41 protein-coding genes and 1 pseudogene are annotated in these 41,624 nt (G+C 68.5%); 11 read left to right on the forward strand and 31 right to left on the reverse strand.

Annotated features, from left to right (window positions below; genetic code table 11):
- The 9 genes and pseudogenes from E1285_RS46645 to E1285_RS16950 all read right to left on the reverse strand — a co-directional run.
- A pseudogene (locus E1285_RS46645) lies at positions 1–851 on the reverse strand (hypothetical protein); the annotation flags it as partial.
- A 23-nt stretch (positions 852–874) separates the two neighbouring features.
- The gene (locus tag E1285_RS16915) at positions 875–2,179 is read right to left on the reverse strand and encodes an MCE family protein (protein WP_132153076.1); all 1,305 of its coding nucleotides are present in this window, start codon (positions 2,177–2,179) and stop codon (positions 875–877) included.
- Positions 2,176–3,282, reverse strand: coding sequence for an MlaD family protein (locus E1285_RS16920; RefSeq protein ID WP_132153078.1), 1,107 nt, complete (start codon positions 3,280–3,282; stop codon positions 2,176–2,178). Before E1285_RS16920 ends, E1285_RS16915 begins: the two co-directional genes overlap by 4 nt.
- Complete coding sequence (locus E1285_RS16925) at positions 3,282–4,349, reverse strand: MCE family protein (protein WP_132153080.1); 1,068 nt, start codon at positions 4,347–4,349, stop codon at positions 3,282–3,284. The genes E1285_RS16920 and E1285_RS16925 overlap by 1 nt, the downstream gene beginning before the upstream one ends.
- On the reverse strand, positions 4,349–5,374 hold the full coding sequence (locus tag E1285_RS16930) for an MlaD family protein (RefSeq protein ID WP_132153082.1): 1,026 nt from the start codon (positions 5,372–5,374) through the stop codon (positions 4,349–4,351). The genes E1285_RS16925 and E1285_RS16930 overlap by 1 nt, the downstream gene beginning before the upstream one ends.
- Complete coding sequence (locus tag E1285_RS16935) at positions 5,374–6,453, reverse strand: MlaD family protein (protein WP_132153084.1); 1,080 nt, start codon at positions 6,451–6,453, stop codon at positions 5,374–5,376. Before E1285_RS16935 ends, E1285_RS16930 begins: the two co-directional genes overlap by 1 nt.
- Complete coding sequence (locus E1285_RS16940) at positions 6,450–7,484, reverse strand: MCE family protein (RefSeq protein ID WP_132153086.1); 1,035 nt, start codon at positions 7,482–7,484, stop codon at positions 6,450–6,452. The genes E1285_RS16935 and E1285_RS16940 overlap by 4 nt, the downstream gene beginning before the upstream one ends.
- Entirely contained in the window at positions 7,481–8,335 is an 855-nt protein-coding gene (locus E1285_RS16945) for an ABC transporter permease (protein WP_132153088.1), read from the reverse strand. Before E1285_RS16945 ends, E1285_RS16940 begins: the two co-directional genes overlap by 4 nt.
- Positions 8,335–9,138: an ABC transporter permease gene (locus tag E1285_RS16950; RefSeq protein ID WP_132153090.1), complete on the reverse strand. Its 804-nt coding sequence runs from the start codon at positions 9,136–9,138 to the stop codon at positions 8,335–8,337. Before E1285_RS16950 ends, E1285_RS16945 begins: the two co-directional genes overlap by 1 nt.
- A gap of 324 nt (positions 9,139–9,462) precedes the next feature.
- On the opposite strand from E1285_RS16950, the gene E1285_RS16955 reads away from it, so the two are divergent.
- The 3 genes from E1285_RS16955 to E1285_RS16965 all read left to right on the forward strand — a co-directional run bounded on the left by E1285_RS16955 (position 9,463) and on the right by E1285_RS16965 (position 11,739).
- Positions 9,463–10,053 carry a MarR family transcriptional regulator gene (locus E1285_RS16955; RefSeq protein ID WP_243722840.1) on the forward strand — a complete coding sequence of 197 codons (591 nt, stop codon included), beginning with the start codon at positions 9,463–9,465 and terminating at the stop codon, positions 10,051–10,053.
- Positions 10,054–10,125: 72 nt separating this feature from the next.
- A complete protein-coding gene (locus E1285_RS16960; protein ID WP_132153092.1) occupies positions 10,126–11,007 on the forward strand; it encodes a lytic transglycosylase domain-containing protein in 882 nt (293 codons plus the stop codon).
- Between the two features lie 63 nt (positions 11,008–11,070).
- Complete coding sequence (locus E1285_RS16965) at positions 11,071–11,739, forward strand: TetR/AcrR family transcriptional regulator (protein WP_132153094.1); 669 nt, start codon at positions 11,071–11,073, stop codon at positions 11,737–11,739.
- 70 nt (positions 11,740–11,809) lie between these two features.
- Here E1285_RS16965 and E1285_RS16970 read toward each other — a convergent pair whose 3' ends face one another.
- Entirely contained in the window at positions 11,810–12,442 is a 633-nt protein-coding gene (locus tag E1285_RS16970; protein ID WP_243722841.1) for a hypothetical protein, read from the reverse strand.
- 124 nt (positions 12,443–12,566) lie between these two features.
- Here E1285_RS16970 and E1285_RS16975 point away from each other — a divergent pair, with 124 nt between their 5' ends.
- On the forward strand, positions 12,567–13,214 hold the full coding sequence (locus E1285_RS16975; RefSeq protein WP_132153098.1) for a TetR/AcrR family transcriptional regulator: 648 nt from the start codon (positions 12,567–12,569) through the stop codon (positions 13,212–13,214).
- 69 nt (positions 13,215–13,283) lie between these two features.
- On the opposite strand, the gene E1285_RS45640 is transcribed toward E1285_RS16975, so the two are convergent.
- The 3 genes from E1285_RS45640 to E1285_RS16990 form a co-directional block, all read right to left on the reverse strand.
- On the reverse strand, positions 13,284–14,054 hold the full coding sequence (locus E1285_RS45640) for a hypothetical protein (RefSeq protein ID WP_165966646.1): 771 nt from the start codon (positions 14,052–14,054) through the stop codon (positions 13,284–13,286).
- A gap of 454 nt (positions 14,055–14,508) precedes the next feature.
- Positions 14,509–15,735 carry a PucR family transcriptional regulator gene (locus E1285_RS16985; protein ID WP_132153100.1) on the reverse strand — a complete coding sequence of 409 codons (1,227 nt, stop codon included), beginning with the start codon at positions 15,733–15,735 and terminating at the stop codon, positions 14,509–14,511.
- 245 nt (positions 15,736–15,980) lie between these two features.
- Positions 15,981–17,120, reverse strand: a complete 1,140-nt coding sequence (locus E1285_RS16990) for a PucR family transcriptional regulator (RefSeq protein WP_243722842.1) — start codon at positions 17,118–17,120, stop codon at positions 15,981–15,983.
- A 454-nt stretch (positions 17,121–17,574) separates the two neighbouring features.
- On the opposite strand from E1285_RS16990, the gene E1285_RS16995 reads away from it, so the two are divergent.
- Both E1285_RS16995 and E1285_RS17000 read left to right on the forward strand, forming a co-directional pair.
- A complete protein-coding gene (locus E1285_RS16995; protein ID WP_132153104.1) occupies positions 17,575–18,420 on the forward strand; it encodes a hypothetical protein in 846 nt (281 codons plus the stop codon).
- A gap of 148 nt (positions 18,421–18,568) precedes the next feature.
- Positions 18,569–18,832: a hypothetical protein gene (locus E1285_RS17000; protein WP_132153106.1), complete on the forward strand. Its 264-nt coding sequence runs from the start codon at positions 18,569–18,571 to the stop codon at positions 18,830–18,832.
- A 79-nt stretch (positions 18,833–18,911) separates the two neighbouring features.
- Here the strand turns inward: E1285_RS17000 and E1285_RS17005 are convergent, their stop codons facing one another.
- Positions 18,912–20,321, reverse strand: coding sequence for a hypothetical protein (locus E1285_RS17005; protein WP_165966647.1), 1,410 nt, complete (start codon positions 20,319–20,321; stop codon positions 18,912–18,914).
- 451 nt (positions 20,322–20,772) lie between these two features.
- On the opposite strand from E1285_RS17005, the gene E1285_RS17010 reads away from it, so the two are divergent.
- The 3 genes from E1285_RS17010 to E1285_RS17020 all read left to right on the forward strand — a co-directional run bounded on the left by E1285_RS17010 (position 20,773) and on the right by E1285_RS17020 (position 23,039).
- A complete protein-coding gene (locus tag E1285_RS17010; protein WP_132153110.1) occupies positions 20,773–21,474 on the forward strand; it encodes a hypothetical protein in 702 nt (233 codons plus the stop codon).
- 79 nt (positions 21,475–21,553) lie between these two features.
- Positions 21,554–22,267 carry a hypothetical protein gene (locus tag E1285_RS17015; RefSeq protein WP_132153112.1) on the forward strand — a complete coding sequence of 238 codons (714 nt, stop codon included), beginning with the start codon at positions 21,554–21,556 and terminating at the stop codon, positions 22,265–22,267.
- A 76-nt stretch (positions 22,268–22,343) separates the two neighbouring features.
- Entirely contained in the window at positions 22,344–23,039 is a 696-nt protein-coding gene (locus E1285_RS17020; RefSeq protein WP_132153114.1) for a hypothetical protein, read from the forward strand.
- A 22-nt stretch (positions 23,040–23,061) separates the two neighbouring features.
- On the opposite strand, the gene E1285_RS48195 is transcribed toward E1285_RS17020, so the two are convergent.
- Together E1285_RS48195 and E1285_RS17030 are read right to left on the reverse strand one after the other, a co-directional pair.
- A complete protein-coding gene (locus E1285_RS48195; RefSeq protein ID WP_132153116.1) occupies positions 23,062–23,259 on the reverse strand; it encodes a DUF397 domain-containing protein in 198 nt (65 codons plus the stop codon).
- Between the two features lie 27 nt (positions 23,260–23,286).
- Positions 23,287–24,144 (reverse strand): helix-turn-helix transcriptional regulator, encoded by an 858-nt coding sequence (locus tag E1285_RS17030; protein ID WP_132153118.1) that lies wholly within the window; start codon positions 24,142–24,144, stop codon positions 23,287–23,289.
- Between the two features lie 208 nt (positions 24,145–24,352).
- Between E1285_RS17030 and E1285_RS45645 the strand changes: the two genes are divergently transcribed.
- Both E1285_RS45645 and E1285_RS17035 read left to right on the forward strand, forming a co-directional pair.
- Positions 24,353–24,634 (forward strand): hypothetical protein, encoded by a 282-nt coding sequence (locus tag E1285_RS45645; RefSeq protein ID WP_165966648.1) that lies wholly within the window; start codon positions 24,353–24,355, stop codon positions 24,632–24,634.
- Positions 24,631–25,137 (forward strand): ATP-binding protein, encoded by a 507-nt coding sequence (locus E1285_RS17035; protein WP_165966649.1) that lies wholly within the window; start codon positions 24,631–24,633, stop codon positions 25,135–25,137. Before E1285_RS45645 ends, E1285_RS17035 begins: the two co-directional genes overlap by 4 nt.
- A gap of 82 nt (positions 25,138–25,219) precedes the next feature.
- Here the strand turns inward: E1285_RS17035 and E1285_RS17040 are convergent, their stop codons facing one another.
- The 15 genes from E1285_RS17040 to E1285_RS17110 form a co-directional block, all read right to left on the reverse strand.
- Positions 25,220–25,957: a hypothetical protein gene (locus tag E1285_RS17040; protein WP_132153122.1), complete on the reverse strand. Its 738-nt coding sequence runs from the start codon at positions 25,955–25,957 to the stop codon at positions 25,220–25,222.
- A gap of 46 nt (positions 25,958–26,003) precedes the next feature.
- The gene (locus E1285_RS17045; RefSeq protein WP_132153124.1) at positions 26,004–27,206 is read right to left on the reverse strand and encodes a hypothetical protein; all 1,203 of its coding nucleotides are present in this window, start codon (positions 27,204–27,206) and stop codon (positions 26,004–26,006) included.
- A 431-nt stretch (positions 27,207–27,637) separates the two neighbouring features.
- Complete coding sequence (locus E1285_RS17050; RefSeq protein WP_132153126.1) at positions 27,638–28,444, reverse strand: hypothetical protein; 807 nt, start codon at positions 28,442–28,444, stop codon at positions 27,638–27,640.
- Positions 28,445–28,523: 79 nt separating this feature from the next.
- Positions 28,524–29,417: a hypothetical protein gene (locus E1285_RS17055; protein ID WP_132153128.1), complete on the reverse strand. Its 894-nt coding sequence runs from the start codon at positions 29,415–29,417 to the stop codon at positions 28,524–28,526.
- Positions 29,418–29,907: 490 nt separating this feature from the next.
- Complete coding sequence (locus tag E1285_RS17060; RefSeq protein ID WP_132153130.1) at positions 29,908–32,025, reverse strand: DUF6801 domain-containing protein; 2,118 nt, start codon at positions 32,023–32,025, stop codon at positions 29,908–29,910.
- Between the two features lie 63 nt (positions 32,026–32,088).
- Positions 32,089–32,841, reverse strand: a complete 753-nt coding sequence (locus tag E1285_RS17065; RefSeq protein WP_132153132.1) for a hypothetical protein — start codon at positions 32,839–32,841, stop codon at positions 32,089–32,091.
- An 86-nt stretch (positions 32,842–32,927) separates the two neighbouring features.
- Positions 32,928–33,779: a hypothetical protein gene (locus E1285_RS17070; RefSeq protein ID WP_132153134.1), complete on the reverse strand. Its 852-nt coding sequence runs from the start codon at positions 33,777–33,779 to the stop codon at positions 32,928–32,930.
- A 384-nt stretch (positions 33,780–34,163) separates the two neighbouring features.
- Positions 34,164–34,715, reverse strand: a complete 552-nt coding sequence (locus tag E1285_RS17075) for a hypothetical protein (protein ID WP_132153136.1) — start codon at positions 34,713–34,715, stop codon at positions 34,164–34,166.
- A 19-nt stretch (positions 34,716–34,734) separates the two neighbouring features.
- Positions 34,735–35,412, reverse strand: coding sequence for a hypothetical protein (locus E1285_RS17080; protein WP_243722844.1), 678 nt, complete (start codon positions 35,410–35,412; stop codon positions 34,735–34,737).
- Between the two features lie 75 nt (positions 35,413–35,487).
- Positions 35,488–36,099, reverse strand: a complete 612-nt coding sequence (locus tag E1285_RS17085; protein ID WP_207946630.1) for a hypothetical protein — start codon at positions 36,097–36,099, stop codon at positions 35,488–35,490.
- Positions 36,096–36,668: a hypothetical protein gene (locus E1285_RS17090; protein WP_132153138.1), complete on the reverse strand. Its 573-nt coding sequence runs from the start codon at positions 36,666–36,668 to the stop codon at positions 36,096–36,098. Before E1285_RS17090 ends, E1285_RS17085 begins: the two co-directional genes overlap by 4 nt.
- Complete coding sequence (locus tag E1285_RS17095; protein ID WP_132153139.1) at positions 36,665–37,918, reverse strand: MlaD family protein; 1,254 nt, start codon at positions 37,916–37,918, stop codon at positions 36,665–36,667. The genes E1285_RS17090 and E1285_RS17095 overlap by 4 nt, the downstream gene beginning before the upstream one ends.
- 1 nt (position 37,919) lies before the next feature.
- Positions 37,920–39,215, reverse strand: coding sequence for an MCE family protein (locus E1285_RS17100; RefSeq protein WP_207946631.1), 1,296 nt, complete (start codon positions 39,213–39,215; stop codon positions 37,920–37,922).
- Positions 39,215–40,453: an MCE family protein gene (locus tag E1285_RS17105; protein WP_132153140.1), complete on the reverse strand. Its 1,239-nt coding sequence runs from the start codon at positions 40,451–40,453 to the stop codon at positions 39,215–39,217. Before E1285_RS17105 ends, E1285_RS17100 begins: the two co-directional genes overlap by 1 nt.
- 1 nt (position 40,454) lies before the next feature.
- Positions 40,455–41,624, reverse strand: a 1,170-nt coding sequence (locus E1285_RS17110; protein ID WP_347814082.1) for an MCE family protein, incomplete at its 5' end; no start/stop codon positions are given.

Raw genomic sequence — 41,624 nt, forward strand, 5'->3', positions numbered from 1 at the left:
GTCTTGGACGACAGCGCCACCTCGGGGTTGCTCTTGAACGTCTCGCCGAGCTGCGGGAGCGTGGTGCTCTTGAAGCTCTCCAGCAGGTCGCCGCCCATGAGCTTCTGGGCCTTGTCCATCTGCGTCTGGTAGTTCTGCGCGTTGTAGTTGAGCGCGACGTCGCCGTAGGCGGAGGCGACCTTGCTCACGGCGTCCCGGTCGCCCTGGTCGGACGACAGGCCGCTCGCGGTGCGCCACTGCCAGATCGCCGCGGTCGCCAGCAGCGCCACCAGGACGACCACCACGGTGGCCTGGACCACGCTGAGGCCGAAGATCCGGGGCGGGGCCGCGCCGTCCTCGCCGGGCGAGCCCTTCTCCGGCGCCTCGTCCTCCGACTCCCCGGCCTCTTCCTCCGGGGGTTCGAGGCGGGTGGGCCGCGGCTTCGCGGCGGCCTTGGCGGCGGGCTTCTCAGCGGCCTTTTCGGCGGGCTTCGCAGCGGCCTTGGCGGCAGGCTTCGCGGCGGGCTTGGCCGCGGGCTTGGCGGCCGTCTTCGCGGCCTTGGCGGGACGGGCCGGGCGCTCCTCCTCGGCCTCGTCAGCCTCCTCGTCCTGCTCGTCCTGCTCGTCCTCGGCGTCGAGGGCCTCGAGGACCTCGTCGAAATCCTCGTCGTCGATGACCTCGATGACCCGCACCCGCCGCTTGCGCTTGGCGGCGGGCCGCGCCGGCCTCTCCTCGGCCTCGGCCTCGGTCTCGGCTTCGGTCTCCTGCGCTTCGGTCTTCCGCGTCTCGGTCTCCTCGGTCTCCGCCTCGGCCGGGACCGCCTCGACCTCGTCGACTTCGTCGACCTCGTTCTTGCCGGTCTTGGCTGTCACTTGTGGGTACTCCTCAAATCGGGTCAGTCCTTGCCGCGGCGCATTCGGGGCAGCAGCCGGGGCAGGCGGGACAGCACGGGCACCGAGCCCATCATGACCCTGATCAGGACCAGCAGGGCGATGACCGGGGGAACGTACACTAGCCACATCGGCGGCCCATCTGAAGAGTCACCGTTGTTCGCGGCCTTCTCCGCCTGCACGCGCTTGTCGAGCGCGGGATCGTGCGTCGGGATCGTGTCCCCGGTGGTCTTGGCCTTGTAGGGCTTCTGTTCGATCACCGCGGGGGACCTGCCGTCCGGGCAGTTCGGGATCTTGCCCGTCGCGGGCTGCGGCAGCGGGTACTTGTACTCCAGCGCCGCCTTCTTGTGCAGCGTCAGCTCGAAGTAGATGTTCAGGATGGGTTCGCCCTGGTCGAGCCCGACCACGTTGTCCAGGACGACCTTGAGGTCCGGCGCGTTCGCGAGCGTCTGCTTCAGGTCGGCCAGGATCCTGGGGTTGTGGCGCTTGAGTCCCCAGTTGCCGAGGACGTCCACGGTGCACTCGAAGTTGGGGCCGGTCTTGTCCAGCAGGTCGTTGACCGTGGCGAGCAGGCCGGGCCCGTCGTCGCGCAGTTCGGCCAGCTCGCCGCGGACCTGGCTGAGCGACCCGGTGAGCGCGGCCAGGTTGTCGATCCCGGCGCCGAGCGACCCGCGGTTCTGGTTCAGGACGGTGGTGATCCTGGCCAGGTCGCTGGTCAGTCCGTCGAGCAGCTCGGTGTTCTGGGCGAACGTGGAGGTCAGCTGGTCGCCGCCGTTGATGATCTGCCGGAGCGACTCCTCGCGGCCGGACCAGCCCGCGGCCAGCTCGTGCGTGACGACCCTGGCGTCGTCGGGGTCGATGGCCTCCAGGCTGTCGATGACGGCGCCGAACAGGTCCCCGTACTTGGGCGGGACGCTGGTCTGCGACACCGGGATCCGCGTACCGGGCTCCATCGGCGGGGCGCCGGCCTTGCCGGGCGCGGGGGTCAGTTCGACCACCGGCTCGCCGACCGCGGACTTGCGGGCCGCGGCGGCGGTGACGCCCTGCGGGATGTCGACGCCCTTCTCGATGTCGAGCTTGACGACGACCTTGTCCTTGTCCAGGTCCACCGAGTCGATCTTGCCGATCCGCAGGCCGAGGTAGTCGACCTCGAAGTTCGGATGCAGGCCGGGCGAGGACTCGAACTCGACCGTGATGTTGTAGGGGCGGTCGATGAAGTCGAACCGGATGACGTTGTTGAACGCCCAGACCACCATGATCACGGCGAGGGCGGCGAACACCGCCAGGTTGATCGTGATGCGCGTGCTCATCGGCGCGGCTCCAGGATGTTCTCGATGCCGGGCAGGGCGCCCTTGAGCTCCTTGGGGATCGCGGTCGTGCTGCTGCTCGCGGGCTCGTTCGGGCCGTGCCCGGGGATGACGGCCGAGCCGTCCGGCCAGGCGAACTGCAGGATCGGGTAGAGGAGCAGCTGCCCGTCGTAGCTGGCCTGGGGCAGCTTGTCGCTGAAGTCCACCAGGCCGTTCACCAGGTCCGTGAGCCGTTTGCGGTTGCCGCCGAGTTCCTTCAGGACGGGGTCGAGGTCCTGGAGGAGCGCGCGGAACCGGCCGATGCGCTTCTCCAGCACCTTGTCGTTCAGCTGGCGGGCGAGGTGGGTGAGCCGGTCCACGGTGTGGACGATCTCTTCCTTGTTGTCGTCCAGCAGCCGGGTGGTGCGCTCCAGCCGGCCGGGCGCCTCGTCGAGTGCGCTGCTGCCCTTGGCGAGGGAGCGGCCCAGCTGGGCGAACCGGTCGACCGACTCGCCCAGCTCGCGCCGCTGGTCGGCGAACATCTTGAGCAGGCCGCCGGCCTGGGCGATCGTCTTGTTGAGCTTCTCGCCGTTGCCGTCCAGGGCGGTGGCCCCGGCGTTGACGACGGTGGCGACGTCGTCGCCGGCGAGCGCCTCGATCAGCGGTCCGGCCTGCCCGATGACCTGCTCGAACGACGGCTGGACGCTGGTGTTGCCGATCGCGGCGCCGTCGGCGAGGAAGGGGCCCGCGTTCATGCTCTTGCCCGGCGGCAGCCGCAGGTCCACGTAGTTCTCGCCGAGCAGCGACGTCACCTTGATCTCCGCCAGGGTGCCCTGCGGGATCTTGATGTCGTCCTCGACGGACAGCGTCACCTTGGACTTGTAGCCGTCGAGCTCGACCTTGAGGACGCTGCCGACCGTGATGTCGGACATCTTGACGCTGTGGCCCGCGACGAGCTGCTGCACGTCGGTGAACGTGGCCGTCAGCGTGAGGTCGCCCTTCGGGGCGCCGGCCGTCTGGTAGGAGCAGCCCGAGACCGCCAGGACCACGGCGGCGGCGAGCACGGCGATCGTCCTGCCCCAGCGGCGGGAGGCGGGCGGCCGTTCCTCTGCGGTGACTCCGCTCATCAGTTGCCTCCGTTATCCCAGGGACAGTTGGAGTTGGGCGGGGGCAGCGGGCAGCCGACCTCGTCGGTGTTCATGAGGCCCTTCAGCCACGTCCGCAGGAACGCGTCGGTGGCGAACCTGATGTGCAGCGACTTGGTGTCGTGGTGGTAGCCGCCGATGAGCGCGTCACCGAGGGCGGGCAGCGACGCGACCAGCCCGGCCACCTGCTTGGCGTTGCCCTTGAGCATCAGCGCGGTCCTGGTGAGGACGGCCAGGTCCTGCGGCAGCTGGCCCTTGTACTTCTCGAGCAGCTTGCCGCCGTTCTTGGACAGTTCCAGGACGCCCTTGACGAGCTGCTGCAGCTCGCCGCGCTCGGCGCTGAGGACCCGGGACGCCTCGCCGAAGTCGCGGATCAGCGTGCCGAGGACCTCCTCGCGTCCCCGCACGACCCCGGCGAGCCGGTCGAGGTTCTTCGCGACCTCGATCAGTTCCTTGTCCTGCCCGGCGACGTTCTCGACCAGGCGTGCGCTCTGCTCGAGCGTGGCGTTGAACTGCCTGCCGTTGCCGCCGAGGGTGTCGGCGGCGGTGCCGAGCGCGGACTGCATCTTGGTCGGGTCGAGGGAGTCGGCGAGGTTGGTGAACGACTCGAGCGCGTCGTCGACCTCGACCGGCACGTGGGTCCGCTCGAGCGGGATGACCTTCGCGGTCTCCTTCGGCTGTCCCGGCTTCCACGCCGGGTGCAGGACGAGGTTGCGCTCGCCGATCAGGTTGAGCGGGACGATCGACGCGTGCACCCCCTTCGGGAGGGGGACGTCCTCGCTCAGGTGGAACGTCACCTTGACCTTGTCGCCCTGGTTCTCGACCTTGTCGACCAGGCCGACGTCCGCGCCCATCACCTTGACCTTGGACTCCTCGTAGAAGGAGCGGGCCTTCGGGACGTAGACGACCATGGTGCGGTCGCCGCTCGCGGACGGGGCGAGCGAGCAGCCGCCCAGGGAGGCGAGCAGCGTCAGGCAGAGTGCTACGGCGATGCCTCTCGCCCTGCTCTTGGCCGGGGGGCCGGGGGCGTGTCCGGCGACTCGGCTCATCAGTTGCCTCCCGGGGGGTTGCGCCGCGTGGAGTGCGGGCCGGGCGGCTGGAGCGGGCCGAGGCCGATGAGCAGGCCCTCGACCCAGGCCCCGTTGCCCTTGAGCTTGGCGACCTGCCCGAACGTCGGCCCGAGCAGGGAGAAGTTGGTGTTCAGCGCGTCCATGTTCGGCGCGAGCCGGGTGGTGAGCAGGTGCAGGTTGTCCAGCAGCCGGTCGAGCTTCTTCTGGTTCTGGGAGATCACGTTGGACAGCGTCCGGACGGTCTGGCTGCCCTGCCCGATCGTCGAGGCCAGCTCGTTGCGGCGCCGCACGAGGGTGTCCAGCAGCACCTGGCTGGAGTTGATGATCTCGCGGAGCTGCTGGTCCTTGGACGCGAGCGTGCCGGTGATCGTCTTGCTGCTCTCGATCAGCTTCTCGATCTCCGGGTAGGAGTCGTTCAGCATCTGCGACAGTTCCTGGACGTTGTTCAGGACCCGGTGCAGCTTCTTCGCGCCCGGCGACTCGATCTTGTTGATCTGGGTGAGCAGCTTGTCGACGCTCTTCTGGTCGAGCTTGCCGACGATGTTCTGCGCGCCTTCCAGGGCGTCCGGGACGGTGAACGGGACGCTGGTGCGCTGGAGCGGGATGTGGCGTTTCGACTCGGGCACGTCCGCCATGTAGGGCTTGGCGACCGGGCCCGCGAGCCGCAGGTACCGGCCGCCGAGGAGGGTCGTCGTCTGGATCTCGGCGCGGGTCTGCGGACCGAGGTCGATCCCGGCGTCGACGTGCCAGGTGACGATGACCTTGCCCTTGTCGAAGTCGGGCTTGACGCCGGTGATCCGGCCGGCCTTGACGCCGGCGACCCGGATGTCCTGCCCCGTCTTCAGGCCGGACAGGTCGCTGAACTCGCCGGTCATCGTGTAGCCGCGGTCGAACAGGTGCAGCTGGCCGACGGCGAACGCGAACACGCAGGCGGCGCCGAGCACGCTCAGGGTGACGAACGCGACGATCTTGTGGTTGACGTCCCGCAGGGATTTCAGCGCCATCAGCCGCCACCCCCCGTCAGCATCTTCTTGAGTTTGTCGAGTTCCTGCTGGGTGGGCTGGCCGGTGTCGGGGGCCCGCGGCAGCTCCATCTCGAAGGGGCAGGGCCCCTGGACGACGTTCAGGCAGAGCGCGTTGGAGCGCAGGAAGTGGCCGCCGTTGGTGGCGGCGAACAGCTGCCGGAGCGTCAGCGGGAGCTGCTGCACCATCGTCTCCAGCTGGTCGACGTTGAGCCGGAAGGTCTCGGCGAAGTTGCCGAGGTTGCCGATGATGCGGGAGAGCTGGGCGTCCTGGCCGCCGAGCACGGCGTTGAGGTTGGTGGTGACGCCGCCGATCTCCACGACCGCGTCCTCGAGGATCTTGCGGTTGTTCGCGAACACCTTCGTCAGCGATTCGAGGTTGTCGACGCTGGCCGCGATCTGCTGGTCGCGCTTGGCGACCACCTGGCTGACCGTCTCGTAGTTCTCGATCATCCCCTGGATGGTCTTCTTGCGCGTCGCGAACGTCTGCAGCAGCGCGTCCAGGTTGTTGGTCAGCAGCGAGATGTTCTGCTCGTTGCCCTCCAGCGCCTGGGAGAACGAGAAGAGGATCTTGTTGAGCTGGTTCGGGTCCAGGTTGCGGGTCAGCGGGCCGAGGGCGTTGACGACGGCGCCGAGGTCCACGACCGAGCGGGTGTGCGGGACGCGGTCGCCGTCGCCGAGCTTGGCCTGGCTCTTGCCCGGCTCCAGGTAGATGGTGCGCTGGCCCATCACGTTGCGCCAGCGGATGGCGGCGGTGGAGTCCTCCGGGACCCGGACCTCGTCGTCGACCTGCATCTCGACCACGGCCTTGCCGCGGACGACCTCGATGCCCTTGACCTGTCCGACGGGCGTGCCCGCGACCTTCACGTCGTCGCCTTCCAGCAGGCCGGTGACGTCGTCGAACGTCGCGGTCAGCCGGTAGCGGTCGGCGAAGCTCGTGCCGAGGATCAGCTGGGCGATGTAGAAGGTGAGCAGCCCGGTCAGCACCACGAACACGACGAACTTCAGCAGCGTGGAGTAGTCGAGCCCCCGCGCGGTCTTGCCGCGCAGCCGCGCGATCATGGCCGCCCCCCTGAGTCGTTCGGCGAGCAGGCGTCAATGAAGATCTTGCACAGGTCCAGCGGGAGCGTGGCCCGCGCCTGGGCGATCGTGGTGCCCTCGGGGCCGGGGACGCGGATGATCCGCGACAGCAGGCCGAAGAAGCCGATCAGGCCGTCCATCATCACCGGCAGGTTGCGGCGCTCGTCGTTGACGACGTCGACGGTGTCGCCGAGGCCGTCGACGAGCTTGCCGAGGTTGGCGCCGTGCCCGTGGAGGGAGTTGCCGACCTTGTCGCCGAGCTCGCCGGTCTGGCCGAGCAGCTGCTCGATCTTGTCCGGCTTCTCGGTGATCACCTGGGAGAGCCCGTTGACGTCGGTGACGATCCGGTTGATCGTGTCGCCGCGGGGCCCGAGCGTGCCGGACAGCCCGTTGATGTTGTTCAGCAGCGCGTTGATCGCCGCCCGGTCCTGGTAGGTGGCGTCGACGACCTTGGCGCCGTTGTCGATCGTGCGGCGCAGCGCCGGCCCCTGCCCGGAGAGCCCGGTGCCGAACGTGTGCAGGATCGTCGCGACCTCGTCCGGGTTGATGGCCTTGGTCAGCTCGTAGGCCGGCCAGGCGGTGTCGGACAGCTCCTGCGGGTCCTGGGTCTTGGTGACCGTGTCGCCGTCGTCCAGGTACGGGCCGGAGAGTTCGTGCGCGCCGAGGTCGAGGGCGAGGTCCTTCGGGCCGAACACCGAGACCGGCTCGATCGTCGCGATCGTCGTGTCGGCGATCTGCACGCCCTCGTCGACCCGGAACCGGACCTTGACGCGGCCGTCGTCGGCCAGCGTGAGCTCGTCGACGGTGCCGACCGCGATGCCGCGGACCTTCACCTCCGACTTGCCGGGGTCGAGGCCCTGGCCCGCCCGCTCGAACGACGCGTTGTAGTAGGTCGAGCCCTTGTACGAGGGCGTCGACCCCACGGCGACGAACGTCGCGGCGGCCGCGATGACGCCCGCGCCGACCAGCCCGAAGATCGTCCGGGAGCGCTGGGACAGTGTCTCCTCGCTCATCCGGTCAACTTCACTGTGCTGCCGTGGCCCCAGAAGATGTAGGACAGGACCAGGTTCATGAGGATCATCAGGATGGTCGACTCCCTGATCGCGCGGCCCGCGGCGACACCGACGCCCACCGGGCCGCCGGCCGCGTAGTAGCCGCGGTAGCAGTGGATGAACATGATGATGAAGGCGAACACGGCGACCTTGATGACGCTGTAGAACACGTCGATCGGCGGTAGGTAGAGGTGAAAGTAGTAGTCGTAGATGCCGGGCGAAAGGCCGAAGTACTGGATCGTGATGAACCTGGTGGCGAAGAACGCCATGAACAGGGACACCAGGTACAGCGGCACCAGGGCGATGACTCCGGCGGCGACGCGGGTGCACACCAGGTAGGCCAGGGAGTTGATGCCCATGACCTCCAGCGCGTCGATCTCCTCGGAGATCCGCATGGCGCCGATCTCGGCGGTGAAGCCGGTGCCGACCTGCGCGACGAGCGCGACCCCCGCGATGATCGGGGTGACCTCGCGGACGTTGGAGTAGCTCGCGACCAGCCCGGTGAACGCCTCCGCGCCGATGCGTTCCAGGCCGGGGTAGCCCTGCAGGCCGACCATCGCGCCGGTGGCCAGTGACATCGTCGCGATGACGAAGATCATGCCGCCGCCGATGACGAGCGCGCCGACGCCGACGGTGATGTCGCTGACCTGCTTGGCCAGCGTCTTGCCGTACTTGCGCCGGATGATGATGTCGACGAACAGGTGGTAGAGGACGCGGCCGAGGAAGACCGGCAGGTCTGCCGAGGCGGCCAGGCCGGCGGTCCGGCCCTTGACGGCACGGCCCAGCTTGCGGACGGGGGATATGGCGACCATCAGAACCTCGGGGGGAACAGAACCTGGTAGATCATGGTGAGGATGTAGTTCGTCGCGAACACCACGATCGAGGTGACGACCACCGCGCGGTTGACCGCGCGGCCGACGCCGACCGGGCCGTAGTCGCAGTTCATGCCCATGTAGCAGGCGACGGCGGCGGCGATGAACCCGAACACCCAGGCCTTGAACAGGGTGATCATAAGGTCCGAGAACTGCAGCAGGGTGGTGGCGCCGTCGAAGAACGCTCCGGGGCTGACGCCCTGCTGGATGACGTTGAAGTAGTAGCCGCCCAGGACGCCCGCCAGGATCACCACCGAGCACAGCAGCCCGGACACCATGCTCGCCGCCCACAGCCTTGGGGTGACGAGGCGGTGGATCGGGTTGATGCCCATGACCTCCATGGCCGCGAGTTCGTCCCGGATGTTGCGGGCGCCCATGTCTGCGGTGATGGCCGAGCCTCCGACGCCGGAGACCAGCAGCGCGGCGGCCAGCGGGGCGACCTGCTGGATCATCGCGGCGGTCAGCAGCGCTCCGGTGCCCGACTGCGCGCCGAGCTGCCGGGCGATGTCGCCGACCTGCAGCGAGATGGTCGCGCCGAGCGGGACCGCGATGAGCATCACCGGGACGCTCGTCACGCGGGCGAGGAACCAGCACTGCTCGATGAACTCGCCCCACCACTGGCGCACGTCCCAGGTGCGGCGCAGCCCTTCGAGCAGCGTCACGCACAGCAGCCCGGTCTCGTCGAGCGCGCGCCCGATCCGTCTGGCCGCGAGGTCCGGGGCCTTCGTCAGGCTCACGGCCATCAGCCGGGGACCTCCCGCGAGGCGGGCCGTTGGCACCCGGGGGGCGACCCCCCGGAACGGGGGTTAGGAAGGGCCATTGCAGCCTCCTTCGTTCTCGGACGTCGGCGCTCATCCGATGGTCCGGCCTCCGCCGGACCACGGGCGGCGCCCAGGGTTCTGCTCTTGCTGCGCGCCACCGTGGTCTCAGCCGAGACCGTGATCACTCGCGACGCCGGGCATCCTGTTAGACACACCGGCACCGCCTGTGATCTGAGGCACTCTATTGGAAGAAGGTCTAAGAAGCGAGTACTTACAAGTTGATTTGTCGGAAGCTACGATCGGCCGGTGCGTACCCAGGCGCGACGAGGCGCGGAAGAAGGCCAGGCAGTAGAGATGGACGACGGAATCGACCCGCTGGTGATGGGCGTCCGGGACCGCTGGGAGGGGCAAGGCCTCCTCGGCGGGCCGTGGCCGTTCATGGCGATCTGCGCGGTGGGACGGCTCAACCAGTTGCTCACCAAGGCGCTGGACGTCGAACTGAAGCGGCTGGACCTCACCCGGACCGGCTACTTCCTGCTGACCACCCTCGCCCTGTCCAACCGCGGCCGGGCCCGGCTGAGCACGCTCGGCAGGATCCTGATGATGCATCCGACGACGGTGAAGCTGACCGTCGACCAGCTGGAGACGGCCGGGCTCGTCACCCGGATCCCGCATCCCCGTGACCGGCGCGCCACCCTCGTCGAGGTGACCGCCGCGGGACGCGAGCGGGCCAACGAGGTCGGCGAGGCGCTGGAGGCGTCCGGCGGGGAGCTCGCGCCGTTCGGCGGGAAGTACCGCGACATCTTCGAAGCCCTGCAACCGGCGCGCCTGGCGGCCGGCGATGTGGAACTGCTGAACCCGGGCGGGGAGCGGAACCGGGAGCTCCCCGACAGGTGAACCGGGTGTCGTTCTAACGGCGTACTGTCTCTTGGACGACATGATCCCCGGGCGATAAGGCAGTCTTCTCCTATGCCAAAGAGTCACGGCAGGCGCAGATGGACGGGCGCCGGTAGGCGGTCCGGCAGGGTTCCCCCGCCCCGGGAGGCGCCCGAAGAGCTGGACGAGTTCGACGCGTTCGAGCCGCCCGCCCGCCGGGGCCCGCACAGCCCGCACGGCCCGCAGAACCCGTACGGCCCGCACGATCACCACGCCCCCTACGGGACCGGCGGGATCCCCGAGGTTCCCCCGCGCAAGAAGCGGCGGCTGCGGCGGGTGCTCACCAGCAACGCCACCATCACGGTCGTCTCCATCGGCGCGATCGGCGCGGCGGTCGTGCTGGTCGACATCGGCAAGTTCGTCGAGGACGACTCCAAGCCCCCGAAGATGGCGGCCGGCGACCTGTCGACCAACGACATGCTGTCCAGGCTGACGTCCGCGTCCGACATGGACCCGATCGCGGCCGACGCGGTCGCCGCGGCCAAGAAGCGGGCCTACGAGGCGCACCAGCGGGAGCTGAAGAGGCTCAAGGAGAAGGCCAAGCGCGACGCCAGGGCGCGGGCCGAGCTGAAGGCCAAGCAGGAGCGCGAGCGGCTCGCGAAGTCCAACCCGAGCGCCGGGGCGAACAAGGCGTACGGCAAGAAGATGAACGCGCTGAAGGGGTGGAGCCGCTGCTGGCCGTCCCTGCTGACGCTGTGGGAGCACGAGAGCAACTGGAACGAGCGGGCCGAGAACCCGTCCAGCGGCGCCTACGGCATCCCGCAGTCGCTGCCCGGCACGAAGATGGCCAGCGCCGGGTCCGACTGGCGCACCAGTTCCCCCACCCAGATCGCGTGGGGGCTCGGCTACATCAAGGCCCGCTACGACGACCCGTGCGGCGCGTGGGCGTTCTGGCAGAACAACAACTGGTACTGAGCCGCCGCTCCCCGGGCCGCGCGATGGCGGGTGCGGGCGCCTCCGGCCTGGCACCATGGTGGGATGCGTACGGGCAGGGCACGGCAGGCGAACGGCGCGGGTGAGACCAAGGGCGGGGAGTCCGCGGGCGGCGGGCGGCAGTGGGCGCGGGCCGACGCGACGCGCCGGGCGCTGCTGAGCGCGGCGCTGGAGGTCTTCGCCGACCGCGGCTACGCCGACGCGGGCATCGCCGAGATCGTGGAGCGGTCCGGCATCAGCGTCGGCAGCCTCTACCACCACTACGGCGGCAAGGCCGGGCTGTACGTGGCGCTGTGGGAGGACCTGACCGCCGAGCAGGAGGCGAGCGCCGCGCAGGCGGTGTCCGCCGCGCGCAAGGAGGCCGCGGAGCGGGGGGACGGCGAGGCCGACCCGATCGCGCTGTTCATCGCCGGGGCGCGCGCGTACCTGCGGGTGTGCTGGGAGCGGCGGGAGGCGGCGCGGCTGTTCCTCGCCGGCGAGGGCCCGTCCGGGTCGTCGCTGATGCGCCGCAGCCGCGCCCAGCACTGGATCGCGCAGAACACCAAGCTGCTGCGCGGCGGCGAGCCCGTGGGCCGGCCCGAGCAGGTGCTGAGCCTGGTGCTGACCACGGTGATCGGCGAGGCTGGACGGGAGATCGCCACGGCCGAGAACGAGGACGAGGCCACGGAGATCATCGAAGAGGTGTGCCGCATCCTGATCCGGCTGGCCCGCTGAGGCACGGCCGGCCCTGTGCGAGCGGCCCGTGTCAGCGGCCCGTGTCGGCGGGCGGTGTCAGCGGGCGGTGTCAGCGGGCGGTGTCAGCGGGCGGCGGGCGGTGGATGCCGTCCAGGTTCTCTTCCCGCAGGTCGTCGAGGGTGATGGCGAAGTCGCCGTTCAGCGCGGCGGCGTCGTCGAAGCGGCGCCCGATGACCCGGTCCGGCAGGCACTCGCGCAGCTTCCCGCGCATCTTGCGCGGATAGCCGACCGGGTTTCCCCGCCCGCGCGGCAGGCCGTCGCCGCCGAATATCACCCAGTGGTCGGTGGTCACGGGCTCGTCCAGGCGCGGCGGGCCGCCGGTGTGGCAGTCGACGGCGGGAACGACGAGCCGGTCGGGGTCGGCGGGCTCGTACCACATCAGCAGCGGCTTGGCGCGGTGCGCGTCGGCGCCGTCGAAGCAGCACACGGCGATGGTGTGGCCGGGGTAGAAGGCGGCGTAGAACTCCATGAGCGCCGGGTCGAGATCCGGCCGCCGACGCTCGGGGACCCGGGTCAGCGCCGCCGGGATCAGGGTGGCGTCGGCTGCGAGCAGCATCGCGTTGGGGCCGTCCGCGCGGTTCACCGGCGTGTTCTGGTAGCCGAGGACCTCGATGAGGCCGTGCCGGCGATGGCGGCACCGTCCCGCGTACAGGGTCGTCCCGGAGAACTCGGCCAAATCCATCGATACACACATGAAGCCAACCTATGGGGCCGTACGCGGTGGTGTTTTCGGGTCACACGGGACGCTCCGGACCGTTATCCTGACCTCCGGGTCACCGGTTTCTGACGGAAAGTCGAAGGGGTCCATGCCGACGTCCACCTGGTTCCGCCTCAACGTCGCCAAGCGCGAGCGGGTGCTCGAAGTGGCGATGCGCGAGTTCGGGGAGAACGGGTACTCGACGGGCAGCCTGAACACCATCGCGCGCGAGGCGGGCATCGCCAAGGGTTCCCTGTTCCAGTACTTCAGCGACAAGCTGGAGTTCTTCGCGTTCGTCTGCGACGAGACGTCCCGCCGCATCCGCGAGGAGATGGAGCGCCGCATCGCGCGGGTCGACTTCGACCAGTCCCTCGACGAGTGGCTGTTCGACGTCCTGTGCGACTGGACCGAGTACATGTCCGAGCACCCGCTGGAGCGCGGCGTCACCGCGGCGACGAACTTCGAGCTCGACAACAGCGTCCGGTCCGTCGTCCGCGACACGGCCAACCAGCACTACCTTCAGGTCATCCATCCGACGCTGCACCTGTGGAAGGCGCAGGGCGAGATCCGGGAGGACGCCGACCTCGACGTCCTCGCCACGTGGCTCATGACCGTCCTGCCGTTCCTGGCGCTCGCCCCGTACTACGACGGCCTCGACCCGATCCTCGACCTGCGCGGCCGCACCCCGGCCGAGCAGCGCCCGGTGATCCGGCAGCTCGTCGCGGGCTTCCGCCCCATGTTCGCGCCCGACAAGTGACCGGCCTCCGCTGACGGGCCTCCGCTGACCGGCGTCCGCCGGTCGGCGTCTGCCGACCGGCGTCCGCGCTCAGAGTCGGGCGACCCTCGCGGGCCTGACGGGCAGCCAGACGAGCCGGATGGCGGGGCGGACCGGTGCGGGCTGCGGCGGCAGGGCGCGCAGCCGGGCCGCGGTGACCCGCTTGGCCTTGAGCCGGAGGCGCCTGCGCAGTGCCCGCGGCAGCGGGACGTAGGCGCGGCGGGCCAGCTTCAGCCTGAGCAGCAGCAGCATCACCGAAACCCCCATCGCGGCCAGGAAGCCCGCCTGGAGGGAGGAGAGCCCCTCCACGGTGAACATCTCCTCCTCGACCGTGCTCAGGCCGGCGACGGGCACCAGCGGGGCCGGGCTCGCCGCGATCTGCGGCGACGCGATCGGGGGCAGCGCGACCTGCGGCCCCTTCATCCCCCCGAGCGGGTTGAAGTCGTCGGGGGTCAGCGGCGGGACGCCGGGCGGCAGGTTCGCCAGGCTCACGCCGGGCGGCAGCGCCCCCGCGGCGTCCGTGACGATCAGCTTGTAGCTGCGGGACGCTCCCCTGGCCTTGGCCGCCGAGACGGACGCCCGCACCGTGATCACGCCGGCCTTGGCGTCGGACGGGGCCCGCACGGTCGCCACCGCCGACGCCCCGCCGCCGCCGACGCTGCCGAGGCGCTGCGTCCCCGGGCTCACCGACGCCCCCGAGGCCGACACCCGCAGGACGGTCCCGTGCGCCGTGGCCCTCGCGGACGACACCCGCACGGTCGCCGTGATCGAGCCGCCGGGACGCATCGTCGCCGACGACACCGACAGCCCGAGGGACAGCACGGGGTTCTTCGGCTTACCGGGATCGGTCGGCGGGTCCGTCGGTTCGCCCGGCGGATCCGTGGGCTCGCCCGGCGGATCCGTGGGTTCACCCGGAGGATCGGTCGGTTCACCCGGCGGGTCCGTGGGCGGATCGGTCGGAGGGTCGGTAGGGGGATCCGTCGGGGGGTCCGTCGGGGGGTCCGTCGGCGGATCCGTCGGCGGATCGCTCGGTGCCTCAGTGACGCTCTCCGTGGGGGCGGGAGAGGCGGAGGTGTCGGCGTACACAGGGTGCACGCCGCTGAAGCTCATGAGCGCCATCACGCCGAGTCCCGCCAGGAACGAACGCGCCGATCGTGAGCGCACTCTGAACCCACCTCCACCGCTCGCCTACCATCCCGCACAATTGCGTTGAATTGGATGGAATCACGCGGCGAATAGGCGATCAACCCCGCCCACGAATGTCATTGCCAGATGCTCATAAAGAGGCGCTCAGGTATTCTCCCGTTGTCATCGGGTGAGCCTTTTTCTGGAGCCGCATCGCACGGAGGACGACCTCGATCGCGAACCGCGCGTCCGGGTCCGACAGGCGGTCCCCGAGTATGCCTTCGAGCTGGCGTATCCGGTAGCGGACGGTCTGCGGGTGGACGTCCAGCTCCTCGGCGATGCCGGCGGCGGTGCCGCGGCTCACCAGCCAGGTGCGCAGCGTGTCGACGAGCCGCTCGCGCTGCCGGGCGGGGAACTCCGCCATCTCGCTGAGGTGCAGGCTGGCGAGCCGGTCGACGAGGGCCTGGTCCGACAATAGCCACAGGGTGAGCAGGTGGTCGTCGCACTCGGTCACCGGGCCGTCCACCAGGATGCCCGCCTCCACCAGCCCGAGCGTGCGCCGCGCCCATCGCAGCGAGTCGGTGACGCCGCCGATCGGGACCGCGGGCCCCACGACGAGCTGCCCCTCGGGCAGCACCCGCAGCAGGGAGCGCCGCCGCTCGCGCGTCAGCTTGCCGGGCACGACCAGGAACGGCTCCGCCGCGGTGAGGTCGGCGAGGACGTCCTCGTCCAGGGCCGCGCGCACGTACGGGGAGCCGGGCGGGGCGACGACGACGGTCACCTCCTCCGGGACCGTCCATTGGGCCCGTTCGGCGACCTCGGCGAGGACGCGGGCGGCCCCGAGGGGGCGCAGCAGCAGCTCCAGCAGCCGCCGCCGGTGCCCCTCGATCTCGCCGTCCGGGCGGGCCTCCATGTAGCCCTCCAGGGCCAGCGCGGCCAGTTCGTCGATGTAGGCGAACAGGGCGTCGGCGAGCTGCGCCATGACGTCGCTGGACAGGTGCCTGCGGGGGCCGACCTTCATGATGCGGCGCCACGCGACCTGCGCGCCGATGCGGAACGCGGCCTGGAGGGTGTCGAGCGTGCGGCCCTCCTGCGACTCGAACCTGCCGAGCCTGCGGTAGGTCTCGCGGTAGCGTTCGCGCGGCGCGCGGGGGTTGGCGACCTGCTCGACGAAGTCCGTCAGCGCTCGTTCGACGCCGACCCGCAGCGCCTCCACGTACGGGCCCTGCATGGGCCTGCCGTATTCGGGAATCGACTTCCGGACCTCTTGGATGATCTCCTTGGAAAGGCTGGGCAGTTCCGGCCGCATCATCACGGCCAGCCGCCGGGGCAGCTTGGGTCGCGGCTCGGTGGCAACCGGCGCGAGCGTCCGTGTCATCGGGACACCTCCGAGAACGCCGACGTCACCGGCCCTGGCGTTGGACCGGGCGGGGGCACCCGGCGTCCGGGACGGTCGGCACTACGGAATCGTGGACGCACCGAGCGGGGACCCCTGTGCGCCCCCGACAGGATGTGAACTGAGACACGCCGACGGTAGTTCAAACGCACCGCACCTAAAGATAAAGAGAAGGTAAAATCACTCGCTGTCGCAGGCGCGGGCACACACCGTCCGGCGGCGGAATTTCATCGCATGGGCACCCTCCGTCGCTGCCTCAACCGGTGCGCGCGCAGCACCGCGTCCAGCGCGAAACGCGCCGCCGGATCGGCCAGTTGCTCGTCGAACATCTCCATGAGGCGCCGCATCCGGTACCGCACAGTCTGCGGATGCACGCGCAGGCGCCGCGCCGTTTCGACCGCGTTTCCCTGTGCCTCAAGCCATGCGCCAAGGGTTTCGGTCATGCGGGAACGCTGCGTCCGGCTCATCCCCGCCAGCTCCGACAGCCGACGCCGCGAGATCTGGTCGAGCAGCGCCTCGTCCGACAGCAGCCACAGCTCCAGCAGGTACCGCTCGCACAGCGTCGGGCTGCCGTCCTCCAGGACGCCGGACTCGACGAGCGCCAGCGCCCGCCGCGCCCACCGCAGCGAGTCCACCGCCTGCGCCAGCGGGACGCTCAGCCCCACCGCGCACCGGCGTTCAGGCAGCGCGTCGGACAGCATCTGCCGGCGTTCCGTGTCGAAGGTCCCGGGCATCAGCAGATGGGGTTCGGCGTCCCCGAGGTCGGCGAGCACGTCCTGGTCCAGCGCCGCGCGGACGCAGCGCGCCCCGGCCGGCAGCGCGACCATCGTCACCTCGTCCGGCAGCGGCCAGCCCGCGGCCTCCGCCGCCTCGGACAGCACGCCGGGCACCGCACCGGGGCGCAGCGCCATCCGCAGCAGCCTCCGGTGCTCGCCGGCCATCTCCTCGACCGACCGCGACCGCGCCTCCAGGTATCCCTCCACCGACAGCGAGGCCAGCTCGTCGATGTAGGAGAACAGTGCGTCGGCGAGCTGCGTCATCGCCCCGGAGGGCAGCCGCCGCCGCTGCGCCACGTCCGAGACCCGCCGCCACGCGACCTGGACCCCGACCCGGTAAGCGGCCTGCAACGCGTCCAGGCTGCGCCCCTCGTACGCCATGCTGCGCCCGAGTTCCCGGCACAGCTCGTCCCGGTGCTCGTGGACGTCGCCGGCGCCGGTCACCTGGTCCACGAACGCGGCCATGACCTGCTCCACGCTGACCCGGATCGTGGGCCGCCGCACCGACCGGCCCTGCCCCGATTCCTCCGACACCGAACGCCTGACCTCACCGATGATCTCTTCGGTGAGCATCGGCAGTTCAGCGCTCAAAATGGCGATCACCTGTGGCGGGACCGGCCTCGGACGCCCTCGCCCAGCGAGGGTCCCCGTCATCGTCCACCCTCCTTCGCGCCTACAGCGGAACGATGCAAGGAAGGTAACCCAAACGCGCACGTCGCGCACCATTCCCGAGAAAATTTCACACTCCGTGCGCGGTTCTCTACGCAGCTTTTCGATCGCCTATCCGCACCAACCCTGCCCCACTAACCACACTCATGCTCACTCGGCGAGTAAATGGTCGTCCGAGACAATCACCGAACGATAAATACGCCCCCGCCCCCCACCCGAACCGTTACCGTCCACACTCCCGCAGCCCGAGGTTCACGATCAGCCATGTTCCACCGCACTGCACCGCAAACAGGGGCGACTCAGGACATCTCCCCCATCTCTCCATGTAACGATCTTCGCTCTCCGTGACGGCACGAACACCGATAGCGTCCGCTTCGTGCCCTCCACCGAACATGAGGTGCCGCTCGAGTTGATCCGGAACCGGCCCGCGCTGGCCCCGGAACTCCTCCAGGCGGTATCCGGAATCAAGCCCCCCGAGTACGAGCAGATATCACTGGGATCGGAGACGCTGACCGACTGCAAACCCACCGAGTACCGATGCGACTCGACCGTCCTCCTCGGCAAGCCCGAGAAGCCGGATCTCGCGATCGTCGTCGAGACCCAGCTCGATCAGAAGGAGCGCAAGCGCTACACCTGGCCGGTCTACCTGGCCACACTCCGGGCGCGGCAAGAGTGCCCGGTGACGTTGCTGGTGCTGTGCCCGGATGAGAAGACCGCCGCCTGGTGCCGTGAACCGATCGAGACCGGGCATCACGGCTGGGTCCTGCGCCCCTGGGTTCTCAAACTCACCGACGTCCCCGCCGTCACCGAACTGGACCAGGCCCGCTCCCTGCCGGAACTGGCAATCCTGAGCACCGTCGCGCACGCCGACGGCCCGGACCAGAAGGCCGTCCTGACGGCTTTCGCCGAAGCCCTGCAGGTCACCGACCGTGACAAGGGCGAGCTGTATCATGATTACGTGCTGTCGCAGCTCTCCGGAGCCGCACGACGCTGCTTGGAGGAGATCATGCAGGCTGGCACCTACGAGTGGAAGAGCGACTTCGCCCTCAAACACATCGCCGAAGGCGAGGCCAAGCTGCTTCTCACCGTCCTGGAGTCCCACGGCTTCACCATCGACGACGACCTCCGGGAACGCATCACCTCCTGCCAGGACCCCGAGCAGATCCACATCTGGGCTCGCCGTGCCGCGACCGCCGAGTCCCTCGACGAGATCTTCACCTGACAGGCAACCGACCCCGTCGCGAACGAGACGGGACGTCGCCGTAACCGGTCCGTCCGCCCTCCGCCAGGTGGGCCGTTCATTCCCGTCCTCGCAGGTCTGCTCTGGCTGCGGGTGTGGACGAGGCCGCACGCCACTGTTGGAGGAGATCATGAAGAGCCGCACTCACGGGTGGAACATCGACCTCGCCCTCAAACGCATCGCCGAAGGCACGGCCAATGGCTGGGTCGAAGGCTGGGTTAAGGGCTGGTTCGAAGGAGCGAGCGAAGTGCTTCTCATCGTCCTGGAGGCGCGCGGGTTCGCCATCGACGACGACCTCCGGGAACGCATCGCCTCCTGCCGGGACCCCGAGCAGATGCACACCTGGGCCCGCCGCGCCGCGACCGCCGAGTCCCTCGACGAGATCTTCAGCTGATCGGCTACCGGCCCCGTTCGCCTCCACCGCGCGGAGGTGAACGGGGCCGTCCGGTGCTGTGACCGTGTCGAAGCCCGCGTCAAACCTTGCCGCCGGGGTGGGTCGTGCGGCGGCGGAGGACGGCGAACGCCACCGCCGCCGCGAGGAGCAGGGCGGTGTAGACCCAGAGGTGGCCGGGGTCGCGGAACAGCTCCTCACCAGGCCCGCGCCTCCCGTAGCCCTGCCAGTGCGCGAGCAGGCCGCAGCCGCCGGTGACCGATGCGAACGCCAGCGGTCCCAGGACGACGGGAAGGCGCCCGTCGGCGGCGAGCCACACCCCGAGCGAGCCGATCGCGGTGGTCGCAGCCGCGGCGAGCAGGGCGAGCAGCAGCACGGTCATCCCGTCCGGACGTATCGCCATCGTCACCGCGAGCACCGCACCGGACACCCCGCACCCGCCCACCGCCGTCCAGCGCCGCCAGGACGGGTACGCGGCGGCGGCCCCGGCCACCACGCCGACCGCGATCCAGAACCACATGCGGATCGGCTCGGCCGAGTCCGCGCGGATCAGCGCACCCACCGGACCGGAGATCCCCACGACGACCGCCGACGCGACAACCGTCCCGACGACCGCCCGGACACCCGCGATCACGGCCGCCAGGAGACCCACCCCAAGCAGCAGCGCGAAGGCTTCGACGCCGGACTGGCCGTCGCCCATGGCGGCGGCCGGGACGAACACGGCAGCGGCGAGGGCCCCCGCGAGCGCCGTGGCGCGCCCCATCGCGGGCTCGGCGACCGACGACTGCACCGACGACGGCGCCGCCAGCTCGGGGCGCCCGTCATAGCGGCGGTAGAGCATCATCACGAGCAGTCCCCCTCCGACTGCGGCGACCAGCATCCCGTCATGAATGAGGCTTTGGACGGCGGACGCGTAGCCGAAGCCGCGATGGAGCAGCAGGAGTTCCACGATCCACACGTCGATGGCCGCGCCGAACACCTGGGCGCCCAGGCCCGCGCCGATCAGCACCGCCCCCACACCTGCCGCTTTGATGTGGATGAGCCAGAGCCCGGCGCCGAGCGTCCCCAGCAGGACCAGCTGTGCCCCTGCCGTGACCGACCCGTGGACGAGCCAGGCGGTGTCCTCGTCCGTCCCCTGGGGTGAGAGGAAGTACACGAACTCCCCCGGGATCGTCAGGACGACACCGGCGACCAGCAGCCACGGCCAGGTCCGCCGCACCGACCACCACAGCGCCGCGACGCCGGCGACGCTCACCACCGCGACCAGGGTGGCCGCCTCGACCGAGACCGGGCCCGCGGTGACGCGGAACACGTCGGCGAAACCGGGGGCGCGTCCGAGGTCGTCCCCGGTTTGGCTCCCGGTCTCCCTCCCGGGGGATGACGCGACGGCCACGGCCCCGAGCGTCCCGACCGCGCACAGGAGAACGGCCCCGATCACCCAGGGGCGGCTCGGCTCGAGCGCCTTGTTCGTCCGCGTGGCGGAATTCCCCATACTGCTCACCCGCAATCGGGTCACCGACGTTGATCACTATCGCGGTGGCGGCAGGAGCTTGGCTGAGCCGGGAATGGCACCGGACACGGCCCGAGGATGGCGTGGCCCGTGCGCAGCAGGCCCTACTGTTTCCCTGCCCTGTCAACCTGCATAACGATCAGTGGACGCAGGTTAACACGCCCGTTTCGGCGCAACAGATCGCCTTCCAAAAATGGACACATATAATCACTGACTGACAAAATCGCCGCCAACTCCACGCTCGCGATTATCACCGAGCACCAGCGGCAATCTGGTGATTGACGGCCGGATAGCCATATGCTCCAATCACGTCGATTGCCGATCGACACGACGCTTTCCATCGGTTGCGGACCAGGTAAGGCGACCTCGCCATGCGACAACGCCCCACTTGTGCTCAGGGGCATCTGCGCCGCCTGCCGGTCACGGTGGAGCCATGACTGCGGGGACGCGGATTACGCCACCGTCGGCACTCGCGTGCGCCATGGTGCTCGTCGGTGGGCCGCTGGTTCTCAAGGGGATCTACGACTGGATGGGCCAGCACTCGGACGTCGCCGCGCAGCCTTTCCAACGCGACCGGGTCATGATCTATCTGGCGGCTCTGCTGGTGGCCGGGGGCGCCGCCGTGTTCGCCCTGATGGGAGAGCGGGGTCCCGCACTGGCGGTGCTCGCCACCGCCGTCGTACCCGTCCTGGTGATCCTGCCTGGTTCCTACACGCAGTCCACCGCGATCTATCCCTGCCTGATCACCTTGATGGTGGGCGCGACGATGGCGTTGCGGACGATGCTGCTGCCCGGGACAGCGGTCGCGCTGGTGTCGGTGCTGACCTTCGTAGTGATCGCCGTGGCCGGAGGCTACCTGCTACGCGGCCTCTTTGACGCCATCCTGCCCATTGACGAGGACGTGCGGGCGCGCAGCCGCCTCGTCTGCGGCTCGGCAGGGTTGGCCCTGGTATCGGCACCGCTCCTGTGGCTGTTCACGGGCCACAGGTGGCTGGCCGCTCTCTCGGCCCCGTTCCTCCTGGTGGCTGCGGTCGCCCTCATGGACCGGGACGACCTTCTGGGCCCACTGCTCTATGTCATCACTGGGCCCATGGCGATGAGTGCCGCCATCTACGCGTTGCTCACCGACCAATGACGGGCACCGACACTATGGCTGTTAAAAATGACGATGGCCGGCTGGGATCCGATGCCGCCCCGCCAATCACGGTGAAACCATGAGCGCGGCGGTGCGGGCCACGCCGCTGACGGTGCTCGCCTGCGCAATGGTGATTGCCGGCGAGCTGCTGATCATGAAGGGGATGTACGACTGGACCAATCGCCCCCGGGACGTCACCGGGCAGCCCCCGCAGGGCGATCGAGTCGTGGTCTATCTGGCGGCCCTACTGGTGGCCGCGGGCGCGGCCGTGTTCGCGGTGAGCGGCGCCCGCGGTCCGGCTCTGGCGGTACTCGCCACCGCGATCGTCCCCGTCCTGCTGATCCTGCCGGGTTACCACACAATGAACTTCTACCCCAGTCTGATCATGGTGACGGTGGGCGTGGCGATGGCGTTGCGGACGATGCTGGCGCCCGGAATACCGGTCACGCTGGTGTCGGTACTGGGGTTCTTCATGATCGCCGCGGCCGGGAGTTTCCTGCTGCGCGGCCTCGTGGACGCCGTTCCGCCCTTGGACTGGGGCACCGAGGAGGAGGCGCGCATGCGGGCAAACGGCCGCCTCGTCTGCGGCCTGGCGGGGTTGGCGCTGCTACCGGCGCCGCTGCTGTGGCTGGCCACCGGTCACAGGTGGCTGGCCGCGCTCTCCGCCCCGTTCCTCCTGGTAGCCGCGTTCCCCCTCATCGCCCGGAACAGCGCGCTGGGCTGGTTCGTCTTCGCCATCACCGGACCCATGGCACTGGGGGGCGCCATCTACGCCTTGTTCGCGGACCGATGACAGGCACCGACACTATGACCGGAAATGACGATGGCCGACTGGGATCCGATACCGCCCCGCCGGTCGCGGCGAAACCATGAGCGCGGCGGTGCGGGCCACACCGCTGACGGCGCTCGCGTGCGCCATGGCACTCGCTGGTGGGCTGCTGATTTTTAAGGGGATGTACGGCTGGACCAATCATCCGCACGTCGCAGCGCAGCCCCTCCAGCGTGACCGAGTCGTGGTCTATCTGGCGGCCCTGCTGGTGGCCGCGGGCGCGGCTGTGTTCGCGGTGAGCGGCGCCCGCGGTCCGGCACTGGCGGTGCTCGCCACCGCGATCATCCCTGTCCTGCTGATCCTGCCGGGCTCCTATAATTCCATCGCCATCTATCCCACTCTGATCACCTTGACGGTGGGCGCGGCGATGGCGTTGCGGACGATGCTGGCGCCCGAGATACCGGTCACCTTGGTATCGGTGCTGGCGTTCGTCGTGATCACCGTGGCCGGCGGGTACCTGTTGCGCGGACTCCTCGACGTCACCTGGTTCCCGGACGGGGAGGTGCGCGCACCTGGCCGCCTCGTCTGCGGCCTGGCGGGCTTGGCCTTGGCAGCGGTGCCGCTGATGTGGCTGTTCACCGGACACAGATCGCTGGCCGCTCTGTCGGCCCCGTTCCTCCTGGTGGTCGTGATCGCCATCTTGGGCCGGTATGACGCGCTGGGGTTTCTCGTCTACGCCATCACCGGACCCATGGCACTGGGGGCGGCCATCTACGCCTTGTTCGCGGACCGATGACAGGCCCCGCGAGGATTTCCCGTCAGGACAGGTTGAGGCGACCGCTCTTCACGGTGTCGAGGAAGGCACCCCAGGCGCCAGCATCGAAGCCGAGCACCGGCCCGTCCGGATCCTTGGAGTCCCTCGCCAGCACTATCGCTTCACTCACGCCGACCTCAACGCAGTGCCCTTGGTCTGTACTGCGCCCGCTCTTGCGCCAGTTGACGTGGGGGGTGTCCATCGTGGTGCCACTCTTCCTTGGCCGACCCTAGGCCATCTCACTGATCACTCTAGCGATCAGTTCACGGGATTCGTCCGGACCGAGGGCCCTAGCCCGCAGGTGGTCAAATAGTTCGATGTAATCCTCAATATCCGAATGATCCTCAAGGTAAACGCTCCCCCTGCGGTACTGCACGTACACAACGTCGGGGTCGGCGGAATGAGGGAACCGTAGGACCGTACACGGACCGTCCATCCCCGGGTGCGCGCCAGCGCTGTATGGCAGGACGACGATGTTGACATGGTTGAGGCGGGACATTGCGACGAGGTGTTCAAGCTGCTCCCGCATCACCTCTCTACCGCCGACCTCGCGGCGGATCGCTGCTTCGTTCAGTACTGCCCAGACCTTGGGAGCATCAGCAGCCGTCAACCGCCCCTGCCTCTTGAGCCGGATCTCGACAAGACGCTCCAGCCCCTCCTCGCTTGGCACGCGCAGACCCGCGAGAGAGATAGCTCGGATGTAGCCCTCGACTTGTAGTGGTCCCGGTATTGCCTCGGACGCGTAGTCAAGGATCTCGGACGCTTCCTCTTCCAGGCCGACGTAGACCTGGAACCACTTGGGCATGGCGCCGCTGTACGGGTGCCACCAGCCGCGCTTGCGGGCGTCCTTCGCCACTTGGAGGAGGGCTTCGCGCTCGTCGCCCGTGACGCCGTAGACCTCCAGCATGAGGGAGACCTCGCCGACGCGGGCGCCGCTCTGGCCCGTCTCGATTCGGGTGATCGTCACGGGAGCGCATCCGATGCGTTCGGCGACCTGTTCGCGGGTCAGCCCGCACTCCTTGCGCAGCCGTCGGAGTTCAGCGGCAAGGCGGCGCTTGCGGACGGTGGGGCTGCGGCGAGCGGTCACTTCGTCCTCCTTGTATCCGTTTTATGGTGCCTTGGAATCAAGATCAAAGAAACAAACTGCGATAGTTCAGTTCGTTCCTATTGCAGAACGCACGTCTTCCGCGCACACTTCTGACCGTAGCGAAAATCACGCACGGTGTATGGGTGATCACGGAAGAAAGCTGGGTGAATCGTGGTCGTCCTCGTGCCTGGAGAAGGGGCGTCCGACGATGTCAGCGGATCAGCGGCCGCATGCGGTGCGGTTCAGCCTCCTGGCTGATCTGTCATACAAGCTGGGGGAACGTCAGCAGTGCGCGTCCAGGCTCGTCCACCCGTCGCATGGTGAGGCCGTGTTGTGGGTTCCGGAGCGGGCATGGCCGCGCAGGTGGCTCGGGGTCGCGGCGGTCGACCATCGGGGACGGTGGCTCTACGCCTACGGCGGGCAGTGGTGCATGGCCGGGGACGTCGCGGAGACCGCCGCGCGGGTGGCGTGGGCGGTGCGGGCCCGATGAAGCACTTGGGAACGTGCATCATCCCGTCCGCCCCGAGGAACGTGGTGAACGGGCGGCGGTGGCTGCTGGGGCGGCTCACGCCGCTGCTCGGGGCGGAACACAGCGCGTGCGAGGACAGCGTCCTGCTGCTCTCAGAAACGCTGACCAACTCGATCGTCCACGGCAACGGGCACCTCGTGGAGGTGGACGCCTACGTGGACACGGCCAACATCCGCATCGAGGTCACCGACGAGGGCGGCGGCACCGTCCCGCATCACGTCGACGATCCCCACGGCGAGCACGGGCGCGGCCTGCCCATCCTGTCGATGCTCGCCAAGTCGTGGGGGTTCGAGCAGCTGGACGACGGTCGGCTGCGCGTCTGGTTCGAGGTCCCGCACACCGCGCCCCCCGATACTCGCGCGACCGTGCCGGAGGATGCTCCGACCCCACCGCGTCCATGCGACGGCACCCACGAGGCCTCCGCTTTCGCGGCAAACACCTCCGCTCACTCCGACGATCGTTGACCGCCTGCCCGCCACGGCCGATGAGTCAGTGGCGGGCACGGCGAGGACGGCGGCGCATCACCGCGCTGTACCGGCGGCATCGTCAATGGTCGTCGTCCCTGTAGTCGTACCGTTCGGCGAGTCGCTGGAGGTTCTGGTGAACCTCCCAGGCGGTGGCCGCGACGGCCGCAATGCCCGGAGCCGGGCGGGTGGGCCGACGCGCGATGGGCATGTCCGGCGCGTAGCGCGTGACCGCTTGGGCCATGCTTGCCGCGTTCAGTCGCCAGCCCCGGATCTCTCGCTCCACCAGCGACGGCTCAGCGATCAGGCGGGAGATCCAAGGCATCAGGGCCGCCTCGTTGAACTCCCGCTCCAGCGCGGTGGGCGGCGGCATCTCCGGTGGCCTGGGCAAACGCTGCATCCGCTTATTGACGCCCGTGGCGTTGAGCTCGACGCCCACACAGCGGCGGCGGCCTTTGTGGCCGCCGCTGCGCACGATCCGGTCGAAGGTCACGATGCAGTCGATGTGCGACCAGGGGATCAGCTCTGGTAGGGCCTCTTTATCGTTGGGACCGAAGTAGACGCCGCGTGAGTCAACCGCGAACGACACCTCCTTGCGACGTACCGGCTTGATGATCAGAACGGCCGCAAGGGCGGTCACCGCGCTGAACGCCGCCAGCGCGTAGCCCGCGCCGGGCCCAGGATCCCGGATGGTCTGATACGCGAGGAACACGTCCACGGCGCCGAGGGCCACCAGGATCGGCAGATTGCTCCGCCAGCTCTGCCGGGCGATATAGGCATCGGGGTCGGTGGACTCGTAGCGGGTGTCGTCAGGTTTCATGAGCAGCACTTCCAAGCCGGCCGCATGGGCGGCAACACCGGGCTGGTCAGTCTGGTGCGGGACGTGTCCGCCAGTGGTCCAGGGCGACGAGGGCGAGGCCCGCCAGGAGGAGCAGGACGGTGTAGAGCCAGAGGTGGCCGGGTTCTCGGAACAGTTCGGCGTTCGGTCCGCGTCTGCCCGTGCCCTGCCAGTCGGCGAGCAGGCCGCAGGCACCGATCACCGTCGCGAACATCAACGGGCCCAGGACGGCCGGGGAAAGACCGTCCTGGGTCAGCCAGACGCCAAGTGACGCGATCGCGACAGTGACGGTGGCGGCGAGGAGGGCGAGCATGAGGACCGCCATGCCGTCCGGACGGATCAGCATGGTCACGGCGAGCGTTAGGGCGCAGGCGGCGCATCCGGCGAGGGCGGCCCAGCGCCGCCAGGACGGGAACGCGGCTGCGGCCCCCGCCACCACGCCGAACCCCACCAGGAACCACATGCGGACGAAGCTCGAATGCTCAGCCTGGATCAGCGCGCTCGCCGGGCCGGAGACCCCGACGACAACCGCCGACGCGACAACGACGCCAACCGCCGCGCGGATACCGGCCAGCGCCGCTGCCACCAGGCCCGCGCCCAGCAGCAGCCAGCACGCGGCGACCCCGAACCCGCCCTTGACCGTCTCCATGGCGGCGGCCGGGACGAACGCCAGGGCAGCCACCGCGCCCGCGATCACCGTGCGGACGCCCATCCCGGGCTCGGCATCCGAAGGCGCGGCCAGCTCAGGCCGTCTGTCATAGCGGTAGTGCAAGCCCAGCGCCAGGAGCGCCCCGCCGATCGCGGTCGCCAGGAACGCGAAGTGAAGCAGGACCTGAACGGCCTCCGCGAAGTCCACCGGGTAACCGCCAGGCTCCGCGATCCCGGCGTGCGCGATCCACACGTCAGTGGACGCGCCGAAGACCTGGATGCCCACTCCGGTCCCGATCAGCACCGCGCCCGCACCCGGCGCGCCGATGTGAACGAGCCGGACCCCGGCGGCCAGCGTCCCCAGCAGCACGAGCTGCGCCCCGGCAGTGACCGACCCGAAGTAGAACCAGGCCGCATCACCGAACAAGGCGTTCCTGGCCACGACGTACACGATCTCGGTGGGGATCGTCAGGACCACGCCCGCGGCCAGAAGCCACGGCCAACTCCGCCGCACCGACCACCACAGCGCCGCGAACCCGGCCACCATCACCACCGCGACCACGGCCGCCTGCCCAGTCGACACCACGCCAGGGTTGATACGCAGCATGTCCGCGAACCCGGCCGCACGCCCGACATCACCCCGAGGCCCCGCCGAATTGGCCACGGCCCCCAGCGTCCCGACCGCACACAGCAGGACCGCCCCGATCACCCACGGACGGCTTGGCTCAAACGACTTACTCGTCAGCGATGCCGTGGACTCCACACTGCCCTCCAGCGCTCGTGGCGGCAGAACTGTGAGCGGGCGTCAGGGCCTCGTGATCCTCTGCCCGGGTGCTACTTGAAAGGTTCGCAAATGCCGGGCGTCGGCTCACCGACCTTGACCACTGTTGGCCCGCAGCCGCTCGCGGCCGCCACCTCCGAACTGCCGCCGGAAAGCGTGAGCTCGGCGAACCCGTTGCTGTAGGAGGCATTGACGGCGCCCGGTGCGCCTCCCGGCCCCCACTACCGTCAAAGTCAGGGAAGGTTTCTGTAGGCCAGCAGAGCGATGTAGTGATCGAGGATCACGGTGTTCGTGCCGGGTGGGGACGGCAGACCGGCCGTTGAGTTCACGAGGTGGTCGATGTTCTCACCGAACTGCTCGCAGCCTTGCGCGACAGGAGCGGGGAAAGCGTTGTCCACGTGGGTCGCCGACATGATGTTCACCTTCCCATCGGTTCCCGCTTGCGTGAACGGGACGCCCGTGATGGGGGTGTTCGGCGGGGGCGGGTTCGTGGTCCCCGTCGTCATGCTCAGCGGAATCGGATCCTCGTCGCTCCCGATCACACAGGAACCGCCGAGTCCCGCCCCACTCAGGCGGATTTTCAGACCTATTGTCATGTTCGGATAGTTGATCGTGAATCCGCCCGCATACTCGGGAGTCGCGAAAACCGTCCTGCCCGGTGGGAGGCCGATGGCCTCCGAAGGCAGCGCTACCTTCTTCGTGTGCAGCGGTCCCGCCAGGAGTCGCCACTCCCCGGTCTGAAGATTGAACACCTCGGCATAGGTGAACCTGATCGGGTCAGTGATCTCGTGACTGAGCCGGCCGATCTCTATCCGGCCGCCCGCCACAACCTGGTTGTAGCATATTGAGCCGAGCTCCCCGAATCCCTCCGGGAGGGCAGGACAGTCGGAGAAATCGAAGTCAGGTAGGTCGGCTTCAGCGGGAGCCACCGGAGCGGTACGGACTTGGGCGGAGGAGGTTCCGGCCAAAAACATTCCAGTCGCCGTAAGCGAACATGCCGCGCCGACGGCAATCCTCGTGAGCATCCATGCCCAGTTCATGGGCCTCTCCTCCATTCCGGGAGTGGGGACCGTGCCCGCGGGATCACCGCGGGCACGGATCGGTGGGGCGTGCTCAGGGTCAGAGCTCGGAGTAGGACTTCGAGACGATGTACTCGTTCTGGATCATGGTGTTCTCGCCGGCCGGCGAGGGGAATCCGCCGACCTGGTTGACGAGCCAGTCGGCGATGCCGCCGCCGAACACGCAACCCTTGGCGCCGGGCACCGAGAACGCGTTACCGACGTGCTGGGCCTGCAGCACCTCGGGCAGCGGGTCGGACCGCTTGATCGAGACGCCCTCACCGGTGATCGGGGTGTTGGGGGCGGGCGGGTCGGTGGTGCCGGTGGTCAGGTTCAGCATGATCGGGTTGCTGTTGGTGCCGACCGTGCAATTGCTCCCGAGGAACGGGTTGATGAGCCGGATCTTCACACCCATGTTGATGTCGAAGTCGTTGGTGCCCGGAACCTCGAACGAACCCGCGTACTCCACCTTCGCATACACAGCGCTCAGGAGCGGGTCACCGAAGAGACCGGGCTGGACGAGCATCTCCGGCGCCTCGAGCCCTCCGAAGATGGTCTCGATTTCGAAGGTGTCGGCGTTGTAGGCGTTGGCGTACGTGAGCCTGATCGGCTCCTCGATCGTCTGATCGAAGTTGCCGACCTGGAAGGAACCGCTGGTGACGACGGCCACCTGACACCGAGAGTAGAACGGGCTCGCGCCCTCGGGAAGCGGCGGGCAGTCGGAGAAGTCGAAGCTCGCCGGGATCGGGTCCGGGTTGTCCGCCGCAGCAGGCGACGCCATACCGAACGCGAGCAGCGCAGCGGCGGCCACAGCAGGAAACGCCAGCCGCGAACTGCGTCTCCAGAAACTAGTGAACTTCACCAGTCCATCCTTTCTGTACCGGGAGAAATGGACACACAGCGCCGGACGGCCACAGCGTGATCCCGGCCGGCGCGGAACCGTGAAGCGGATCATCGACGAGTTGATCCCTCGGTTCCCAACCGAAGAGTAATACCGAAACAATGGCGATTCAATACATCATAATGCGCAAATATGAAGATCTTTTCATCTTGTGAGCGAATGCCAGAAACACCCTTCGCCGAGCGGCCTATTTTATCACCTAACGCATATCGCCCGGAAGCGCCCGGCCCGTTCGGAGGAGTGGGGTAAGGCCAGGCTGTGATGGCCACAACTAACTTAGTCGTTTCGTCGTCGAGTGACCTGGAGCGCAGGGATGGGAACCTGCCGGTTGGCGAAAGGCGGCGGGGCCGCGCGACCCGATGCTCGGGCAGGCCCGATCCGTTCTGCCTTGCCCTGCTGCGCCCGCGGCGCCCCGGGAAATCTTTCCCCGATCCTGCAATGTCAGCATGTGAGGCACCGCCCCCACGGCAACTCCCCCGACGATCAACTCGCCGAGTGTGGCCACACCACCGCAAGTGTGGCCACACCACCGCAGGATCCGTTGCTACGACCCAACTGAGGGCAGGATCTGCTGCTCCGGATGGAAGGCGAACCTGGCCGTAGGTGCAGTGAGGTCATCACTGAAGTTCGTGAACCCCGGAATCCTGCAGGTTGACTTCAGCGAAGGCTTCACTTCGGCATTCCCGACGAAGGCACCGTTGTCGTAGGTCCCAATAAACCGGCCAGGGCGCTCATCTACGATTCGCGAATCCAAAAAACTTTGCTGAACAGCCTCGGCTATTCGTAGCTCACATGTCTCGTCGTCGGCGAGCTCCACGAGCGCTTTGAGCGTCACCCCGTTGATCAACATCTGCCACTGACCGGCCAGCGACATGGACATAGTGATCCACACCGATCCCTCATCAGCAACCTCGCCCTGTACCTGATGGACGAAGCCGTTCGACGTCTTCACGGTGCAGCCGTCGAGGGACATTTCACCCTTGCCCAGCCTGAAACGCGACTGCCAGTGTCCACGGTCCATGTGAAACCGCATGTTCGCTGAATCGCACCTGAACTCCGCGCCGTTCTGGCCCCTGAGGACGAAAGAATCCGCGACTGCCGTGAAATCTCCGCCCGGTTTCACAGTAAAGGTCTGAGGATCTTTGGCCTCACCGTTCACACAGTTGGCGTCGCCGACAACATTACACCACATTCCTGCTTCCAGGTTTGCGTAATTCCCCGTCCCGGAAACGCTAGCGGTAAGGATCGGACTCAGGTCTTCGGAAACTCCACAACCGGAGAAGGCAGGAATTGTGACGTCTTCGGCGATCACCGTCTGACCCTGAGTGTAGTCTACCGACCCAGTTTCTAGAGTCCCCGTGAATCCATGCCCATAAAGCAAAGTCGGACTGGTCGTGCATTTATCGCCGAGTTCAAGAGGGATTCCATTGACCTCGGCCTGGTCCGCCTCGAGCCGAACATAAGCACTAGCACGGATTTCTTGTCTTTCGACAGTCGGATCCGATAGCTTCAGGGAATCATCCAGCCGCTGGACCACTCGTAGGTTGCCGGTAATCGGGTCAGTTTTTCCGCCCCCCGGAGTACCGACTTGAACGGCTTTTGCCACTGCGCGTGTCGGCATGAAGCCGAAACCCAGCACCGTGGCTGGATTCGGGTGGGTTCGGTTGACGAAATATCCGCGATGCTCCGTGTAGTTCGGCCCGAAAAAGAAATCGCCAGAAAGGGTCCGGACGGGCGCCCGAACATTGTTCTCAAGTGCGACCGGAACAGCGTTACCGGCCTTCTTAAGATTGAAGAATCCAGTGGTTTTGATGCAGTACATCACACCAGGCGCGGACTGGTCGTATGGCACGTCCGGGGTTGGTGGCGAGTCATAGATCTGATACAACTTAGGATCGTCGCTGATGGCGTACCGCGGATCCTCCCCCTGACCAGGCATTATTTGGCAAAATCCGTCCTGCGAGGGGGCGGCCTGACGGGGTGATGCGTTCGATGTGCTGGGGACCGCAACCTCGTTCCCCCGTTTCACCCGTACGGTCCCGAACACCGACTTCTTCTCCGCCACACAATGCAGCGCCAGCTCCGCCGCATCCTTCACCGTCGCCGCGTCGCCCGGCACCAGCGACAGGTCCATTTCCCCGGCAGCCCAGGAGATCCCACCCGGCGATCCGGGGACCACCGGCGGCGCCACCCCGCTACCGGTCAGGTGCACAGCTCCGTTACCACGCGGCGGCGTGGCCGCCAGAGCGAAGGCCGGCCACCCGCCGCGCCGATCGCGCCCGGGCTCGCGCACGTCGACCTGCACCTCCGCGACCCCTCTGAGCGCGGGGGGAGGCGAGGACGACGGCGTGACACCGGTCACCGGTGGTGTCGATGCCCTGCTCGGAGAAGTCACCGAAACCTCCTTCACCAGCTCGGGAGGGAGACCGACCTCGATCCTGATGGTGCCCAGCTGGATCGGTTGGCCGACGGTTCCGGACGATGGGACGCTCGTTTCAATCCGCAGCGACACATCGTGTGTTCCGGCTTTACCAGTACATACGAGCCCTATGTTCGCACCGATGTCCGCCATCGCCGACGGAATGGCGACCAACGTGCCGCCGCCCACCGCAAGGGCCGCGACCGCCCCGATCCGCGCGACAATTCTGAACACCTGTCGCATCTCACATCCTTGATCTATAGGTAACGAACCCGGGTGCAGCTAGGTCAGGGCTGTAGCCTCACCTCATGGGACTTCGTAGGCGTGAATGACCGGCCCCTCCTGATGGGTGGCGTTGTCCCCACGAACCTCAACCGAGCCACTCAGAACGAATTTGTCGCCAAGTTGGATCAAACTGGTGGGGCACGACCCCCTCTGGCTGATTTGGGTCACACGGAGGTTGCTGTCGGTTCTCGTGTGCAACAGTGCGAGCATGCCCGTATCTCCAGAACCCGCCGCGGGGCTGGTGTACGTACCGTCGATGTATCCGTTCAGGCCGCCGGCACCCGGGCCTCCGAGTATGGCGTTGCACCCGATGCTGGGGATGTCCAGCTTGATCTTGACGCCCGTCAGCCTGCCTTCTGTCACCCCCGAGGCGTCGGTCACACCTACGGCGTCGAATCTCCAAGGTAGGTTCAGAACCGTCACGACGATCCGGCCGAGGTTGGGGGCAAAGGTGCACGGGTTGTTGAATTTCACACTTGTCAACGAGGCGAGGCCGGTCGCGTCCTGGTCGTCCTCGACCCGTACAGTGCCGGCGGCCCACAAGGCGGGCCCATTGGAGTCGGGCTGACAAGAGAAAGCCGACGGACGATTCAGGTTGAGGCTTCCGACGTTACCGACACTGTTTCCGGTGACGGGTTCGGTGGAGGGCACGGTTACGCCGGCGAGCGTGACGTCGACTTCGAGCGTCCCCGCCGAGGCAGGGACGGCGGTCAACGCAGTGGCAAGGGCCGCGGTCAAAGCGATCCACGCGACTCGTCCGAGCACTTGGAGCATTTCATATCCATGATCTATGGGGAACCGCACCCGGGCGGCGAGCGCCCGGGTGCGGGTTGAGTCAGGGCTGTGCCCTCACGCCACGGCTAGGAGGCGTTGATGATCGGCCCCTCGCTGCTGGGCCCACTAACATCGACCGTGCCGCTGACGGTCATCCTGTCGCCCAGCTGGATCAGGGAGACGGGGCAGGGCCCCGCGATGATCTCGGACACGATGAGGTTGTTGTCGGCACCATTGTTCGACAGCGCGAGCACGCCGGGGTCTCCAGAACCCGCCGCGGGGTTGGTGTACGTACCGCCGATGTACCCGGGCGCACCGTCGCCCGTGATCCTCACCGTGCACCCGATGCTGGGGGCATCCAGCACGATCTCGACGCCCGTCAGCTTGCCGGCGGTGACCCCTCCGCTAGTCGGGTCCGTGACGTCCATGCCCCACGGCAGGTTCCCAGCCGACACGTTGGTCGGGACGGGGCCGGGGACGGCAGTGCAGGGGTTGTTGAAGTTCACGCTCGACAACGAGGCGACGTCGACCCCGTTCTGGTTGTTCTCGACCCGTACAGTGCCGGCGGCCGACAAGGCGGGGCCATTGGCGTCGGGCTGGCAGGAGAGAGCCGACGGACGGTTCTGGTTCAGACCTCCGACGTTACCGTCACTGGCTCCCGTGACGTCTCCGTTGGCGGGCGCGGTCACGCCCGCCATCGTGACGTCGACGTCGGTGACGGCTGCCGAGGCGGGGGCGGCGGTGAGGGCGGCGGCGGCCACCGCGACCGCGGAAACGGTCATGGCCTTTCTGGCGATCTTTCGCATGTCAGTTTCTTTTCCCTTCATCTCACTGGGGGGACTGGTACGACTCGTAGGGACACTGACCGCGTTGTGCAGAATAGACTCCTCCGGGTTGCCCGTAGCAGAACCCCGGAAGCTGAACGCCTCCAGCTTCATCGCAAGACCACCCAGTCCTGCCGTGCTCTTATCCAAATCTACTTGGCGGTAGTGCACTCTTCAAGATGAAAACATGAACTTTCTCGCCATGTCTTTGCTTCCCGGTTCCCTTGCTTCAAAATGGTGTTCCTGGCTTCAAAAATTGTCATCAACCGAGTCTTTGATCAAGCCCATTTGTCACCCGCTTAGTGCAGGTTCTGGACTGCCAGCACCGACCGAGACCACAAGGCCCATCGGGCCACATCAGAGAGACCACCTTCGGCTGAGATGGCCAGACGGTACCGAGCCCGTCCCGGTTGCGGCCTGGCCATCGCCATGTCCCCCGTCTCACGGGAGGGTCTGCCCCGGCGTCAGTTCGTATGTGGTTTCCCGGGTCTGGTGTGGTCAAGCGCCTAGGGTGTCGATTTTGGTAATCTTCCATTTGCCGTCGGTGTGGATGGCGTCCACCGCGAAGACGGCAGCGGAGTAGCTCGTCTCGTTCTTGTCGGTGCGGGTGTTGCGCTGGTCGGCAAAGACGAGCAGGCGGGCACGGTCGTCGGTGAGTGACTTCACCGCCGAGTCGGTGACCGTCGTGGTGAGAACCTGCTTCTGCTCGGGTGCCTGCTTGCGGACCAACGCGAAAAGCTGCCCGTATTGCTGGACGGCCTTTCCGGTGAGGAGTTGCTGAGCGGCCTTCTCGGTCTTGGCGACGTCTGCGTAGTTGTACGAGAACACAGTGTTCACAGCCGTCGTAATCTGGCCTCTGACCTCACTGGTGCGGGCATTGTCGCTCAGCGCGGCATTGTCTGCGGAGGCGGCTCCCTGCAAGGCGCCATCCTTGGCGGCCGACCATGCGGCCACACCACCCAGCGCCATTGTCAGCGCGCCGAGAAGAACAACCAGGCGTATGCGCGCGGTGCGGGGAAACGCCCGGCCGATGGTGCTGATCGCTGCCATTCGATCTCTCCTCCCCCGGTCAGGGCGTACCGGTCGGGGCCTGGCCGAGCGCCGACAGTTTCCAGCCCGACGACGTCCTGGTGAGCTGGCCGGCGAAACGGCGGATGTTGTCGGACGGCTTGCCTTCGGCACCGGTGATAGTGATGCGGACGGCGGCGATGACGCCAGCCTTTCCGGCGCGGGTGTCGAGTTCGGTGAGACCGGATTCGAGGATCTTCGCGGTGCTCGTCGTCTCGGCCTTCTTCACCTCGCTCTCGAGCCGCGAGCGGCCCTTGACGATCTCGTCGTAGAGCTCGGCCGTCGTAGAGTCCTGCCACACCTTCAACCCGGCGTCCACGTTGCGGTAGTCGAGGGTGTTGAGGTTGACGATCGCCTGGTCGGCGGCGGCGAGGGCCTTGTCGCGCTCGGCGGCGTAGGCCAGGTCGGGATTACCCGACGCCGACTGATACGACCAGCCGAACCAGGCGGCCGCGGCCATCGCGATCAGTGTCACCAGCGAGGCCACCCGGATCAGCGGGTCCCTGGACAGGCGGCGCGGGGCGGGTTCGTCCGGCTTCCCGGTTTCCGCCTCAGTACCGCCCTCCTGCTTCGCCTCAGGTTCGGGCTCCTCTTCAGGCTCCTCGGCCTCCGCCTCCGCCTCCGCCTCCTCCCGCTCGGGCTCAGGTTCGGGTGAGGTTGGGGCCTCATCGACAGGCATGGGGGCCCCAGCCTCGGGGTCTTCCACCGTCGGCTCGGAAGTCTTGATCTTGGTCACCTGAGTTCCACCCTTCCTTCAGGCGGCCCGGAGGTCGCTGATGCGCCAGCCGTGGTCGTTGCGGGCCGTGACGATGAGCTGGGCCGCGACCGGCGGCCCGGTCCGCTTACCGTCGCGGGTGGTCGTCTGGTCAAGTAGGACCAGCAGGACGGCGGTCCCGTCACGCGTGAGCTTGATCAACCCGGCCTTGGCGACCTTGGTAGTTAGGGAGAGCTTCATGACCGGCGCGTTCTTCCTCACCAGGCCGAACAGTGCGCGATACTCGCCGGTGGCGCTGCCGGTGAGCGCGTCCTTTGCGGCCTTCTCGGTGGCGGCCGGGTCGGTGTGGCTGTACGTGAAGATCCGCGCGACCTTCGCCGACACGTCCGCCACGACCTTCTTGGTCGCGGCCTTGTCGACGAGCGCCCTGTTGGCAGCCGGTGAACCCTCGCTCCGCCTCTCGGCCCAGCCATCGACGGCGAAGGCGGACAGGCAGATCGCCAGGGCGAGGGCCACCGGCCACCCCAGCCCGGCCGCCCGCTTGAGTGCTGGAATGAGCGGAGGCGGCAGGGCGGGTCTCTTACGCGGGATCCAGACGCGGCGCGCCGGGCGCTCCGGCCGTGTCCGTGGTTCCTGTTCGGTGACGCTCACGGCCCGCTCCCCTCGGCGGGCTGCCCCCCGGGAGCCAGCGGTTTGAGCGAGCTGACCTTCCACCCGCCGGTGACCCGCTGCATCCCGACCTCGTAGCGCTTGCGCTGCTCGGTGCGCCGACCGTCGTCCCCGGTCGCGTCGGTGAAGATCCGGACCGAGGCGACCACAGTCGCCTTGCCCGCGGAGTCGTCGAACTCGGTGACCGCGAGCGCCGTGACCTTGCCCTGGGAGGCGGCGGTCTGCTCGGCGAACTTCTTGCGTGCGGTGGGCATGTCCGCCTTGAGGGCATCGTGGAACGGCCCGGTGGCGACCCGCAGCCAGTGCGCGAGGTCGAGGTCCGCCCTCTTGGGATCGATGGTGTTGAGCTGCGTGATGTGCTGGACGGCCGTCCCGGTGAGATCGTCCCGCGCGGCGGCGTACTCGTTGTCGGCGCCCCGGTCGGCCTGGTAGAGCGCCCAGAGGGACGTGCAGAGGAACACCGTGGCTGCGGCAATGAGCACGTAGCCCGCCGGGCGGATCAGGGGGATCACCCGGATGGCCGCGCGGCGCGCCGCCGCAGCGCCGATCACGGTGTGCCGCCCAGGCCGAGGAGGCTGCGCAGGTCGGTCGGCAGGGCCGGGTCCGCCACCGGGGCGGACAGCCCGAACGTGCTGAGGATGTCGGTGATATCGGTTCTGCTCGTGGTTCCGGGCCTGGCCGGCGCGGGAACTCCCTTGCGCGGCGCGTTCGCCGTGCCGCGCACGTTGATCCCGCTGCTCGGGGGTTCGGTGCAGCGGGCGGCGGTGTTGAACGGGGGGCCAGGCGACACGTCCACGCCCTTGCGGTACTGGGTTCCGCCGTAGCCGCGCGTGCAGGGCTGCGGGTTGAAGAACGTGGTCACGAACCCGACCCGCAGCTTGTTTCCGGACACGAGCGTGGTCACCATCCCGGCTATCTGCGGGAACCGGACCAGCAGTTCCTCGATGGCGGCCTGGCGCGGTTCACCCACGCGCGCCATGGTGAGGAGGTTGGCCAGCAGCACGCTCAGGTCCGGGTCCAGATCGCGAAGCAGCCCGGACATCTCGGCCGCCGCGCCCGGACCGGACGCGATGATGTCGCGCAGGTCGGCGTCGGAGTCACGGAGCTGCCTGGCCAGCAGCCGCGTGTTGAACGAGAACGACTTGAACGCGCCCGACAGCTCGTTCTGCGTGCGCAGTACGTCCTCGCCGTTGTGGATCAGCGCGCGAGTCTCGGGGAACGCGGTGTCCGAGGCCGACACGAACCGGGCGCTGGTGTCGAGGAGCTGCTGGAGGTGCGGCCCCTGCCCGGCGAACGCCAAGCCCAGCTCGTCGATCAGGACCTTGAGGTCGTTGAGCGGAAGCGACCCGGCCAGGTCGTTGACGCTCTTGAGCGTCTCGTTCACTGGTGCCGGTGTGGTGGTGACGCTGCGGGGGATCGTGGCGCCCTGCGCAAGGTAGGGCCCAGAACCCGTCCGGGGTCGCAGGTCGACGTACTGCTCGCCCACGGCCGAGCGGTTGGCGACGACCGCCTGCAAGCTCGCCGGGATCTCCGGGGCGGAGTCCTCGATGTGCAGTTCGGCGATGACGCCGTCGTCGCTCAGGTCGAGCTTGCCGACCTCACCGACGGTGACGCCCCGGTAGGAGACCGCCGACCCCTCGAAGAGTCCGCCGGTGGTCGGGAGGTCGAGCTGGACGGTGTAGTAGCCGCGCATCCCGACGTAGCGCCCGAGGTCGGCGTATCGGATGCTGACGAAGGCGATCACGGTCAACGCGATCACGACGAATGTGACGATCTTGATGCGGGTGCCCACGGTCAGCATGTCAGTCGCCCTCCCCGAGCGTCGGCAGCGGCAGGGGCGGTTCCTCGCCGGGAACGACGGGGAGGCCGGTTCCGGGGACGCCGGAGCCGGGCTCGCCGGACGGCACCTGCGGGCCGCCCCGCAGCGGCGCCCCTGGCGTCGGTGCGGTGGACGTGGGCGCATCCGCGCCCTGGCCGGTGGCCGTCGCATCGGGGCACGGCTCGGGCTGCGGGCCCGGGGGAGGCTCCTCGGCCTGCGCGGCCATCGCACGCGGCTGTGGCTCCTCCGCACCCTCGATGTCGTCGAACGGTCCTTCCTCCTCCACCGGCGGGACGACGCAGTTGAAGCCCTCGGCGGCGACGACGGTCAAGTAGCCGTTCAGGTAGTCGCCCTTGACAGCCTTGAGCGCCTCGTCGGTGAACGGGAAGGTCAGCAGTACCTCCAACGACTTCGGCAGGTCGCGCCCGGAGTCGGCGAGCTTGCGCAGGAGGACGGCGAGGGAGCGCAGGTTCGCGACCGTGTCGTCCTTGCTCTCGTTGATCACGTTGACGGCGGTGTCCGACAGCTTCTCCAGCTCGCGCAGCATCTCCACGAGCTGGCCGCGCTGCTCCTCCAGGACCTTCAGGCCCGGCGACAGGTCGTCGAGCACCGTCGCGACCTGGCCCTCGCGGGACCGCACCGTGGACGACAGCCGGTTGAGCCCGTCGAGCGCGTCGGTGATCGACTTGCGGTTGCGGTTGAGCGTCCCGGTCAGCTGGCTGAGGTTGCGCAGCGCGGACCGGACCGTCTCCTCCCGCCCGCCGAGCGCCTGGTTGAGCTCCCGGTTGATCGTCCGGATCTGCGGGAGCCCGCCGCCCGACAGCAGCAGCGACAGCGCCCCGAAGACCTCCTCGACGTCGGCGTTGCGCGACGTGCGGGCCAGCGGGATCGTTGCGCCGTCGGCCAGCGGCTGCGCGGACGGGGTGGCCGGCGCGGCCAGTTCGACGTACTTCTCCCCCAGCAGGCTCGACTGCTCCAGGTTCGCGGTGGCGTTCGCCGGGAGGCGCACGTCGCCGTTCACGATCAGCGTGACCTCGGCGTCCCACGCCCCCTTCGGCAGCGAGACACCCTTCACGCGGCCGACCGGGACGTCGTTGACCCGGACGGCCGCCTGCGGGACGAGGTTCAGGGCGTCCTCGAACTGCACCTTCACCTCGTACGGGTTGTCGCCGAGGTCGGCGCCGCCGGGCAGCGGGACGTCCTCGAGCTGCACCGAGCAGCCGGTGGCGAGCACCGCGGCGGCCACGCACACCGCCATCACCTTCGTGGGCACGCGCATCAGCGGCCTCCCTCGTCGCCGGTGCCGGAGTAGATGCTGCCCGCGGGCGGCAGCGGCAGCGCGGGAACCCCGGATGTCCCGGACGGCGGAACCGCGGTGAGCCCGGAGGTGCGCAGCCGCTCGCACTGCTCGCGCAGCGCCTCGGTGGCCGAGGCCGCCGCCGCGCAGACCGGCCGGGTGTCGGCGGCCTGTGGATCGACGCCCGGCTGGCTGGTGCTGCCGAACGCCTTGGTGATCTCCAGCAGGTTGCCGCGGCTCATCAGCGAGCGGGTCTTCGGGTCGTAGGCGTTCAGCGCGTTCTGCGCCACCAGCGGCGTCGTGTCGATGATCTCGGCGAGGGACGCGCGCTGGTCGACCAGGACCTGCGTGATGCCGGCGAGCTTGTCGACGTTCTTCTTGAGCCCCTCGCGGTTGTCGGCGATGAACTGCTTCACCTCGCCGAGCGCCCGCGCCAGGCTCGCCAGGGCGGCGCCGAGTTCCTGCCGGTCGGCGGCCAGGAAGCCGCTGACCTCGGCGAACTGGTTCTCGACCAGCCGGATCTGCTGCTCGTTGTCGCGGAGCATCTTGCTGAACTTGTTGAGGTTGGACACGGTCGCGTACAGGTCGCCGCTGGAGTCGGCGAGCGTCTGGGACGCCTTGCCCAGGTCGGCGATCGTGGTGTTGAGCAGCTTGCCGTTGCCGCCGAGGTTGGCGGCGCCGACGCTGATGACGTCCGACAGCGCGCCCTGCGCGTTCAGGCCCTGCGGCCCCAGGTCGTTCGAGAACTTGCGGACGGCCGCGTAGAGCTGGTCGAGTTCGAGCGGCGTCGCCGTCCTGCTCACGTCGATCGCGGCGCCCTCGGCCATCTTCGGGCCGCCGCTGTAGGCGGGGTCGAGCTGGATGTAGCGGTCGGAGACGAGGTTCGGGGCGATCACCACGGCGCGGGCGCCGGCGGGGACGTTCACGTCGCCGTCCACCGTCATGTCGACCTTGACCCGGGTACCGAGCGGCTCGATGGCGTCGATCGAGCCGACCTTCACGCCGAGGACGCGGATGTCGGAGCCGGGGTAGACGCCGATGGCGGTGGCGAAGTAGGCGGTGATCCGGCGTCCGGGGCCGTCGCTCAGCACCGGGATCAGCGCGAGCCCGACCAGGACGAGGAAGATCACGACGATCGATTCCAGGACGAGTATCTGCCGGTCCCGCGTCGGCGACGGGAGCCGCGGCAGCTTCACGGTGCGTGTCGGGGACGACGCCATGTCACCGGCCTCCCGTCAGGTGCGGCGGCTCGCACTCGTCTTCGTTGGGCGGCTGCCACCTGCCGTTCTCGAGGTACTCCTTGGGAACGGTGCCGCACAGGTAGCCGTCCACCCACCGGCCGTTGCCCGTGGCGTTGCCGACGAGCCGCATGTACGGGACGGCGGTCTCCAGGACCTTGTCGAGGTTCTTCTGGTTGCGTTCGAGGGTGTCGGTGAGCCTGTCCAGGGAGGCGAGCGTCGGGCCGAGGGTGCGCCGGTTGTCGTTGACCAGGCCGACCAGCTCGTCCCCGAGGCGCCGCGTGCCGACGAGCATCGCGTGGATCGCGTCGCGGCGGCGGCGGAGTTCGGCGAGCAGCAGGTTGCCGTCCTCGAAGAGCGACTCGAACTGGCTGTTCTGCGCCGCGATCGTCCCGGAGAGCTGCTTGGTCCCCGCGAGGAGCCGCGCCAGCTCCGCGTCCCGCGTCGCGATCGTCTTCGACAGCGACGACAGTCCCTTGAGCGCGACGCCCACGCTCGGCGGGGTGTCCTCGAAGGTGGTGGAGATCGACTCCAGGCTCGCGGCCATCGCGGCGGTGTCGAGCTGCTCGAACGTCCGGCCGAGATCCTGGAACGCGGTCGTCACGTCGTAGGGGGCGATGGTCCGCTCCAGCGGGATCGGGTCGTCCGGGTCCTGCTCGCGCGAGCCGAGCGGATCGATCTGGAGGTACTTCGACCCCAGCAGCGTCTTGATCATGATGGCGGCGCGGGTGGAGTTCCCGACCCAGGTGTCGCGGACCCGGAAGGTGACCTTGACCTTGTCGCCCTCCAGCTCGACGTCGGTCACCTTGCCGACCTTCACCCCGGCGACGCGGACCTCCTGGTCCGCCTTCAGCCCGGCGGCCTCGGAGAAGTACGCCTCGTAGGTCGTGCCGCCGCCGATGACCGGCAGGTCGTCGGCGCGGAACGCCAGCATGCCGAGCACCAGCAGCACCACGAGCCCGATGATCGACACCGGGATCGGGTTGCGCTCCCGCAGCGGCTTCAGCCGCGGCCTGCCCTTCTTCGGGCGCGGCAGCGCACGCGGCAGCGGCGCGGTCGCCCCGTCCGGCGGGGGCCCGCCCGGCGGCGTGCCACCCGGCGGCGGGTCCTCTGGAGGCGGACCTCCGGGGGGACGCCCTCCGGGGGGCAGGGG

Source organism: Actinomadura sp. 7K507, from assembly GCF_004348425.1.
Lineage (GTDB): Bacteria > Actinomycetota > Actinomycetes > Streptosporangiales > Streptosporangiaceae > Spirillospora.

Bases quoted from the DNA above. Each gene is read 5' to 3' on its own strand.
- E1285_RS16915 (WP_132153076.1), bottom strand. From the start codon at position 2,179: ATGAGCACGCGCATCACGATCAACCTGGCGGTGTTCGCCGCCCTCGCC.
- E1285_RS16920 (WP_132153078.1), bottom strand. From the start codon at position 3,282: ATGAGCGGAGTCACCGCAGAGGAACGGCCGCCCGCCTCCCGCCGCTGG.
- E1285_RS16925 (WP_132153080.1), bottom strand. From the start codon at position 4,349: ATGAGCCGAGTCGCCGGACACGCCCCCGGCCCCCCGGCCAAGAGCAGG.
- E1285_RS16930 (WP_132153082.1), bottom strand. From the start codon at position 5,374: ATGGCGCTGAAATCCCTGCGGGACGTCAACCACAAGATCGTCGCGTTC.
- E1285_RS16935 (WP_132153084.1), bottom strand. From the start codon at position 6,453: ATGATCGCGCGGCTGCGCGGCAAGACCGCGCGGGGGCTCGACTACTCC.
- E1285_RS16940 (WP_132153086.1), bottom strand. From the start codon at position 7,484: ATGAGCGAGGAGACACTGTCCCAGCGCTCCCGGACGATCTTCGGGCTG.
- E1285_RS16945 (WP_132153088.1), bottom strand. From the start codon at position 8,335: ATGGTCGCCATATCCCCCGTCCGCAAGCTGGGCCGTGCCGTCAAGGGC.
- E1285_RS16950 (WP_132153090.1), bottom strand. From the start codon at position 9,138: ATGGCCGTGAGCCTGACGAAGGCCCCGGACCTCGCGGCCAGACGGATC.
- E1285_RS16960 (WP_132153092.1), top strand. From the start codon at position 10,126: ATGCCAAAGAGTCACGGCAGGCGCAGATGGACGGGCGCCGGTAGGCGG.
- E1285_RS16965 (WP_132153094.1), top strand. From the start codon at position 11,071: ATGCGTACGGGCAGGGCACGGCAGGCGAACGGCGCGGGTGAGACCAAG.
- E1285_RS16970 (WP_243722841.1), bottom strand. From the start codon at position 12,442: ATGGATTTGGCCGAGTTCTCCGGGACGACCCTGTACGCGGGACGGTGC.
- E1285_RS16975 (WP_132153098.1), top strand. From the start codon at position 12,567: ATGCCGACGTCCACCTGGTTCCGCCTCAACGTCGCCAAGCGCGAGCGG.
- E1285_RS16985 (WP_132153100.1), bottom strand. From the start codon at position 15,735: ATGACACGGACGCTCGCGCCGGTTGCCACCGAGCCGCGACCCAAGCTG.
- E1285_RS17000 (WP_132153106.1), top strand. From the start codon at position 18,569: ATGAAGAGCCGCACTCACGGGTGGAACATCGACCTCGCCCTCAAACGC.
- E1285_RS17005 (WP_165966647.1), bottom strand. From the start codon at position 20,321: ATGGGGAATTCCGCCACGCGGACGAACAAGGCGCTCGAGCCGAGCCGC.
- E1285_RS17010 (WP_132153110.1), top strand. From the start codon at position 20,773: ATGACTGCGGGGACGCGGATTACGCCACCGTCGGCACTCGCGTGCGCC.
- E1285_RS17015 (WP_132153112.1), top strand. From the start codon at position 21,554: ATGAGCGCGGCGGTGCGGGCCACGCCGCTGACGGTGCTCGCCTGCGCA.
- E1285_RS17020 (WP_132153114.1), top strand. From the start codon at position 22,344: ATGAGCGCGGCGGTGCGGGCCACACCGCTGACGGCGCTCGCGTGCGCC.
- E1285_RS48195 (WP_132153116.1), bottom strand. From the start codon at position 23,259: ATGGACACCCCCCACGTCAACTGGCGCAAGAGCGGGCGCAGTACAGAC.
- E1285_RS45645 (WP_165966648.1), top strand. From the start codon at position 24,353: ATGTCAGCGGATCAGCGGCCGCATGCGGTGCGGTTCAGCCTCCTGGCT.
- E1285_RS17035 (WP_165966649.1), top strand. From the start codon at position 24,631: ATGAAGCACTTGGGAACGTGCATCATCCCGTCCGCCCCGAGGAACGTG.
- E1285_RS17040 (WP_132153122.1), bottom strand. From the start codon at position 25,957: ATGAAACCTGACGACACCCGCTACGAGTCCACCGACCCCGATGCCTAT.
- E1285_RS17050 (WP_132153126.1), bottom strand. From the start codon at position 28,444: ATGAACTGGGCATGGATGCTCACGAGGATTGCCGTCGGCGCGGCATGT.
- E1285_RS17055 (WP_132153128.1), bottom strand. From the start codon at position 29,417: ATGATCCGCTTCACGGTTCCGCGCCGGCCGGGATCACGCTGTGGCCGT.
- E1285_RS17060 (WP_132153130.1), bottom strand. From the start codon at position 32,025: ATGCGACAGGTGTTCAGAATTGTCGCGCGGATCGGGGCGGTCGCGGCC.
- E1285_RS17065 (WP_132153132.1), bottom strand. From the start codon at position 32,841: ATGCTCCAAGTGCTCGGACGAGTCGCGTGGATCGCTTTGACCGCGGCC.
- E1285_RS17070 (WP_132153134.1), bottom strand. From the start codon at position 33,779: ATGAAGCTGGAGGCGTTCAGCTTCCGGGGTTCTGCTACGGGCAACCCG.
- E1285_RS17075 (WP_132153136.1), bottom strand. From the start codon at position 34,715: ATGGCAGCGATCAGCACCATCGGCCGGGCGTTTCCCCGCACCGCGCGC.
- E1285_RS17080 (WP_243722844.1), bottom strand. From the start codon at position 35,412: ATGCCTGTCGATGAGGCCCCAACCTCACCCGAACCTGAGCCCGAGCGG.
- E1285_RS17095 (WP_132153139.1), bottom strand. From the start codon at position 37,918: ATGCTGACCGTGGGCACCCGCATCAAGATCGTCACATTCGTCGTGATC.
- E1285_RS17100 (WP_207946631.1), bottom strand. From the start codon at position 39,215: ATGCGCGTGCCCACGAAGGTGATGGCGGTGTGCGTGGCCGCCGCGGTG.
- E1285_RS17105 (WP_132153140.1), bottom strand. From the start codon at position 40,453: ATGGCGTCGTCCCCGACACGCACCGTGAAGCTGCCGCGGCTCCCGTCG.